Raw genomic sequence first — 56,304 nt, forward strand, 5'->3', positions numbered from 1 at the left:
GGGTGTAGTCGATGGAGGCGAAGACCCGGTCGATTTCGGTCAGTGAGGTGCCGGTCTCGACAACCACGTCACCGATGTTGTCGACGTAGTAGGTGTCGTTGCCGGCACCGCCGATCATGGTATCGGCACCGGCCATACCGTTGAGGGTATTATTCAGATCGTTGCCGGTCAGCTTGTCGTTGAAGGCCGAGCCAATTGCGTTCTCGATCTTGGCGCCAATCGCGATCCCGAGTCCGTCATTGATCAAGGTGTTGTTGGTGAGGTCGGTGAAGGCTTTGCCGATCTGGCTGTAGGCGCCCTCATTCAAATTGATGTTGACGGCTGCGAGCTGATTGCTGCCATCAATGGTGTCATTGCCACCTGCGTCCCAGATCGTCTCGAAGACTGACTGGTTGGCATCCCATTTGTAAACATTGTCGCCGGTTTGCCACAGCATGTTGGCGCCATACAGGCTTTGCATCGCAATGATGTCTAGCACCATAGGCGTCGTTGGCTGATAGGAGTAGTTGCTGTTGTAACTCATCACGGTGAAGTGAACGTCATCAAACGACGGATCGAGCAATTGTTTGTTGGCTGCACTGGTATCGAACGGATGCTTGAGGCCTAGGGCATGTCCGATTTCATGCACAAACGTCAGGTAGTCGTAGGTGCCTTTGACCGGATTCGGATCATCGGTAGCCATCCCGACCCATACATCGCCCGCAGCGGGCAGGTTGTCAGGAAAGTAAGCCCACGCCGCCGTTTTGTTGTCCATCAACCGATAGCCACCGAAGCGCAGATCACCCACAGTGCCCAGGTTATCGCTGGTCAGGGTGAAATTGATGTTGGCAACGGCGCTCCACGCCCCCAGGGCCCCGATAATCGAAGTCTTCTGTGCGGTCGTCAGTTCATACAGTGCGTTGTATTCATTCTTGGGGCTGTAATTGGTGGCGAAGTACGAAGTCCCCGGAGCCATGAAGCTATAGCTGAGGTTGGTCGCCCCGAAAGGATTCCAGTCGGATCCGAGCCAGAATTTACCGGCAATAAGGCTGTCGACGAGCGCGTTGCCAGTCAGTGAAGCGGGAAACGTGAAGGAGTACGTCAAGGGCGTAGGCATGCGGGGATTTCCTGAGTACGCTGCGGCCCTTCCTGAATGCGACCGCTACAAAAAATGCGATTTTGCACCAGAAACAATACATTTGACATCATTGAGCCATCATTTTTCGGATTAGTGGCGTCAAATAACTGACCGGGCGATCTGTATCGGCTTGTGAAGTAGAATTCTGAAATCAGTCTCACGACCGTTCGTCCAGGATTTTCCCATGTCTGTTCCCAACCCAATACTCATCCGCGAAACCTTCCCCGTCGGCCCGCTCCAGTGCAACTGCACGATCATCGGCGACCCGATCACCAAAAAGGCCATCGTCGTCGACCCAGGCGGCAATCCGGATCTGATCATGGCGCGTCTCGATGCCCACGGTCTGAAAGTCGTCAGCATCATCCACACCCACGCCCATCTCGATCACTTCCTCGCTTCCGGGCAGATGAAAGAGAAAACCGGCGCAACCCTGCACCTGCACAAGGAAGACCAGTTCCTGTGGGACAACCTGGAGATGCAATGCCAGATGTTCGGCGTGCCTTACACCCCGGTACCCTCACCGGATCGCTGGCTGAGTGACGATGAAGAACTCGCCTGCGGCTGCGGCGTGGCGTTGCACACGCCGGGTCATACACCCGGCTCCATGAGCTTTTGGTTTTCCGAGGCTAAGCTGTTAATTGCCGGTGACACGTTGTTTCGTCGCGGCGTAGGGCGCACGGATTTGTGGGGCGGCGATCAGGCGACCATCGTGCGATCGATCAAGCAGCGGCTTTACACACTGGATGAAGACGCGACGGTCGTTACCGGGCATGGTCCGGATACGCGTCTGGGTGATGAAATGCGTGAAAATCCTTTCGTGCGGGCGTAAATAATTTGTAATGGGTGTGCGGCGGAATTTTTACGCATAGTCATGATCAAACGCCCGCAGAGGTTTATTGCCAAACGGCCGCTGCACCATAGAATGCAGAAACGTAGGAGCTCTTCATGTTCACCAAGCGTCGTTTGATTATTGTCGCCACGGCCGTGGCCTTGCTGTCCGGCTGTGCTTCGCCTAACCCCTATGACAATCAGGGCCAGGCCGACGGTGGCTCCCAAGGCATGAGCAAAACCGCCAAGTATGGTGGTCTCGGGGCACTTGCCGGTGCATTGGCCGGTGCGGCCATCGACCACAACAACCGTGGCAAGGGCGCCTTGATCGGTGCAGCGGTAGTGGGGGCTTCGGCGGCCGGTTACGGTTACTACGCTGACAAGCAGGAAGCGAAACTACGCGCCAGCATGGCCAACACTGGCGTTGAGGTGCAGCGTCAGGGCGATCAGATCAAGCTGATCATGCCGGGCAACATCACGTTCGCCACCGATTCGGCGAACATCGCGTCCAGCTTCTACCAACCGCTGAACAATCTGGCCAACTCGCTGAAAGAGTTCAACCAGAACCAGATCGAAATCGTCGGCTACACCGACAGCACCGGCAGCCGCCAGCACAACATGGACCTGTCCCAGCGTCGTGCGCAGAGCGTGGCGACCTATCTGACCTCGCAAGGTGTCAGCGGTGCCAACCTGTCGGCCCGTGGCGCCGGTCCGGATAACCCGATTGCCAGCAACGGTGACGTCAATGGCCGGGCGCAGAACCGTCGGGTTGAAGTCAACCTGAAAGCGATTCCGGGGCAGCAGTATGGTGGTCAGCAGCAGGGCACGGTTCAGCAATATCCGTAACTGATCGCTTGAGTGAAAAAATGCCCGGTCCTGGTGATCGGGCATTTTTTGTGTGGTCTGTGCCGGCCTCTTCGCGGGCAAGCCCGCAAAGAGGCCGGTGTTGTCACCGCAAAATCAGCAGATACAAAAAAGCCCTCGGACAACAGCATTGTCCGGGGGCTTTTTGTTGGGCGCGAAACCCAATTACTTCTTCAGGCCATATTGCTCATCGAGCATGCCCGGCGAGTTCGGGGTCTTCGGTGCGTAGTCGCGTGGAGGCTCCTGATCGCGCGGTGGCGTCAGGCGTTCGCGCGGTGCCTGCGTCGCATCGGCGTGCAGGGCGGCGATCAGGCGTTGGCGGGTCTGTTCGTCCAGGGCCAGACGGTTGGCACCCTCGGCGAGATGATCCTGCACTTCCTGATAGCTCTGGGTCAGCTTCTTGACCAGCATCGCAGTGCTGTTGAAGTGGGTGACCACTTCGTTTTGATAACTGTCGAAACGCTCCTGGATATCATCCAGTTGACGCTGCGTACGGCTCGGCGCGGCGTTCGGCGCAACGCGCGCGATCAGGAATCCAATGGCGACACCCACAACCAGGGCAAGAGTCGGTAACAACCAAACTAAGAGCGAGTGTTCCACGAGTCCTTCCTCTATAAACGGCTTTGCTTTACGTTAACGGCTCGAACCTGCGCTGTATACCGCGATTCACTCGCAATAGATTGGCACAGACAATTTGCTAGACGAGTCGACCCGACTCGAGGTCACGGAGTTCCTTCCTTGCTGATGCGTGAAACCCCCGTAGTGATTGATGGCCCAATCGGCCAACTTGAGTCTCTGTATCTGGATAACGAGCAGCCGCGCGGTATCGCGCTGATCTGCCATCCTAACCCGGTGCAGGGCGGCACCATGCTCAACAAGGTCGTCTCGACCCTGCAGCGCACCGCGCGCGATGCGGGCCTGATCACCTTGCGTTTCAACTATCGCGGCGTCGGCGCCAGCGAAGGCGCGCACGACATGGGCACTGGCGAAGTCGATGATGCCCAGGCTGCGGCGGCATGGCTGAGGGAAAAACACCCGGATCTGCCGTTGACCCTGTTCGGTTTCTCCTTTGGTGGATTTGTTGCAGCAAGTCTCGGCGGGCGTCTTGAAGCGCAGGGCGTGCCGCTCAAGCACCTGTTCATGGTCGCGCCGGCGGTGATGCGTCTGGGTGATCAGGATCAACTGCCACAGCACGGCGAGCTGACGGTGATCCAGCCGGAAACCGACGAAGTGATCGATCCGCAACTGGTCTACGACTGGTCCGACAAACTCCAGCGCCCCCATGAGCTGCTGAAAGTGGCAGAATGCGGACACTTTTTTCATGGCAAGTTGACCGATCTCAAGGATCTGATCCTGCCGCGTCTCTCGAATTGATTGCAGTCTGACAAGCGATTACCCATGACGAACCGTACCCGTATCCTCACCGGCATCACCACTACCGGCACGCCGCACCTGGGCAACTACGCCGGCGCCATCCGCCCGGCGATCCTTGCCAGTCGCGACAGCAATGCCGATTCGTTCTACTTTCTGGCCGACTACCACGCCCTGATCAAATGCGATGACCCGCTGCGCATCCAGCGCTCGCGTCTGGAAATCGCCGCGACCTGGCTGGCCGGTGGCCTCGATGTCGACCGCGTGACCTTCTACCGCCAGTCCGACATCCCGGAAATCCCCGAACTGACCTGGCTGCTGACCTGCGTTGCCGCCAAGGGCCTGCTTAACCGCGCCCATGCCTACAAGGCTTCGGTGGACAAGAACGTTGAAACCGGTGAAGACCCGGATGCCGGTATCACCATGGGCCTCTACAGCTATCCGGTGCTGATGGCGGCGGACATCCTGATGTTCAACGCGCACAAGGTGCCGGTCGGTCGCGACCAGATCCAGCATGTGGAAATGGCGCGCGACATCGGCCAGCGCTTCAACCATTTGTTTGGTCAGGGCAAAGAGTTTTTCACCATGCCCGAAGCGCTGATCGAGGAAAGCGTGGCGACGTTGCCGGGCCTCGACGGGCGCAAGATGTCGAAGAGCTACGACAACACCATCCCGTTGTTCTCCAGCGCCAAAGAGATGAAGGACGCGATCTCGCGGATCGTCACCGACTCCCGCGCGCCGGGCGAAGCCAAAGATCCGGACAACTCGCACCTGTTCACCCTGTTCCAGGCCTTCGCCACGCCGGCGCAATCCGACGAATTCCGCAGCGAACTGTTGGGCGGCCTGGGTTGGGGCGAGGCGAAGAACCGTCTGTTCCAGTTGCTCGACAACGAACTGGGCGAGGCTCGCGACAAGTATCACCAGTTGATCGAGCGTCCAGCAGATCTGGAAGACATCCTGCAGATCGGCGCGAAAAAGGCCCGTGCCGTGGCCACGCCGTTCCTCAACGAACTGCGTGAGGCCGTCGGCCTGCGTTCTTTCGTCAATCAGGTTCAAGTCGCAGCGACCACCAAGAAGAAAGTGGCGAAAGCCGCACGATTCGTCAGCTTCCGTGAAGACGACGGTAGCTTCCGTTTCCGTCTGCTGGCCGCCGATGGTGAGCAACTGCTGCTGTCGCGCAACTTCGCCGACGGCAAAACCGCAGGCCAGGTGACCAAGCAACTGCAATCCGGCCAGCCTTTGGACGTGCGCAGCGAAGACCAGAGCTTCAGCGTGTGGCTGGAAGGCGAGTGCGTTGGCGACAGTCCGGCATTCGCTGACAGTGCAGCGCGGGATGCGGCCATCGAGGCCCTGCGCATCGCTCTGACACCGGTTCAGGAATAATCAGCGGCGCGGCCCGACCAAGGGCTGATTGCCATTCTCAAGGGCCGTCGCTACAGTGACGGCCCGTTTTTGTTGCCTTGCTAACGAATTATGACGCCCCTAGAACGATACCAAGCTGATCTGAAACGCCCGGACTTCTTCCATGACGCCGCGCAGGAAACTGCTGTGCGTCATTTGCAACGCCTGTACGAGGACCTGATCGCCGCCGATCAGAACAAACCGGGGCTGCTGAGCAAACTGTTTGGCAAAAAGGATCAGGCGCCGGTCAAGGGGCTGTACTTCTGGGGCGGCGTGGGCCGCGGCAAGACTTACCTGGTCGACACCTTCTTCGAAGCGCTGCCGTTCAAGGAAAAGACCCGCACTCACTTCCACCGTTTCATGAAGCGTGTGCATGAAGAGATGAAGACCCTCGGCGGTGAGAAAAACCCGCTGACCCTCATCGCCAAGCGTTTTTCGACTGAATCGCGGGTCATCTGCTTCGATGAGTTCTTTGTCTCCGATATCACTGACGCCATGATCCTCGGCACGCTGATGGAAGAGCTGTTCAAGAATGGTGTGACCCTGGTCGCGACTTCAAACATCGTCCCGGACGGTCTGTATAAAGACGGTCTGCAACGTGCGCGCTTCTTGCCAGCCATCGCGCTGATCAAGCAGAACACCGAGATCGTCAACGTCGACAGCGGCGTCGACTACCGTCTGCGTCACCTCGAACAAGCGGAGCTGTTCCACTATCCGCTCGACGAAGCCGCTCACGAAAGCCTGCGCAAAAGCTTCAAGGCACTGACGCCGGAATGCACCGCTGCGGTCGAGAACGATGTGTTGATCATCGAAAATCGTGAAATTCGCGCGTTGCGTACCTGTGACGACGTGGCCTGGTTCGACTTCCGTGAACTGTGCGACGGCCCGCGCAGCCAGAACGATTACATCGAACTGGGCAAGATCTTCCATGCCGTGCTGCTCAGCGGTGTCGAGCAGATGAGCGTCACCACCGATGACATCGCTCGACGTTTCATCAACATGGTCGACGAGTTCTACGACCGCAACGTGAAGCTGATCATTTCTGCCGAAGTCGAGTTGAAAGATCTGTACACCGGCGGACGTCTGAACTTCGAGTTCCAGCGCACGCTGAGCCGTTTGCTGGAGATGCAATCCCACGAATTCCTGGCTCGGGCGCACAAGCCTTGAACCGATTCGGCAAATAAAAAAGGGCCTGCGAATGCAGGCCCTTTTTTATGTCTTGAAGATTCCTCGGATTCACCGCAATCCCCCTGTGGGAGCGGGCTTGCTCGCGAAAGCGGTGTGTCATTCAACATCGATGTCGGCAGATGCGCCGCCTTCGCGAACAAGCCCGCTACCACAGGGGATCTCTGTATGCTTCGGGGGTTAGGCAGCCTGCTGAAATTGCTGCCGATACTGGTTTGGCGACAGTTCGGTGTGCTGGCGGAACAGTCGCGCAAAGAAGCTCGCATCGTCATAGCCGACTTCATAACTGATGGTCTTGATGCTCTTGCGGCTGCCCGACAGCAACCCCTTGGCCGTTTCGATGCGCAGCCGTTGCAGGTAATGCAGCGGTTTGTCACCGGTGGCGGTCTGGAAGCGGCGCATGAAGTTGCGGATGCTCATGCCGTGTTCGCGGGCCACGTCTTCGAAGCGGAATTTGTCGGCGAAGTGTTCTTCGAGCCAGTGTTGAATCTGCAGAATGATCACGTCCTGATGCAGCTTCTGCCCGCCGAAACCGATGCGCCCTGGCGAATAGTTACGCTGCACCTCGTAAAGAATATCGCGGGCCACAGCCTGCGCCACGTTGGCGCCGCAGAAGCGCTCGATCAGATAGATGTAGAGATCGCAGGCCGACGTGGTGCCGCCGGCGCAATAGAGATTGTCGGCATCAGTCAGGTGCTTGTCCTGATTGAGGTGAACCTGCGGGAAGCGCTCGGCGAAGGCGTTGAAGAAGCGCCAGTAAGTGGTTGCTTCCTTGCCATTGAGCAGCCCCGCCTCGGCCAGCCAGAACACGCCTGTGGCCTCGGCGCATAGCACGGCGCCGCGAGCGTGTTGTTCGCGCAACCAAGGCAGGATTTGCGGGTAACGGCTGCACAGCGTATCGAAATCGTCCCAGAACGCCGGGAGGATGATGATATCGGTGTTTTCGAGACCGCCATCCACCGGCATGACTACATTGCTAAAGCTTTTCACCGGTTGGCCATCAGGGCTGACCAGGCGTGTTTCAAACGCCGGTGTCAGGCCGTGGCCCAATTGTTTGCCGTAGCGCAGGCTGGCCACATGGAAAAAATCCTTGGCTTGCATGAGGGTGAAGGCGAAAACCTGGTCGATCGCCAGGATGCTGACGCGCCGTAAGGGCGTGGAGACTTGCTTAGACATAATTCAACTTTTGTTTTGTTTTTATAAGGGAAAGTGGTCACCAGACGGCTGGATCGTCTTATTTTTTGTCGGATGTGTCCAGTGTCCTGTGTCGGAGGGGAGGCTTAGTCTCTGAAGGGTGTATCCCTCCAATAACAAAGAAAGGTGCCGCATGATTCCCAGAACCTTGTTCAGTTCCGAGCACGAATTGTTCCGCGACAGCGTACGAACATTCCTCGAAAAAGAGGCGGTGCCGTTTCATGCGCAGTGGGAGAAACAGGGCTATATCGACCGCAAACTATGGAACAAGGCAGGGGAGGCGGGGATGCTCTGCTCGCACCTGCCGGAAGAATACGGCGGCCTGGGAGCGGACTTTCTTTACAGCACCGTGGTGATCGAAGAGGTCGGTAGGCTGGGCCTGACCGGGATCGGTTTCTCGCTGCATTCGGACATCGTCGCGCCGTACATCCTGCATTACGGCAGCGAAGCGCTGAAGCACAAGTACCTGCCGAAACTGGTGTCGGGTGAGATGGTTACGGCTATCGCCATGACCGAGCCTGGCGCCGGTTCCGACCTGCAAGGGGTCAAGACTACGGCCGTGCTCGACGGTGACGAGTATGTGATCAACGGCTCCAAGACCTTCATCACCAATGGTTTTCTCGCCGATCTGGTCATCGTCGTCGCCAAGACCGATCCGAAAGCCGGCGCCAAAGGCACCAGCCTGTTTCTGGTCGAGGCGAACACGCCAGGTTTCGATAAAGGCAAGCGCCTGGAGAAAGTCGGGATGAAGGCGCAGGACACGTCGGAATTGTTCTTCCAGGACGTACGCGTGCCCAGGGAAAACCTGCTGGGTCAGGCCGGGGCGGGATTTGCCTATCTGATGCAGGAGTTGCCTCAGGAACGTCTGACGGTAGCCATCGGTGGCTTGGCCTCGGCCGAAGCAGCGCTGCAATGGACGCTCGATTACACCCGTGATCGCAAGGCGTTCGGCAAGGCGATTGCCGACTTCCAGAACACTCGATTCAAACTGGCGGAAATGGCCACGCAGATTCAGATCGGACGGGTGTTCGTCGATAAGTGTCTGGAGCTGCATCTGCAAGGCAAACTCGACGTGCCGACGGCAGCGATGGCGAAATACTGGGGTACCGACCTTCAATGCAAGGTGCTCGACGAGTGCGTGCAACTGCATGGCGGCTACGGCTTCATGTGGGAATACCCGGTGGCCCGGGCCTGGGCGGATGCGCGGGTGCAGCGGATTTATGCCGGCACCAACGAAATCATGAAAGAGATCATTGCGCGGTCGCTTTGAGTCTTGCGTTGACTTGACTGGCGTCTTCGGCAAGCCCGCTCCCACAGGTTCGGTGATCGTGGGGGCGGGGTTGCTCGCTAAGACGGTTTATCTCGCGATCACGGCGCAGGGTTGGGGTGATCCTTATGAATCGCCTCAATCCCCTCCAGCACTTCATCTGAAAGCTTCAGATCAAAACTGGCGATGTTGCTGTCCAGTTGCTCAAGTGTCGTCGCACCAATGATGTTGCTGGTGACGAACGGCTGCTGGGTCACGAACGCCAAAGCCATTTGCGCCGGGTCCAGGCCGTGTTCGCGGGCCAGCGCCACGTAACGGGTGCACGCGGCCTCCGATTGCGCGTTGAAATAGCGGCTGAAGCGGCTGTAAAGGCTCAGACGGCCTTTCGGCGGACGTGCACCACCTTCGTACTTGCCCGACAAAAAGCCGAACGCCAGCGGCGAATAGGCGAGCAAGCCGCACTGTTCGCGGATGGCAATTTCCGCCAGGCCAACTTCAAAGCTGCGGTTGAGCAGGTTGTACGGATTCTGGATCGACACCGCGCGCGGCCAGCCACGGGCTTCGGCCAGCGCCAGAAAACGCATCGTGCCCCAAGGGGTTTCGTTGGACAGGCCGATGTGGCGGATTTTGCCAGCCTTTACCTGTTCGTCGAGTGCTTCGAGGGTGTCCTCCAGAGGTGTCAGGTTGGCTTCGATCTTGTGTTTGTAGCCCAGTTGTCCGAAAAAGTTGGTGCTGCGCTCTGGCCAGTGCAGTTGATACAAATCGATGTAATCGGTCTGCAGGCGCTTGAGGCTGGCGTCGACCGCTGCGGTGATGTGCTGACGGTTGTGGCGCAGGTTTTTGTCGCGGATGTAGTCGATGGTGTTGCCCGGGCCGGCGATTTTGCTGGCGAGGATCCAGTCGGCACGATCGCCGCGACTTTTGAAGTAATTGCCGATGTAACGCTCGGTGGTGGCGTAGGTGTCGGCTTTCGGCGGCACCGGATACATCTCGGCGGTGTCGATGAAGTTGATCCCGGCTTCCTTGGCCCGTTCGATCTGGGCGAAGGCTTCAGCTTCGGTGTTTTGCTCGCCCCAGGTCATGGTGCCGAGGCAAATTGCACTCACGTTCAGGTCGGTACGGCCTAGCTGGCGATAGTCCATCGGGTGCTCCTTGGGCAAAACAATCATAAAAGCAGGTTGAAATATTTTTCGCAATCTGCATAATTGCCGACCTCTTTCTGCAGTGGAAGTGATGCGCCGCCGCCGAAGAATCTTGCCGTTGAACGGACGCGCCGACCCGAGCCCCCGAAAGCGTCTGTATCCGGCTGCCTTTGACTTGTCAAAGTACGCACTATTCAGTAAGATCCGCCGTCTAATTTACAGGGCGGCCCCTGAGGCTATAAAGAATGAAAACTTTTACTGCTAAACCGGAAACAGTAAAGCGCGACTGGTTTGTCGTCGACGCTGCTGGTCAGACCCTGGGTCGTCTGGCCACCGAAATCGCGAGCCGTCTGCGTGGCAAGCACAAGCCTGAGTACACTCCTCACGTTGACACCGGCGACTACATCGTCGTAATCAACGCTGAGCAGATCCGTGTTACCGGTGCTAAAACCACTGACAAAATGTACTACTCCCACTCCGGTTTCCCGGGCGGCATCAAGTCGATCAACTTTGAAAAGCTGATCGCTAAAGCCCCTGAGCGCGTGATCGAGACCGCGGTTAAAGGCATGCTGCCTAAAAACCCACTGGGTCGCGACATGTACCGTAAGCTGAAAGTCTATGCGGGCGCTGCACACCCACATACTGCTCAGCAGCCCCAAGAACTGAAGTTTTAACGGAATAGTACATTATGTCGGCGACTCAAAATTACGGCACTGGCCGTCGCAAGACCGCAACCGCACGCGTTTTCCTGCGTCCGGGTACTGGTAAAATCTCCATCAACAACCGTTCGCTGGATAACTTCTTCGGCCGCGAAACTGCCCGCATGGTAGTTCGTCAGCCGCTGGAGCTGACCGAGACTGTCGAGAAGTTCGACATCTACGTCACCGTGATCGGTGGTGGTGTAAGTGGTCAGGCTGGTGCAATCCGCCACGGTATCACTCGCGCTCTGATGGACTACGACGAAACCCTGCGTGGCGCTCTGCGCAAAGCTGGCTTCGTTACTCGCGACGCCCGTGAAGTTGAACGTAAGAAAGTTGGTCTGCGTAAAGCGCGTAAGCGTCCGCAGTACTCGAAGCGTTAATTTCGCTTCCACGTTCAAAAAGAACGCCCGATTCCTCACGGAACCGGGCGTTTTTTTATGCCTGTGATTTATCAAAGAATTGCGCTGTGACAACTTGCCACATTCGTAGACCCCCTATACTACAAGGCTTGAGGGTGAGAGCTCCGGGTAATTCCCTTGTCAGAATTGGGGCTTTTCATTACCATCTCGGCAAAATTTTTATAAGTAACATTGATTTATTTAGTAGATGCCTGATTTAACAGGCCACAAAGCTGATGGGAGAGGACTGAATGAGCAATGACGGCGTGAATGCAGGCCGGCGTCGCTTCTTGGTAGCAGCCACATCCGTGGTGGGTGCTGCAGGAGCGGTGGGGGCTGCGGTCCCGTTCGTGGGGTCATGGTTTCCCAGTGCCAAGGCGAAAGCCGCTGGTGCACCGGTGAAAGTGAATGTCAGCAAAATCGAGCCAGGACAGCAGATGATTGCTGAATGGCGCGGTCAGCCGGTGTTCATTGTCCGCCGTACCGAGGAAATCCTGGGGAATCTTAAAAAGATCGAGGGGCAGCTCTCCGATCCGACCTCCAAAAACTCCACGCAACCCACCTATGTCGACCCGGAAGTACGTTCCATCAAGCCGCAAATCCTGCTGGTGATCGGGATCTGTACGCACCTGGGTTGCTCGCCGACCTTCCGTCCCGAAGTGGCGCCCGCGGATCTGGGCAAAGATTGGGTAGGCGGTTATTTCTGCCCTTGCCATGGTTCCCGTTACGATCTGGCTGGCCGCGTCTACAAGTCGCAACCTGCGCCTTTGAATCTGCCAGTTCCCCCGCATTCCTATGAGACTGATGACCTGATTGTCATTGGCATCGATACGGAGAAAGCGTGATGAGCAAGTTCATGGATTGGGTTGATGCGCGCTTCCCCGCCACCAAGATGTGGGAAGACCATCTCAGCAAGTATTACGCGCCAAAAAACTTCAACTTCTTCTATTTTTTCGGCTCCCTGGCGCTGCTGGTTCTGGTTAACCAGATCGTCACCGGTGTCTGGCTGACGATGAGCTACACCCCGTCGGCAGAAGAAGCGTTCGCTTCCGTCGAATACATCATGCGTGACGTCGAGTACGGCTCGATCCTGCGTTTGCTGCACTCCACAGGTGCTTCGGCGTTCTTCATCGTGGTCTATCTGCACATGTTCCGAGGCTTGCTCTACGGCTCGTATCAGAAACCGCGTGAGCTGGTCTGGGTGTTCGGCATGCTGATCTACCTGGCGCTGATGGCTGAAGCCTTCATGGGGTATCTGCTGCCATGGGGCCAGATGTCCTACTGGGGTGCCCAGGTGATCATTTCGTTGTTCGGCGCGATTCCAGTCATCGGTAACGACCTGACGCAATGGATTCGTGGTGACTACCTGATCTCCGGGATCACCCTGAACCGTTTCTTTGCCTTGCACGTTGTGGCCCTGCCGATCGTGATTCTCGGTCTGGTGGTGCTGCATATTCTGGCACTGCACGAAGTTGGTTCGAACAACCCTGACGGCGTTGATATCAAGAAGCATAAAGACGAAAACGGTATCCCGCTGGACGGCATTGCGTTCCATCCGTACTACACCGTGAAAGACATTGTCGGCGTGGTCGTGTTCCTGTTCATCTTCTGCACGATCGTGTTCTTTTTCCCGGAAATGGGTGGTTATTTCCTCGAGAAGCCGAACTTTGAAGTGGCTAACGCCTTCAAGACGCCTGAACACATTGCTCCGGTCTGGTACTTCACGCCGTTCTACGCAATTTTGCGGGCGATTCCGGACAAGCTTATGGGCGTGATCGCGATGGGGGCTTCGATTGCTTTGCTGTTTGTACTGCCTTGGCTTGACCGAAGTCCGGTCAAGTCGATGCGCTATAAGGGCTGGCTGAGCAAAATCTGGCTTGTGGTTTTCTGTGTGTGTTTTGTGCTGCTTGGCTGGACTGGCGTGAAAGCCCCGACACCGACTCTGACGTTGTTGTCGCAGGTCTGCACCTTCCTGTACTTCGCCTACTTCATTCTGATGCCGTTCTACACCCGGCTCGAGAAGACCAAACCGGTTCCGGAAAGGGTGACTGGCTGATGAAAAAATTATTCGCTGCACTGATTCTTGTTGCTTTGCCTGTGTTGTCGTTCGCCGCCGAGCACGGTCCTGAGCTGGAAAGCGTCGACATCGACGTTTCCGATAAAGCAGCCCTGCAAGATGGCGCGCGTACGTTCGCCAACTATTGCATGGGTTGCCACAGTGCCAAGTTCCAGCGCTACGAGCGGGTCGCCGATGATCTCGGCATCCCGCACGATGTGATGCTGGAGAAGCTGGTCTTCACCGGTGCCAAGATTGGCGATCACATGAGCATCGGCATGCAGCCCGCTGATGCCAAGACCTGGTTCGGCGCTGCGCCACCGGATCTGACGCTGGTCGCTCGCGTTCGGGGTACTGACTGGCTCTATGGTTATCTGAAGTCGTTCTATGAAGATCCTGCGCGTCCATGGGGTGTGAACAACAAGGTCTTCCCGAACGTCGGCATGCCTAACGTGCTGGTCGGCCTGCAAGGTCGTCAGGTCGTGGGCTGCAAACAGGTGCAGATCGTCGAAGACGGCAAGAAGCAATATGATCCGTTGACCGGTACGCCTTTGACTCATGAAGCGTGCGATCAACTGACCATCGTGCCGAAGTCGGGTGCTCTGAATGAAGAGCAGTTCGATGAGAAGGTCAAGAATCTGGTAACCTTCCTGGCTTACTCGGCTAACCCGGTTAAGCTGCAACATCAGCGCATCGGTACTTACGTTTTGCTCTACCTGGCGTTCTTCTTTGTGTTCGCCTACCTGCTCAAGCGTGAATACTGGAAAGACGTGCACTGATAACGCTTCAAGCATTGCTGTTAATCGCGCGCGCCCAAGGGTGTCTCCGATAGCGCAACGTCTGGCCAGCCAGGTGTTGCGGGAGGCGCCCTCTGGGCGCGCGCGTTTTTCCGGTTCCGACAAATTCAACAAGCGAGGAGGATCGCCATGGGCGTGACCAATCGGTTGGCCTGTTACTCCGACCCCGCCGACCACTATTCCCACCGAGTGCGTATCGTACTTGCAGAGAAGGGTGTCAGCGCCGAGATCATTTATGTGGAAGCTGGTCGCCAGCCGCCTAAACTGATTGAGGTAAACCCTTACGGCAGTCTGCCGACGCTGGTCGATCGTGACCTGGCGTTGTGGGAGTCGACCGTGGTGATGGAATATCTGGATGAGCGTTACCCGCACCCGCCGTTGATGCCGGTTTATCCGGTGGCGCGTGCCAACAGCCGTCTGCTGATTCATCGTATTCAGCGTGACTGGTGTGGTCTGGTGGATCTGATCCTGGATCCGAAAGCCAAGGAAGCCGCGCGAGTTGTGGCGCGTAAGGAATTGCGCGAAAGCCTGACAGGCGTGTCGCCGCTGTTTGCCGACAAACCGTTTTTCCTCAGTGAGGAACAAAGTCTGGTGGATTGCTGCCTATTGCCAATACTCTGGCGTTTGCCAATTCTGGGTATTGAACTGCCGCGGCCAGCCAAGCCGCTGCTTGATTATATGGAGCGCCAGTTTGCGCGTGAGGCTTTCCAGGCGAGTCTGTCTGGCGTCGAACGCGATATGCGCTAAGGCTTAAGGAGCCGCTATGAACTCCAGTCGACCTTATCTGGTCCGCGCGCTCTATGAGTGGATTGTTGATAACGATTGCACCCCGCACATGCTGGTCAATTCCGAATACCCAGCGGTGCAGGTACCGCAGGGTTTTGCCAGTGACGGGCAGATTGTCCTGAACATCTCGCCGAGTGCTGTGCGTCATCTGCACATGGATAACGACGTGGTGACCTTCGAGGGGCGCTTCGGTGGTGTCCCGCACAGTCTTTACGTGCCAATCAGTGCAATCCTGGGCATCTACGCCCGGGAGAACGGGCAGGGCATGGTGTTCGACCTCGAGTCGCCGATGGATGATGAAGGCGATATCGAGCCGGATGACGACCTGCCACCTCCTGACAGCGAGCCACCGCGCCCAAGCGGCCGACCAAGTCTGAAAGTGGTGAAATAAAAAAAGGCGATCCGCAAGGATCGCCTTTTTTGTTACTGCAAGGGCGGGTGTCAGTCGATGTACTCGAACAGTTTCACGATTTTCTGCACGCCGGAGACGCCTTGCACCAGGTTGGTGGCCTGAGTGGCTTCCTGTTTGGTCAGCAGGCCCAGCAGGTAGACGATGCCGTTCTCGGTCACGACTTTGATGCGCGAGCCAGGAATGCTGGCGTCGGTGAGCATCTGGGTCTTGATCTTGGTGGTTAGCCAGGCATCGTTCTGACGGGCCAGCAGGGAGGAGGGTTGCAGCACTTGCAGTTCGTTGTGCACCTTCTTCACGCGCTGCACGTTGGCGGCGGCCTGCTCGGCCTTGGCCTTGAGGTCTTCGCGTGGTGTCTGGCCGGCCAGCAACACGACGCCGTTGAAGCTGGTGACGACGATGTGCGAATCGTTATCCAGGGCCGGGTCGGCCTTGGCTACGTTCACGCCCACTTTGGTTTCGATCAGCGAGTCGTCGATCTTGCTGCCGAAGGTGCGGGTGCCGCGGTCGTCTTCAATCGGCGCTTCACGGCTGGCATTCACCACTGAGGTGCAGCCGCTGATGCCGAGGCATAGAGTCAAGGCCAGAAGGCCAAGGCGATTAGGGGTCATTCTTCACTCCCGAACAGTTGGCTGTCGATCAGATCGCAAAGGCAATGGATCGCCAGCAAGTGGACTTCTTGAATGCGTGCAGTGACATTGGCCGGTACGCGAATCTCTACGTCCTCGGGCAACAGCAGCGACGCCATGCCGCCGCCATCGCGTCCGGTCAAAGCTACGACAATCATTTCGCGATCATGTGCGGCCTGAATCGCTTGAATAATGTTCGCCGAGTTACCGCTCGTCGAAATCGCCAGCAATACATCGCCTGGTTGACCGAGCGCACGGATCTGCTTGGAGAACACTTCGTTGTAGCTGTAGTCGTTGGCAATCGAGGTGATCGTCGAGGTGTCGGTGGTCAGGGCTATGGCTGGCAAGCTCGGGCGCTCGCGCTCGAAGCGGTTAAGCAGCTCCGAGGAAAAGTGCTGGGCGTCGCCCGCAGAGCCGCCATTGCCGCACGAAAGCATTTTGCCTTCGTTGAGCAGGGCATTGACCATGATCTGGCTGGCTTGCTCGATGTGCGGTGCAAGTACGTCCATCGCCTGTTGCTTGGTGTCGATACTGGCCTGGAAAAGCTGGCGAATTCGGGATTGCATGTCCATCTGTGTGACCTTAAGTAGCGCGGCTGTTCGGCACATGAATGTGCAGCCCGCAAAGCAAAGAGCAAAATGTGTCGGGTGAAAAACGGGTCGGGTGCAGGTGATCAACTGTCGAAAGCATTCTGCAACCAGTTCAGCTGACTCGGATGGCTGTCGATGGCCACCACGTCGAAGCGGCAGGGGGAGTTGGCCCAACGCGACTCGCGCTGAAGAAAATACTGCGCAGCGAAAATCAGTTTCTGCTGCTTGCGCCCATCGATACTAGCGAGCGCTCCACCCCATTGAGTGTTTTTTCTGTAGCGAACTTCAACGAATACTACTGTATCGCCATCAAGCATGACCAGATCAAGCTCGCCGCGTTTACATAACCAGTTCTGCGCCAGCAGGCGCAGACCTTGGTTCTGTAGATGCTCGAGCGCTTGGCGCTCGGCATCTTTACCGCTTTGCGAGCGTGACCTGTCGGGCATCAGCGCGGGGTATCCGGCAGACGTTGGACCTGACCATTGACGAACTGCGCCCAAGGCAACTGACGCACAACGCGTTGAGTCTGGGTCATGCCGAGGCTGCCCGACTGGCCTTCGATGCGGCTGTCCGGCAGGGCTTTGAGCTGGCTCAGGCGCGGAGCCAGGCGATAAGCGTCAACGCCCATGGCGTACAGACGCCCCAGACTGCCGGCCGCTTGCGGCCACTGTGCGGTGACTTGTTGGCGCAGCGGATCGCTGGTTTCCAGCAGCCATGGGGTTTCGCAGAAGCGAATGCCGTTCATGTCGTTGTACTGGTTCACATCGCCGCTGGCGCTGTACACATGGGAGGTCGCATAGACCGGAACGTCACCGGCGTACTGGAAGTTCAGGGTCGGCTTGATCTGCTGTGCCTGTTGTGGTGTCGAGGCGAGGAAGATGAATTCGATGTCCTGACTGCGCGACGGTTGTGCGGCTACGTTGGTGCCGGCAGCATTTTGCAGGCTCTTGGCGCGGGCTTCGCTCTGGCGCAGCCGGAACATATCAGCGATCTGCTGAGCCAGTTGCACAGGTTGATCAATGTGCTCGATGGCGACAACGCTGCCGTCATTGGCTTGCCAGTCCTGGCTGAACGCGCGCATTACGCGGTCGCCCCATTCGCCTTTCGGCACCATGATCGCAGCGCGGTGCAGGCCGTCGGCGCGGGCGCGGCGGGACACTTCGCGGGCTTCGTCTTCAGCCGCCAGACCAAACTGAAACAGCTGTGCCGGACCTTGATCGCCTTCGCTGTAGTTCAGTGCCAGGGTGGTGATAGGCAGTTGTGGGCGAGTGCTCAGTTGTTTGACCAGTGGTTTTTCCAGCGGTCCGACCACCAGTTGCACGCCATCGGCTTGAGCCTTGCGATAGAACTCATCCATCGAGGTCAGCTTCGTGCTGTCGTAAAACTCGATGGCTGGCGGCTTCTGCCCGGCCTGTTGAGCCTGATAGTGCGCAGCCATGAAGCCTTCGCGTAGCGCTTTGCCGACAGCAGCCAGTTGACCATCTTGTGGCAGCAGCAGGGCAATCTTGCTCAGGGGCTGGCTGGTCAGCTCCTTGAGTTTGGCCAATGGCAATGGCAGCTTGATGGCGGCCGGATGCTTTGGATTTTGTGCACGCCAGGTGTCGATGGCGGCTTGCTGTTGTTCCAGGGTCCCGGCGGTTTTTACGGCCAGTACCAGGCCCATCCAGCCACCGAGATCGTCGGTGGTGTTGGGTTGCAGTTGATCGGTCGGCAGCGAGGCGATCAGGCTCCAGATGGCTTCGTGGTTCTTGCTGGCGGCTTCACCTTGCAGCATCGGGGCGATGAAGACGCGCTCACGGGCAGCGGCGAGCGTCTGGCCATCGGCTTCCAGGGCGCGGGCGTGCACGGTGCCGGTGCGTATCTGCTGATCTTCCGGCATTTCACCCAAGTGTTGCAGGCTCGGATGGCTCAGCGCGGTCAGCGCCGCTTTTGGCTGATTGCGCGTCATGGCCAGTTCCGCTGCCAAGGTACTGGCGAAAATCTGCTGGCCTGGCTTGAGTTGCTCCAGTGGCACTTGTTGCAGGATCTGTGCGGACTGTCCGGCATTGCCCTGGCGATAAGCCAGATCTGCGGCGCTCAGGCGCAACAGGGCAGCTTTTTCCGGGGTTTTAGCTTGGGTAGCCTGTTCGAGCATTTGCTCGATGCTGGCATCCGGAGTCCGTGGAAGTTCGCCAAGGCTGGAGGAAGGGGAGCTGGCGCAAGCCGCCAACAAGGCAGCGAGGCAAAGGGCAGTGAACAGCCGCAGGCAAGCGATCATGTAAGTGTTCCTGATACTCGATCAAATTAGCGTGGAATTGTACCCAAGCGCTGGCCGGGGCGCGATGTTACTGGCATGAATCAGTCAATTTAGCTGAAGGAAATGTTGCCGCGGCGCACAGTTACGCACAAAACCCAAGGATGCCTGAACGCATCGCGAGCCTCGTGACGCGTTACAATGCCGGCTTTTACCGATCATGAGGTGTGCGCTTTGACTGCTCCAGGTCCTTTGAATTCCGCTGCTGGCTCGCTTTATGTGGTGGCGACGCCCATCGGTAACCTGGACGACATCAGCGCCCGGGCACTGAAAATTCTCCGTGAAGTGGCACTGATCGCGGCGGAAGACACGCGTCACTCGCAACGATTGATGCAGCACTTTGGTATTTCCACACCGCTGGCCGCCTGCCACGAACATAACGAACGAGATGAAGGTAGCCGCTTTATTACCCGTTTGCTGGCGGGTGACAACGTGGCGTTGATCTCTGATGCAGGAACACCGCTGATTTCCGATCCGGGGTATCACTTGGTTCGTCAGGCACGGGCCGCCGGGATCAATGTGGTGCCGGTGCCAGGCGCCTGTGCGCTCATTGCTGCGCTATCGGCGGCGGGGCTGCCGTCTGACCGGTTCATCTTCGAAGGTTTTCTGCCGGCCAAGTCAGTCGGACGCAAGGCGCGCCTGGAAGCCGTCAAGGAAGAGCCGCGCACGTTGATTTTCTATGAGGCGCCGCACCGTATCCTTGAATGTTTGCAGGACATGGAGGCGGTTTTCGGTGGCGAGCGTCAGGCGTTGCTGGCCCGTGAAATCACCAAGACGTTCGAAACCCTTAAAGGTTTGCCGTTGGCTGAGCTGCGCGCATTTGTGGAGTCCGACAGCAATCAGCAGCGCGGCGAGTGTGTGGTGTTGGTGGCAGGCTGGACCGCGCCGGAGTCCGAAGACGCTGTCAGCAGCGAGGCGATGCGCATCCTTGATTTGTTGCTCGAAGAGATGCCGCTCAAGCGTGCGGCGGCGCTTGCAGCGCAAATCACTGGTGAGCGTAAAAACGTGTTGTATCAAGTCGCGCTGGATAAACAGAAGGGTGAGTAACCCATCGCACAGAGCGGGTTTGCGGCTATTAAGGCTTGTTCTTCGGTCGCTCTGCCGTTAACCTTCGCGGCGGAGAGTCGATCGGACAGTCGCTGCCCTCTATGAAAATTAGGGGGGGGAGGAAAGTCCGGGCTCCATAGGGCGAAGTGCCAGGTAATGCCTGGGAGGCGTGAGCCTACGGAAAGTGCCACAGAAAATAACCGCCTAAGTGCTTCGGCACCGGTAAGGGTGAAAAGGTGCGGTAAGAGCGCACCGCACGTCTGGCAACAGTTCGTGGCTAGGTAAACCCCACTTGGAGCAAGACCAAATAGGGTCCCAAGGCGTGGCCCGCGCTGGGACCGGGTAGGTTGCTAAAGATGTCCAGTGATGGCCATCGTAGACGAATGACTGTTCAAGACAGAACCCGGCTTACAGATCGACTCTCCACCTTTTTCTTTCCCTGCTTGAATCAATGGCATCAGGGCTGTGTATTATCAGCAGGCCCTGGCTGAACGTTCGGCAGCGGCAAATGCAGTAATAGCCATTTCCCACCTTGCTTCAATCAACAGCAGAAGCGCATTTGTAATACCGAAAAAATCTTACTCTTAACAAATTACTTTAACTTTCGATCGCAGCTTTCAGTGCGGCATCAAGTTATGGGTCAAAAGTAGTCGCCAGATTCTCGTTGCACCTCCTTTTATGCTCCTAAATCTCCGTTCTGTAAGGGTTTTCCTTTAATCCGCGCCTTGACGGTGTGGTGGGCGCATTCCTATAGTGTGCGCAAGTGGCGGAAAGTGGCATGAAGTGGGTTTTTTGAGCTCAAAACGATAAAAATTGGAGAAACGCAGACGTGTTTCGCGGAGCTAACGCTATCAGTCTCGACGCAAAGGGCCGTCTCGCTATGCCGAGCCGGTACCGTGACGAGCTCGAATCGCGTAGTTCCGGCCAGTTGATTGTCACGATCGATGCCGTTGATCCATGTCTGTGTGTTTACCCGCTCGATGAGTGGGAAATCATTGAAACCAAGTTGCGCGCGCTCCCTTCGCTTCGCGAAGAGAACCGTCGCCTGCAGCGTTTATTGATTGGTAATGCCGTCGACCTCGAGCTCGATGGCAGTGGTCGTTTTCTGGTTCCGCCGCGTCTGCGCGAATACGCCAAATTGGATAAGCGCGCAATGCTGGTAGGCCAACTGAACAAGTTCCAATTGTGGGACGAGGATGCATGGAACGCGGTATCTGCCGCCGACCTTGCTGCCATTCAACAACCGGGCGCGATGCCTGATGAACTGCGTGATTTGATCCTGTGACTATTGATAGCGGCTTTAACCACATCACCGTACTGCTTGACGAAGCCGTCGAGGCTCTCGCCGTACGTCCTGATGGCTGCTATCTGGACGGCACGTTCGGGCGCGGCGGGCACAGTCGGTTGGTCCTCAGTCAGCTCGGGCGGGACGGTCGACTCATCGGGTTCGACAAGGATCCCCAAGCGATTGCCACCGGGCAAGCGCTAGCGGCCGAAGACGGCCGCTTTGTCGTTGTGCAGCGCAGCTTTGCCGAGCTCGGTTCAGTCGTCGCCGAACGGGGGCTGGACGGCAAGGTCAGCGGTATTCTGCTCGATCTGGGCGTGTCGTCGCCGCAACTCGACGACGCAGAACGCGGCTTCAGCTTTCTCAATGACGGCCCGCTGGACATGCGCATGGATCCGTCCCGAGGCATCAGCGCCGCCGAGTTCGTCAATACCGCACCGGTTGAAGAAATCGCCCGAGTGTTCAAGGAGTACGGCGAAGAGCGTTTCTCCGGGCGCATGGCCCGTGCCGTCGCCGAGCGTCGCGATATCAAACCGTTCGAGCGCACCGCTGATCTGGCCGAAGTGTTGAAAGTCGCCAACCCGGCATGGGAGAAGGGCAAGAACCCGGCTACCCGTGCATTCCAGGGTTTGCGCATTCACGTCAACAACGAATTGGGTGACCTGGAAGCTGGCCTCGAAGCGGCACTGCAAGCTCTGGAAGTGGGCGGCCGTCTGGTCGTGATCAGTTTTCATTCGCTCGAAGACCGTATCGTCAAGCTGTTCATGCGCAAACTGGTGAAAGGCGAAGCCGACAACCTGCCGCGCAACCTGCCGGTTCGCCACGTTGCGTTCGAACCGAAAATCAAAATCCATGGCAAAGCGCAGACGGCCTCCGACGCCGAACTCAAAGCCAACCCTCGTTCCCGTAGCGCCGTCATGCGTGTCGCGGAGAAGTTGCGGTGAGCAAGCTTTTCGCCAAGCCACTGCCTGGCGGCAGCTTTTTCATGCTGCTGCTGTTTGTCGGCGTGCTCGTGTCGGCCATCGGCGTGTCTTACAGCGCGCACTGGAACCGTCAGTTGCTCAACAACCTTTATAGCGAGCTGAGCGTGCGCGACAAGGCGCAAGCCGAATGGGGTCGTCTGATTCTCGAGCAAAGCACCTGGACCGCACACAGCCGGATCGAAGTGCTGGCCACTGAACAACTGAAAATGCACATCCCGGGCGCGGCTGACGTGCAGATGGTGGCGCCATGATGAAGCTTGAAGGCGCACTCTTTCCGTGGCGCTTCCGCCTGATGCTGGCGCTCCTCGGCGTGATGGTCGCAGCGATCTGCTGGCGCATTATCGACCTGCAAGTAGTTGACCGTGACTTCCTCAAAGGTCAGGGCGATGCCCGCAGTCTTCGTCACATTCCGATTCCTGCACACCGTGGTTTGATCACCGACCGCAACGGCGAACCTTTGGCGGTCAGTACCCCGGTGACCACCCTGTGGGCCAACCCCAAGGAAATGCAATCGGCCAAAGAGAAGTGGCCTGCATTGGCGACAGCGCTGGGGCAGGATCCGAAAGCACTGACCGAGCGCCTGGAAGCCCAGGCCAACAAAGAATTCATTTATCTGGTGCGCGGGCTGACTCCCGAGCAGGGTCAGGCTGTGCTCGACCTTAAAGTGCCGGGCGTCTATGGCATCGAAGAATTCCGGCGTTTCTATCCGGCCGGTGAAGTGACGGCGCACATGGTCGGATTCACCGACATCGATGACCACGGTCGTGAGGGTATCGAACTGGCTTATGACGAATGGCTGGCCGGGGTGCCGGGCAAACGACAGGTCATCAAGGATCGGCGCGGGCGGCTGATCAAGGATGTCCAGGTCACCAAAAACGCCAAGGCCGGTAAGCCCTTGGCGTTGTCCATTGACCTGCGTCTGCAATATCTGGCTAACCGCGAACTGCGTAACGCGATCATCGAGAACGGCGCCAAGGCCGGCAGCCTGGTGATCATGGATGTGAAGACCGGCGAGATCCTTGCCATGGTCAACCAGCCGACCTACAACCCGAACAACCGCCGCAACCTGCAGCCGGCGATGATGCGTAACCGCGCGATGATTGACGTGTTCGAGCCCGGTTCGACCATGAAAGCGATCTCGATGAGTGCTGCGATCGAGTCCGGCCGGTGGAAACCGACCGACACCGTCGAGGTGTATCCGGGAACCTTGCAGATTGGTAAATACACCATCAAGGACGTCTCCCGAAGCGAAGGCCCGGTGCTGGACATGACCGGCATTCTGATCAATTCCAGTAACGTCGGCATGAGTAAGGTCGCCTTCGATATTGGTGGTGAAACCATTTACCGTCTCGCGCAGAAAGTCGGCCTGGGCCAGGACACCGGCCTCGGTTTCCCGGGGGAGCGCGTTGGCAACCTGCCTAACTACCGTGAATGGCGCAAGGCCGAAACTGCGACACTGTCCTACGGCTACGGTATTTCCGTGACCGCGATCCAGTTGGTCCACGCCTTTTCGGCGCTGGGCAACAACGGTCGTCTGGCGCCGCTGACGCTGATCAAAACCGACAAGCCGCCGCAAACCACGCAAGTGCTGCCTGAAGCCGTCGCGAAAACCATGCAAGGCATGCTGCAGCAAGTGATCGAGGCGCCTCGTGGCGTGTTCCGTGCGAAGGTGCCGGCGTATCACGTGGCTGGCAAGTCGGGGACGGCGCGCAAGACATCGACGGGCACCAAGGGCTACGCCGAAAATTCCTACCGCTCGCTGTTCGCCGGTTTCGGCCCGATGAGCGACCCGCGTTACGCAATCGTTGTGGTGATCGATGAGCCGTCCAAGGCCGGTTACTTCGGTGGCCTGGTATCGGCGCCGGTGTTCAGCCGTGTGATGTCCGGCACCCTGCGTCTGATGAACGTAACCCCGGACAACCTGCCGACGACACAACAGGCCAACGCCACCCCGGTTATTCCGCTGAAAGCCAATGGAGGGCGCGGCTGATGTCTCTGAGTCTGAACAAGATATTCCCTCACGCCGGCCACGATCTGTTGATCCGTGAACTGGCGCTGGATAGCCGCAACGTGCGCGCGGGTGATCTGTTCCTCGCGGTGCCTGGCGGCAAGTTCGATGGCCGTGCGCACATTGCCGATGCGCTCGCACGCGGCGCTGCAGCGGTGGCTTATGAGGTGGAAGGCGCCACGGTGCTGCCGATCACTGATGTTCCGCTGATCCCGGTCAAGGGTCTGGCCGCACAGTTGTCGGACATCGCCGGGCGCTTTTACGGTGAGCCAAGCCACCATCTGAAGCTGATCGGTGTGACCGGCACTAACGGCAAAACCAGCGTGACCCAATTGGTGGCGCAAGCGCTGGATCTGCTCGGACAGCATTGCGGCATCGTCGGCACGCTGGGTTCCGGCTTCTATGGCGCACTGCAAAGCGGCCTGCACACCACGCCCAATCCAATTGCCGTGCAAGCGACTTTGGGCGACCTGAAAAAGGCCGGCGCCAAAGCTGTCGCCATGGAGGTGTCGTCCCACGGTCTGGATCAGGGGCGGGTGACCGCATTGGCATTTGACGTGGCGGTGATGACCAATTTGTCCCGCGACCATCTGGACTACCACGGCACGATGCAGGCTTACGCCGAGGCCAAGGCCAAGCTGTTCGCCTGGAGCGATCTGAAGTGCCGTGTGGTCAATCTCGACGATGATTTCGGCCGGCAACTGGCGGCCGAAAAACGCGATTCGCGTCTGATTACCTACAGCCTGCTCGACAGCAGTGCCTATCTGTATTGCCGCGAAGCCCAGTTCGATGACCACGGCGTGCTCGCCACCCTGGTGACGCCGCAAGGTGAACATCATTTGCGCAGCACGTTGTTGGGGCGTTTCAACCTGAGCAATATACTGGCCGCGGTCGGTGCCTTGCTGGGGCTGGATTACGCACTGGACGAAATTCTTAAAGTACTGCCAAAACTCGAAGGCCCGGCCGGTCGCATGCAGCGTCTGGGCGGTGGCACGCAACCGTTGGTGGTGGTCGATTACGCCCATACGCCGGATGCCCTGGAAAAAGTGCTGACGGCATTGCGCCCCCACGTCAAAGGTCGGTTGCTGTGCCTGTTCGGCTGCGGCGGTGATCGCGATCGCGGCAAGCGTCCGCTGATGGCCGAAGTGGTCGAGCGTCTGGCCGATCAAGTGCTGGTCACTGACGACAACCCGCGCACCGAAGACCCGGCAGTGATTTTCGATGACATCCGCGCCGGTTTCACCGCTGTGGATAAAGTCACGTTCGTTGCCGGCCGTGGTCAGGCAATTGCCCAACTGATCGCCGGCGCTTCGGCGGATGACGTGATCGTGCTGGCGGGTAAAGGTCACGAGGACTATCAGGAAATCAACGGCGAGCGCCATGCCTTCTCTGATCTGGTCGAGGCCGATCACGCCCTGACCGCGTGGGAGGTGGCCCATGCTTAAGGCCCTTACGCTCAGCGAATTGACCAACGCGCTCGACGCACGCCTGATCAGCGCCGATGCCAGCTTCGACGGCGTCAGCATCGACAGCCGCGCGATCCAGCCCGGCCAACTGTTTATTGCCCTGACCGGCCCGCGTTTCGATGGTCATGACTATTTGAACGACGTCGCCGCCAAAGGCGCCGTTGCCGCGCTGGTCGAGCGTGAAGTCGCCGACAGCACGCTGGCGCAACTGCTGGTCAAAGACACCCGCCAGGCCTTGGGCCAGTTGGGTGCCTTGAACCGTGCCGCCTTCACTCAGCCAGTCGCTGCCATCACTGGCTCCAGCGGCAAAACCACCGTCAAGGAAATGCTCGCGAGCATCCTGCGTACTCGCGGTCCGGTATTGGCCACCCGTGGCAACCTGAACAACGACCTCGGCGCGCCACTGACCCTGCTCGAACTGGCACCGGAACACACGTCGGCCGTGATCGAACTGGGCGCTTCGCGTCTGGGTGAAATTGCTTACACCGTTGGGCTGACCAAGCCCCATGTGGCGATCTTGAACAATGCGGGCACCGCTCACGTCGGCGAATTCGGCGGGCCGGAAAAAATCGTCGAAGCCAAAGGCGAGATCATCGACGGTCTGGCAGCGGATGGCGTTGCCGTGCTCAATCTCGACGACAAGGCCTTCGGTATCTGGAAGACCCGCGCTGCCGGGCGCAAAGTGCTGACCTTCGCCCTCAGCAATTCGCAGGCTGACTTCTATGCCAGCGACTTGAGCACCGATGCGCGTGGCTGCCCGGCCTTCAATCTGCACACGCCTGAAGGTGTCGAGTACGTTCAACTGAACCTGCTCGGCACGCATAACGTCGCCAATGCCATGGCCGCCGCCGCCGCCGCACACGCCTTGGGTGTGTCGCTCTTCGGCATCGCCACCGGGCTTGGCGCGGTGCAACCGGTCAAGGGTCGCACCGTTGCGCAACTGGCGAAGAACGGCATGCGCGTGATCGATGACACTTACAACGCAAACCCCACCTCAATGTGCGCGGCCGTTGATATACTCGCCGGCTTTTCCGGCCGCACCGTCCTGGTGCTCGGAGACATCGGCGAGTTGGGCGATTGGGCGGAGCAGGGGCACCGCGACGTGGGCGAGTACGCCCGGGGCAAGGTTTGCGCGCTTTATGCCGTTGGGCCGAACATGGTCCACGCCGTAACCGCTTTCGGTGAACAGGCGCATCACTTCGGCACGCAAGCCGAACTGATCCAGGCCCTCGACGCCGAGCAGGACACAAACACCACCATTTTGATCAAGGGTTCGCGCAGTGCAGCGATGGAAAACATCGTGGCGGCTCTGTGCGGGTCCAGTCTGGAGAAACATTAATGCTGCTGCTGCTAGCGGAGTATCTGCAACAGTTCTACAAAGGCTTCGCGGTCTTCCAGTACCTGACCCTGCGCGGGATTCTCGGTGTGCTGACCGCGCTGGTTTTGTCGCTGTGCTATGGCCCGTGGATGATCCGCACTTTGCAGAACCGTCAGATCGGTCAATCCGTTCGTAACGACGGCCCGCAATCGCACCTGTCCAAGTCGGGCACACCGACCATGGGCGGCGCCTTGATTCTGTCCTCGATTGGCGTCAGCACCCTGCTGTGGGCTGACCTGAGCAACCGTTATGTCTGGACCGTGCTGCTGGTGACCCTGTTGTTCGGCGCCATCGGCTGGGTCGACGACTACCGCAAAGTCATCGAGAAAAACTCCCGTGGCCTGCCGAGCCGCTGGAAGTATTTCTGGCAGTCGGTGTTCGGCCTGGGCGCAGCGATCTTCCTTTATATGACCGCTTCCACGCCGGTGGAAACTACGCTGATCCTGCCGATGCTCAAGGATTACAGCATCCCGCTGGGCGCCGGTTTCATCGTGCTGACCTACTTTGTGATCGTCGGTTCGAGCAACGCGGTCAACCTGACTGACGGCCTCGACGGTCTGGCGATCATGCCAACCGTGATGGTCGGCGGCGGCCTCGGTATTTTCTGCTACCTGTCGGGTAACGTGAAATTCGCCGAATACCTGCTGATCCCTTATGTGCCCGGCGCCGGGGAACTGATCGTGTTCTGCGGTGCGCTGATCGGTGCCGGTCTGGGCTTCCTCTGGTTCAACACCTATCCGGCGCAAGTGTTCATGGGTGACGTCGGCGCACTGGCGCTGGGCGCAGCCCTGGGCACCATCGCGGTGATCGTCCGTCAGGAAATCGTCCTGTTCATCATGGGCGGCGTGTTCGTGATGGAAACCCTGTCAGTCGTCATTCAGGTGGCGTCCTTCAAGCTGACCGGTCGCCGTGTATTCCGCATGGCACCGATACACCACCACTTTGAACTCAAAGGCTGGCCCGAGCCACGCGTGATCGTCCGTTTCTGGATCATCACCGTGATTCTCGTGCTGATCGGCCTTGCCACCCTGAAGCTGAGGTAGAACGAGTGTCTCTGATCGCTTCTGACCACTTCCGCATCGTTGTCGGCCTCGGCAAGAGCGGCATGTCCCTGGTTCGCTTCCTGGCGAGCCGGGGCACGTCGTTTGCCGTCGCCGATACGCGGGACAATCCACCGGAACTGGCCACGCTCAAGCGTGACTATCCGCACGTGGAAGTGCGTTGTGGCGAGCTGGACGTCGAATTCCTGTGCCGTGCCGACGAGCTCTACGTGAGCCCCGGCCTGGCGCTGGCGACCCCGGCCCTGCAAGCCGCTGCCGCCCGTGGCGTGAAACTGTCCGGCGACATCGAGTTGTTCGCGCGTAACGCACAGGCGCCAATCGTGGCCATCAGCGGTTCCAACGCGAAAAGCACGGTCACCACCCTGGTTGGCGAGATGGCGATGGCGGCCGGCAAACGTGTCGCAGTAGGCGGCAACCTCGGCACCCCCGCGCTGGACCTGCTCAGCGACGACATCGAGCTGTACGTGATGGAACTGTCGAGTTTCCAGCTGGAAACCACCGACCAGCTCAACGCCGAAGTGGCGACCGTACTCAACATCAGCGAAGACCACATGGACCGCTACAGCGGTCTGCCGGCCTATCACCTGGCCAAGCACCGGATCTTCCGTGGTGCCAGGCAATTTGTGGTCAACCGTCAGGATGCACTGACGCGGCCATTGATCGGCGAGGGCCAGCCGTGCTGGACCTTCGGTCTGAGCAAACCGGATTTCAAGGCGTTCGGTATCCGGGAAGAAGACGGCGAGAAATACCTGGCCTTTGAATTCCAGAACCTGATGCCGGTGCGCGAGCTGAAAGTTCGCGGCGCACACAACCAGTCCAACGCTCTGGCGGCCCTGGCGCTCGGGCATGCGGTCGGTCTGCCGTTCGACGCGATGCTCGCAGCGCTGCGCAACTTCGCCGGCCTCGAACACCGCTGCCAGTGGGTGCGCGATCTGGACGGCGTTGCTTATTACAACGACTCCAAAGCCACCAACGTTGGCGCCGCGCTGGCGGCCATTGAGGGCTTGGGTGCGGACATCGACGGCAAGATCGTGCTGATCGCCGGTGGCGATGGCAAGGGGGCCGAATTCAACGATCTGCGTGATCCGGTCGCCGCCCACTGCCGTGCCGTGATTCTGATGGGCCGCGACAGCGACAGGATCGGCGCCGCCCTCGGCGACGCCGTTCCACTGATCCGCGTAACGTCATTGGTTGAGGCCGTCGAGCAATGCCGCGCCGCTGCCCAACCGGGCGATGTCGTGCTGCTGTCGCCAGCCTGCGCCAGTTTCGACATGTTCAAGCATTACGAAGACCGTGGTCACCAGTTCGTCCGCGCCGTGGAGGAACTGACATGAGCCTGAGAAACATCATCAAACCGTATCCGTCGCCGATCATCACCGGGCGCGGGATCGACCTCGATTTCCCGATGCTCGCCGGGTGCCTGGCGCTGCTCGGTCTCGGCCTGGTCATGATCGCGTCGGCGTCCACCGAAGTGGCCGCCGCGCAGTCGGGCAGTGCGCTGTACTACATGATTCGCCACCTGATCTATGTGGCGCTGGGCCTTGGCGCCTGCATCATCACCATGATGATTCCAATTGCCACCTGGCAACGGTTGGGCTGGCTGATGCTGCTCGGTGCGTTCGGTCTACTGGTGATGGTGATCATTCCGGGCATCGGCCGGGAAGTGAACGGTTCGATGCGCTGGATCGGTTTCAGCTTCTTCAACGTTCAGCCATCCGAAATCGCCAAAGTGTTCGTGGTGATCTACCTCGCGGGTTACCTGGTGCGGCGCCAGAAAGAAGTGCGCGAGAGCTGGATGGGCTTTTTCAAGCCGTTCATCGTGCTGCTGCCGATGGCGGGGCTGTTGCTGATGGAGCCGGACTTCGGCGCCACCGTCGTGATGATGGGCGCGGCCGCGGCCATGCTGTTCCTTGGCGGAGTCGGCTTGTTCCGCTTTTCGCTGATGGTGGTGCTGGCGGTCGGGGCCGTGGTTTTGCTGATTCAGATGCAGCCGTACCGGATGGCACGTCTGACCAACTTCGCCGACCCGTGGGCCGACCAGTTCGGCGCCGGTTATCAATTGTCGCAAGCCTTGATCGCGTTCGGTCGTGGCGAATGGCTGGGCGTTGGCCTGGGCAACAGCGTGCAGAAGCAGTTCTACCTGCCGGAAGCGCACACCGACTTCGTGTTCTCCGTACTGGCTGAGGAGCTGGGCGCGGTGGGTTCGCTGTGCACCGTGGCGCTGTTCGTATTCGTGTGTATCCGTGGCATGTACATCGGTCTGTGGGCCGAGAAGGCCAAACAGTACTTCGCCGCTTACGTGGCTTACGGTCTGTCGTTCCTGTGGATTGGTCAGTTCCTGATCAACATCGGTGTGAACGTCGGCCTGCTGCCAACCAAGGGCCTGACCTTGCCGTTCCTCAGTTATGGCGGCAGTTCGTTGGTGATCTGCTGTGCCTGCCTGGGTTTGTTGTTGAGGATCGAGTGGGAGAGTCGAACCCACCTGGGCAGCGAAGAGATGGAATTCCATGAGAGCGACTTCGCCGAGGAGCCGAATCATGGGCGCTAACGTATTGATCATGGCCGGCGGAACCGGCGGCCACGTGTTCCCGGCGCTGGCCTGTGCCCGCGAGTTTCAGGCGCGCGGCTACACCGTGCACTGGCTCGGCACGCCACGCGGGATCGAGAACGAACTGGTCCCGGCGGCCGGGCTGGAACTGTATCGGATCAACGCCACTGGCCTGCGCGGCAAGGGCAAGCTGTCGCTGCTCAAGGCGCCGTTCATGCTGCTCAAGTCGGTCTGGCAGGCGCGGGCGATCATTCGCAAGCTGCGTCCGGTGTGCGTGGTCGGCTTCGGTGGTTATGTGACTGGCCCCGGTGGTCTTGCCGCGAAGCTGGCCGGCGTGCCGGTGATCGTTCACGAACAAAACGCCGTGGCCGGCACCGCCAATCGGTTGCTGGTGCCGTTCGCCGCCCGGGTGTGTGAAGCCTTCCCCGACACCTTTACTCTGTCGGACACCCGCCGTACCACCGGAAACCCGGTGCGCAGCGAGCTGTTCCTCGAAACACCGCGACCTGCTCTGGCGGGTCGCAAAGCGCGTTTGCTGATCCTGGGCGGAAGCCTTGGTGCAGAGCCGTTGAATAAATTGCTGCCTGAAGCCCTGGCCCAAGTTGCTGCCGATTTGCGCCCGGAAGTGTTTCATCAGGCCGGCAAAAACCACGATGAAGTGACTGCAGAGCGCTACCGCGCTGCCGGCGTGGATGCGCAGGTGCAGCCGTTCATCAAAGACATGGCCCAAGCCTATGGCTGGGCCGACCTGGTGGTGTGCCGCGCAGGCGCGTTGACCATCAGTGAGCTGGCTGCCGCCGGTCTGCCCTCGATGCTGGTGCCTTTGCCCCACGCGATCGACGATCACCAGACCCGCAACGCCGAATATTTGGCCCGTGAAGGCGCAGCCTTCCTGATGCCGCAAAGAACGACTGGTGCCGCGGACCTTGCCGCGCGCCTGACAGAGGTCTTGATGCAACCGCAACGACTTGAAGAAATGGCCCAAGCGGCCCGCCGTCTGGCGAAACCCGATGCCACCCGTAGTGTGGTCGATTCCTGTCTGGAGGTGTCCCATGGTTGAGAATCAGAAAGCCATGCCACAACCGGAAATGCGCCGCATCCGTCGCATCCACTTCGTCGGTATCGGCGGCGTGGGCATGTGCGGCATTGCCGAAGTGTTGTTGAACCTGGGTTATGAAGTGTCCGGTTCCGACCTGAAAGCTTCGCCGGTCACCGAGCGTCTGGAATCGTTCGGCGCCCACATTTTTATCGGCCACCGTGCCGAGAATGCCGCTGCCGCCGACGTGCTGGTGGTGTCGAGCGCCGTCAACACCTCCAACCCGGAAGTGGCGACCGCGCTGGAACGCCGCATCCCGGTGGTGCCGCGTGCCGAAATGCTCGCCGAGCTGATGCGCTACCGCCACGGCATCGCCGTGGCCGGCACCCATGGCAAAACCACCACCACCAGCCTGATCGCTTCGGTGTTCGCCGCCGGTGGCCTGGACCCGACGTTCGTCATCGGTGGTCGTCTGAATGCCGCGGGCACCAATGCCCAGCTCGGCACCAGCCGTTACCTGATCGCCGAAGCGGATGAAAGCGATGCCAGCTTCCTGCACCTGCAACCGCTGGTGGCTGTGGTCACCAACATCGACGCCGACCACATGGCGACCTACGACGGTGACTTCAACAAACTGAAGAAAACCTTCGTTGAGTTCCTGCACAACCTGCCGTTCTACGGTTTGGCAGTGATGTGCCTGGACGATCCGGTGGTGCGCGAAATTCTGCCGCAGGTCAAACGTCCGACCGTGACCTACGGCTTCAGCGAAGACGCCGACGTGCGCGCGATCAATGTGCGCCAGCAAGGCATGCAAACCTTCTTCACCGTGCTGCGTCCAGACCGTGAGCCGCTGGAAGTGTCGGTCAACATGCCGGGCAATCACAACGTGCTGAACTCGCTGGCGACCATCTGCATCGCCACCGACGAAGGCGTCAGCGATGAAGCCATCGTCCAGGGCCTGTCGGGCTTCCAGGGTGTCGGTCGACGCTTCCAGGTCTACGGCGAACTGCCCGTGGACGGCGGCAATGTGATGCTGGTCGACGACTACGGTCACCACCCGACCGAAGTCGCCGCGGTTATTAAAGCCGTACGCGGTGGCTGGCCGGAGCGCCGCCTGGTGATGGTCTATCAGCCGCACCGCTACAGCCGCACCCGTGACCTGTACGACGATTTCGTCAATGTACTGGCCGACGCCAACGTGCTGCTGCTGATGGAAGTCTATCCGGCCGGTGAAGAGCCGATCCCGGGCGCTGACAGCCGCAAGCTGTGCAACAGCATCCGCCAGCGCGGTCAGCTCGACCCGATCTACATCGAACGCGGTGTTGACCTCGCACCGCTGGTCAAGCCGTTGCTGCGTGCCGGCGACATTCTGCTGTGCCAGGGCGCCGGCGATATCGGCGGTCTTGCACCCAAACTGTTGAAAAGTGAGTTGTTCGCTGGCGCCGTGGCGGCGTCGGTCGAGGGGAAGTTGAAATGACTGCTGCCTACGCCAAGCTGTTCTCTACTATTGCGCCGAAAGACTTCGGCCGCGTCGCCGTGCTCTTCGGTGGCTTGAGTGCCGAGCGTGAGGTTTCGCTGAAATCGGGTAATGCCGTGCTTGAGGCGCTGCAAAGCGCGGGTGTGGACGCGTTCGGGATCGACGTCGGCGAAGACTTTCTGCAGCGTCTGCTGAGCGAAAAAATCGACCGTGCCTTCATCATTCTTCACGGCCGTGGCGGTGAAGACGGCAGCATGCAGGGCTTGCTCGAATGCGCCGGCATTCCGTACACCGGCAGCGGCATTCTGGCCTCGGCACTGGCAATGGACAAACTGCGCACCAAGCAGGTCTGGCACAGCCTCGGGATTCCGACGCCGCGTCACGCCGTGCTGTGCAGCGAAGCCGATTGTATTTCTGCTGCGACGGAACTGGGCTTGCCTTTGATCGTCAAACCGGCCCATGAAGGTTCAAGTATCGGGATGGCCAAAGTGAGTTCTGCGTCCGAGTTGATCGACGCATGGAAAGCGGCCAGTACCTACGATTCGCAAGTGTTGGTTGAGCAATGGATTCAAGGTCCGGAGTTCACCATCGCCACCCTGCGTGACCAGGTGTTGCCTCCTATCGCCCTGGGTACACCGCACACGTTCTACGACTACGACGCCAAGTACATCGCCAACGATACCCAGTACCGCATTCCGTGCGGGCTGGATGCCGCCAAGGAACAGGAACTCATGGAACTCACGGCCAAGGCCTGTGAGGCGCTGGGTATTGCCGGTTGGGGCAGGGCGGACGTGATGCAGGACGCCGACGGGCAATTCTGGTTTCTGGAAGTGAACACCGCACCGGGCATGACCGATCACAGTCTGGTGCCGATGGCAGCCCGTGCTGCCGGTCTGGATTTCCAGCAACTGGTTCTGGCCATTCTGGCCGCCAGTGTTGAAGACGCTCGAGGTTAAGACGATGCAAGGCGCTCAGCTCAGACATCAGCCACCCGCACCCGGTCGCAAGCCGGTGCCGCGGGGTGCCAGCCGAATGGTGGCCAAAGAGCCGATGTCCGCGCGCCTGCCAAAAGCCAATTTCGGCTTTCTGAGAAGTCTGTTCTGGCCGGTGCTGCTGTTAGTGCTCGGTTTCGGTACTTACGAAGGCGCCCAGCGTCTGCTGCCTTACGCCGACCGGCCGATCAGCAAGATCGCTGTCCAGGGCGACCTGAGTTACATCAGTCAGCAAGCGGTGCAGCAGCGAATCGCTCCGTATGTGGCGGCGAGCTTCTTCACCATCGACCTGGAGGGCATGCGCAAAGAACTGGAGCAAATGCCCTGGATCGCCCACGCCGAAGTGCGCCGCGTGTGGCCGGATCAAGTGGTGATCCGCCTCGAAGAGCAACTGCCGGTGGCCCGTTGGGGCGACGAGTCGTTGCTCAACAACCAGGGCCAGGCGTTTACGCCCAGAGAGCTGGCGAACTACGAACACTTGCCACAGCTGTTCGGTCCTCAACGGGCCCAACAGCAAGTGATGCAGCAATACCAGGTGCTGAGCCAGATGCTGCGACCGATGGGCTTCTCGATTGCCCGCCTGGAATTGCGTGAGCGCGGTAGCTGGTTCCTGACCACCGGCGCCGGCAGTTCAGGCCCCGGCATCGAGTTGCTGCTGGGACGCGGCAACCTGGTGGAAAAGATGCGCCGCTTCATCGCCATCTATGACAAGACGCTTAAAGACCAGATTACGAACATTGCGCGCATCGATCTGCGCTACGCCAACGGCCTTGCTGTTGGCTGGCGGGAACCTGTAGCGCCGACGACAGCCCAACCGGCTGTCGCGAAGAATTAAGAAGAGGCAGGACCCATGGCAAACGTGCAAAGCGGCAAAATGATCGTCGGTCTGGATATCGGCACCTCCAAGGTGGTGGCGCTGGTAGGCGAGGTCTCGGACGACGGCACGCTGGAAATCGTCGGTATCGGTACGCACCCGTCCCGCGGCCTGAAAAAAGGCGTGGTGGTGAACATCGAGTCCACCGTGCAATCGATCCAGCGTGCGATCGAAGAAGCCCAATTGATGGCGGGCTGCCGCATTCACTCGGCGTTCGTAGGCGTGGCCGGCAATCACATCCGCAGCCTGAACTCCCACGGCATCGTCGCGATTCGTGACCGTGAGGTGAGCTCTGCTGACCTTGAGCGTGTCCTGGACGCTGCGCAGGCCGTGGCGATCCCGGCTGACCAGCGCGTGCTGCACACCCTGCCGCAAGATTACGTGATCGATAACCAGGAAGGTGTCCGCGAGCCTTTGGGCATGTCCGGCGTGCGTCTGGAAGCCAAGGTTCACGTCGTCACCTGCGCCGTCAACGCCGCACAGAACATTGAAAAATGCGTGCGCCGTTGTGGCCTGGAAATCGACGACATCATTCTCGAACAACTGGCTTCGGCCTATTCGGTCCTGACCGACGACGAAAAAGAGCTGGGCGTGTGCCTGGTCGACATCGGCGGCGGTACCACCGACATCGCGATCTTTACCGAAGGTGCGATTCGCCACACGGCGGTGATCCCGATTGCCGGTGACCAGGTGACCAACGACATCGCCATGGCGTTGCGCACCCCGACCCAGTACGCCGAAGAAATCAAGATCCGTTACGCCTGCGCCCTGGCCAAACTGGCCGGTGCCGGCGAAACCATCAAAGTGCCGAGCGTCGGCGACCGTCCACCACGCGAGCTGTCGCGTCAGGCCCTGGCCGAAGTGGTCGAGCCGCGTTACGACGAACTGTTCACCCTGATCCAGGCCGAGCTGCGTCGCAGCGGCTATGAGGACCTGATCCCGGCCGGCATCGTCCTGACCGGCGGTACTTCGAAGATGGAAGGCGCCACCGAACTGGCCGAAGAAATCTTCCACATGCCGGTTCGTCTGGGCGTGCCGCATGGCGTCAAAGGTCTGGATGACGTGGTGCGCAATCCGATTTATTCCACGGGCGTTGGCTTGTTGATGTACGGCCTGCAAAAGCAGTCCGACGGGGTTTCGTTCTCCGGCATCGGCAGCCGCGACAGCTACAGCAGCGAGGAGCCACAGGCGCCGTTGCTCGATCGATTGAAGAAGTGGGTTCAAGGCAACTTCTAAAGCTTTACCGCAACACCGCAACAAAATGCAGTAGGCGAAAAAACTAGAGAACGTAAGGAGAGGGAAAATGTTCGAACTCGTAGACAACATCCCCGCAAGCCCGGTAATTAAAGTTATCGGTGTTGGCGGTGGCGGCGGCAACGCTGTCAATCACATGGTCAAGAGCAACATCGAAGGCGTCGAATTCATCTGCGCCAACACTGATGCTCAAGCGCTGAAAAACATCGGCGCGCGTACCATCCTGCAACTGGGCACAGGTGTCACCAAAGGCCTGGGCGCCGGCGCGAATCCGGAAGTCGGCCGTCAGGCTGCTCTGGAAGACCGCGAGCGCATTGCTGAAGTGCTGGCCGGCACCAACATGGTGTTCATCACCACGGGCATGGGCGGTGGTACTGGTACCGGTGCTGCGCCGATCATTGCCGAAGTGGCCAAGGAAATGGGCATCCTGACCGTTGCTGTCGTAACGCGTCCGTTCCCGTTCGAAGGCCGCAAGCGTATGCAGATCGCCGACGAAGGCATCCGCATGCTGTCCGAAAGCGTCGACTCGTTGATCACCATTCCTAACGAGAAGCTGCTGACCATCCTCGGTAAAGACGCAAGCCTCCTGTCGGCTTTTGCCAAGGCTGACGATGTACTGGCCGGTGCCGTTCGCGGTATTTCCGACATCATCAAGCGTCCGGGCATGATCAACGTCGACTTTGCCGACGTGCGTACCGTGATGAGCGAAATGGGCATGGCGATGATGGGCACTGGCTGCGCCAGCGGTCCGAACCGTGCACGTGAAGCCACTGAAGCGGCCATTCGCAACCCGCTGCTGGAAGACGTGAACCTGCAAGGCGCACGCGGCATTCTGGTGAACATCACCGCCGGTCCTGACCTGTCTCTGGGTGAGTACTCCGACGTGGGTAGCATCATCGAAGCCTTCGCTTCCGAGCACGCCATGGTCAAGGTCGGTACCGTTATCGATCCGGACATGCGCGACGAACTGCACGTCACCGTGGTTGCCACCGGTCTGGGCGCGAAGATCGAGAAGCCTGTGAAGGTTATCGACAATACCGTTCACACCTCGATGGCGGCTTCTCAGGTGCAGCAACCGGCTCCGGCCCGTCAGGAAGCGCCAGCGGTGAACTACCGTGATCTGGACCGTCCGACCGTCATGCGCAACCAGGCTCAGGCCGGTGCTGCGGCTGCCGCGAAGATGAATCCGCAAGATGACCTGGACTACCTGGATATCCCGGCATTCCTGCGTCGTCAGGCCGATTGATGGAATGTATCAGGCCTATGAAGGTGATTGGTGTTCAGCAAAGGTTCGGTCTGCTATCATCGCCAGCCTTTGTTGATACCAGTTCGCAATTTGCGCTGAAGCGGCCCAAGCCATGATTAAACAACGCACACTGAAAAATATTATCCGTGCCACAGGTGTAGGCCTGCATTCCGGGGAGAAGGTCTACCTGACCCTCAAGCCTGCGCCTGTCGACACTGGCATTGTGTTTTGTCGCGCTGACCTCGACCCTGTGGTGCAGATTCCTGCCCGCGCGGAAAACGTCGGTGAAACCACTATGTCGACGACGCTGATAAACGGCGACGTCAAAGTGGACACGGTAGAGCACTTGCTCTCGGCCATGGCTGGCCTGGGCATCGATAACGCCTACGTCGAGCTCTCCGCGTCCGAAGTCCCGATCATGGATGGCAGCGCTGGACCCTTCGTATTCCTGATTCAATCGGCTGGCCTGGAAGAACAGGACGCCGCCAAGAAATTCATCCGCATCCTGCGTGAAGTGACAGTGGAAGACGGCGACAAGCGCGCCACTTTCGTTCCTTTCGAAGGGTTCAAGGTGAGCTTCGAGATCGATTTCGATCACCCGGTTTTCCGGGACCGCACCCAAAGTGCAAGCGTGGATTTTTCCAGCACTTCGTTCGTAAAAGAAGTCAGCCGCGCCCGTACCTTTGGTTTCATGAGTGACATCGAGTACCTGCGCAAGCACAACCTCGCACTCGGCGGCAGCGTTGAAAACGCAATCGTGGTCGATGCCGATGGCGTACTGAACGAAGACGGCCTTCGCTATGAAGACGAATTCGTGAAGCACAAGATCCTCGATGCCATTGGCGATCTGTACCTGCTGGGCAATAGCCTGATTGGTGAGTTCAAAGGCTTCAAGTCCGGTCATGCACTGAACAACCAGTTGCTGCGCAAGTTGATTGAGCAGACAGATGCTTGGGAAGTGGTGACGTTCGAAGACGCCAGCACCGCACCCATCTCTTACATGCGCCCTGTTGCGGCGGTGTAAGTAAAAAACCTCTCTAGTTTTTTGAAGGCCACCTTTGGGTGGCCTTTTTTTATTGTTTGAAACAGAACTCAGCCCGCCAGCACTCGGTTGCGTCCACCTTCCTTGGCCTGATACAACGCCTTGTCCGCCGCAAACAGCAACTGCTCCAGCGTCATCTCGCTCGCTGCCGTCCAGGTGCTGATACCGATACTCACCGTCATCGGCACCTGCGCCCCGTCGACCAGCGGCAATTGTTCCACCGCCTCACGAATATGTTCGGCAATCTGCTGCGCGCCATGACTGTCGGTCTCGGCAAGAATCACCGAAAACTCCTCGCCGCCATAACGCGCCACCAAGTCTGCCGGCCGCCGCACGTTCGCCGTGATGACTTTGGCTAGCTCGCGTAATGCCTGGTCACCCGCCTGGTGCCCATGCCGGTCGTTAAAGGCCTTGAAGTGATCGGCATCGATCATCATTACCGACAATGGTTTGCCCGCACGCTGGGCGCGGAACCACTCGTGGCGCAGCGATTGATCGAGCATCCGCCGATTGGCCAGACCGGTCAGTGCGTCCGTGGCAGCCAGTTGCGCCAGATCCCGTTCGGCCCGTTGGCGCAGGCGCAGTTCGCGGGCGAGCAGCCAGGTCAGCCACAACAACCCCAGACACAACACCCCCGTGGCGCCGCTGATCAGCATCGCCGTACGCCGCCAAGTGGCGAAGACTTCATCGCCGGACAGCGCAACGATGACCACCAGGGGCAAATTGCCGACCCGCGAATAGGTGTAGAGCCGCTGCTGTTGATCCATGCTCGATGTGCTGCTGAAACTCCCACTGCCGTCCCTGTCGCGCAGTATGCGCAGCACGTTGGGCCGGTTGCCGAAGCTTTTGCCGATAGAGTCGCTTTGCAGGTAAGGTTTCTGCGCCAGCAACACGCCATCGTTATTGATGATGTTGAGTGTGCTGTCGTTGCCGATATTCAGGCTGTTGAACAACTGCTCGAAGTAATCGAGTTTCATCGACGCCACAGCCACGCCGATGAACTCACCAGTGTCCGAGGACACCCGCCGACTGAAGCTGATCCGCCATTGGTTGGCCTCATCGCAATCACAACGGGTCTTGAACGGACGGCTGATAAACATGCCGACGTCGCGGTTGAACGCATGGGCCAGGAAGTAATCACGGTCGGCGAAATTGCCGGGTTTAGGTTCGACTCTTGAAGAGTCGGCGATCACATCGCCGTGTTTGTCGAGCAACAGAATGTCGCCCTTGAAGCGTGCAGTGGTCGAGCGGTCGAACAGCGCCAGATGGCGGATTTGCGGCGAGACCGCTTGCAAGTCGTCGCGCTGTGCAGCGGCAATCAGACCTTGCAGCGTCAGGTCGTACAGCTCGACGGTACGCAGCACGTCGGCGTCGATCAACTGGGCTATGGTCGTGGCACTGCGGGTGGCCGTTTCCTGAGCGTTGGCGTGCTCACGGATCAGTAGAAAAGTGACGATGCACAAAATCGCGAACACGGTCAGCGAACTGCCGCAGATCAGCAGCAGCTCGGGGCGTCCGGTCTTGCCCGCAACAGGTGGGGTAAGGCTCGCGATCATGATGCGCTTTCGGTTGAGAGGTCCTTTGAGCGTAGCGCCGATCCTAGAAGACGTTGATCGGGTAGTCGAAGATTACGCGGTATTCATCAGTGTCTGTATCAATCGCGCCGTAACCGTTGCTGCCACGGTGGGTTGCCCATTGCAGACGCACGGCCAGATCTTTGGCCTGACCGCTTTGCACCACGTACTTCAGATCGATGTCACGTTCCCAGTGCTTGGCGTTTCGCCCTTCGGCGCTGTACCAGTTGGAGTAACCCTGACTGTCCGGGTCCACTTTGCTCAGATCAAGCGTTCCGCGCGAGTAGGACACCGCCCAATTCAGGCCCGGCACACCGACACCCGCGAAGTCATAGGCGTATTTGAGCTTCCACGAGCGTTCGTTCGGGCCGTTGAAGTCCGAGTATTGCTGCGAGTTGTCCAGGTAAACGCTGTCGCCCTGACTGATGTAATCGAACGGCGTGTTGCCGTTGACCCGCTGATACGCGGCGGTGACGCTGTGGCCGCCGACACCGACCGTGACGTGCAAGCTGTAGGTGTTGTTGTCGATGTTGCCCAGCAGCGCATCGCCCGTGTCTTGGGTGTGATAGACGTGCAGGCCCGGATTGAGGCTGATCACATCGTTCAATTGCCAGGTGTAGTCGAGGTCGTAGTAGTACTGGTTCCAGATGTCTTTGAGTTCGGAGGCGTAAAGGCTGCTGGTCAGGCCCTCGACACCGCTCCAGGCCACGCCCGCCCAGTTCAGGTGACGGCTGTCATCGCCATCGGCCAGGGCGCCATAGGAGGTGCCGATGCGTGTGTGGCCGCTCTGGTTGTAAGGCTTGGTGAAACTGGCCTGACCGCCTTCGATCAACCAGCCGTCGAAGCTGTGGTTGGTCAGGCTGACGCCTCGGAACGTCTGCGGCAGCATACGGCTGTCACCACCAGCAATCACCGGGTTGGTGAGAAACAGATCGCCGGCCTTCAGCTCGGTATCGAACGCGCGCATTTTCAAGGTGCCGCCGGCCGTCGAGAATGCGCCCGGCGCTTTGCCGTGGCCATCACTGATCGGCAGGATGCTGGAGCCATCCGTACCGCCACCGCCGTCGAGTTTCAGCCCGAGCATGGCGTGTGCATCAACGCCAAAGCCGACCGTGCCTTCGGTATAGCCGGACTGAAAGATGCCGAGAAAGCCCTGGCCCCACTCGATGTTGTCGTCTGTGCGCTGGAGACGATTGCGATTGATGTAGTAATTGCGGGCGTTGAGGTTGAGGTTCGAGCCCTCGACGAAACCTTCTTTGGCCGGCTCATCGGCGTGGGCGGAGGATGCCATCGTTGCGGCAACTGCAATGAACAACGGAGTAAAACGGACTGGGTAACGCACGTACAGGGGAGCTCCTTGGGGTCGATTGGCACTTCAATGTATCGAGGTGCTCAACGTTTCTTATTGGGGAAGACGCACCAAACGGCTTTCAGCCCACAACGAAAAAAGGCCGCTGAAAGGCAGCGGCCTGCAATGACGACGGTTGAACGGGAAGAGCCAAACAACCGCGTCGAGGGAAGCGGAACAGGGCGCTAATCAGCTGTCTTTCTCTGGCGATTGAGCCGCGCCGGCAGCGGCCTGTGGGGCTTGCGTGGCGTCTTTGGCCTTGGCCACCATTTCAGCCTGGTGCTGATCGTACGCTTGGGCTCGTGCAATTTTTTGCGCCACGAACGCTTGGGATTCTTCAGCCATCGCCATCGGCGACAGGATCAATGAGGACAAAACGAAAGCGCTGGCAATACCCATACTGTTGGACATTCTGAAAACCTTCTTGCTTGGCAAGTGCTGTTTGGTGCGGGCAAAGATAAGGTCGCTTTGCGCCTGGAAACAGCGTGATTTTCATAAATGACTGTTACAGCAACAGCAAATATCGGCGGGCCCTGGTGTATTGATCTTCCGGTCTATTGAAGACAGCGCTGAGAGCCGACCCGCCGCTGCGCGCTTAAAGATCCGCTCTCGCCAGCGGATACACGTTATATAGCCCAAGCATTAACGGCGTGGGTCTCTACGGGAGTGTCCTGTCATGAAACCCAGAACCGCCATTTCGAGTGTGTTGGTTTTGCTTGCGCTCACGGTCTCTGCTGCCCCTCAAGGCACTGCCGGGGAGATCCGTTTCACCGGTCAAATCGTCGATTCCGGCTGTGAAGTCGGGCGAGCGGGAACATTGGCTTTCAGTGAATCGCGCCAGGTCGAGCTCAAGCCCGGCATGCGCTTCGATGTCGATACCTACCGCAACGCGTGCAGCCATGAGACGTTGCCGTTTGCCATGACCTATGAGTCGCTGAAGACCTCGGCCGACAAAGGCATTGTGACCATCACTTACCTGTAAACCGTTCGGCGTGCGCCGCAAATCTTCAGGTGCTGACCCACGGCGCACAGGTATACTGCGCGCCTTTGTGGCTCACTGATCGGGCCCGATTTTTTGCTTTGCGGAGCTTTTATGACTTCCCCGACCCTACCGCCGGTTGGCGACGCCGTGAGCGATGTCCCGGCTGACCTGGCCGACGCCAACGAAACCAAAACCGAGATCCCGGCTTTCAAATTCCCGTTCAAACCGGGCGAGTTGGCGGGCGCCAAAGGTTCGAACCAGCCGTGGTACAAGAACGGCGCCAAGAATGGCCACACCAAGACCCCGGGCATGGCGCCGCCGGGCACCCGTCGTTCGATGGGCAAGCGCTGAGTTTCATTCCCCTCTCAGGCCTGGCTGTGATGTTCGATCACGGTCAGGTCATCAGCCTCAGCGAAAATGCTGGATCATGCCGCCCGTAGCGAGATGAACGCATACGTCTGCGCCGGCTCAGTCACCACCTGCCCTCCGGCCGCCAGCACTTGCCCGGCAATGTCATCCCCGGACACATGAAACAGCCATTCACTCAGGGCTTCGTTCGGCGGTTGCGCGCTCACTTGGTCTATCACGGTGGCAAACGCCGCCATATTCGGCAAATACGCGGTAAAGCCATCGCCCTTGAGCGCCGTGGTGCGAATGCCGAGCCTGGCGCAAATCGCCTCTTTGATCTGGATGTCATCGCGATCCGCCTGACGTGAACGCTGTATCAGCTCCACCAATTGCTGATCAACCAGTTCACCGCCGACGATCAGCGCCGGGCCCTGTTCCCAAGACTCCGGCGGGCAATCCTTGGCGGCAGGATTGAGCGGAATATGCGGGTTGATTTCCGCTGGATAAATCCGGCACACCAGGGGGCGACGTTCATAAATCCGACAGCGCTTGTCTTCGTCAAGATTCCGGCAGGGGCCGACGTTGTATGCGGCAAAGGTGATGGCTACGTGGGCATCGGCCATACCGCTGCGCACCACCACCGACCGCCGTTCGGCGTGCTCGCGCTGCTGCGCCGGTAAGCCCAGGCCGTTGCCGAGGAATGCTTCGACCAGCACGATCACCTGGCCGCCATCCGCTGCCCACATGCGGGCCTCGGAGAGGGTCAGGGGGACATGGTGGTCAGTGCAGCATTTGCCGCAACCTACGCAGGAAAACGTCGTATTCATTGAACGATCAATCTTCAATCAGGGTGTGAAACGGCGACGTAAAGTCGCCGTGCAGGCTCCTGTCGAAGCAAGTTGTGCGCCATTTACTGCGCTTTGGCGGTGGGGCGGATCGAGTCCCATTCGGTGACGAAGGCGCTTTTTGACTTTTTGTTGAACAGGCACAGCTCTGTACCTTGCTGGCCCTTCATGTGTTTTTGCGGGTATTGACCTTGCAGCAGAACGGCGGTGTAACCGACTCGGCGATCGAATTGCGCGGGGTTGCCAACCGGTTTGACGTTTTTCAGGCCACTGGCCTTGGTGCAACTGGCGAGTACGCTTTTGTCGTAGGCCGCCCAGGCTTCGGGGCTGGAGGCGTGGGCCAGGGAGGTGAGCGCGGTGAGGCAGAGCAGGCTTAAGGTGAGGGTCTTCATGGTGGGCATCCTTGTTATGGCCAAGGTTGGAGTATGCCTGAGTGTGAGACGTTGTCTGTGCCGACGTCGTCGCGGGGAAGCAGTGGATCAGTGCGGGACGATTTCCCGGCGAACCACATACATCCCGGCACTCTCATACAACCGCTGCGCCCGAACGTTATCTTCCAGCACCTTCAAATCGACGAACCCCTCGCGTCGTTGCTGAAACACCTTGAATGCATTGAGCAGCAACGCCCGACCGAGACCTCGGCCTCGAGCACGCGGATGTACCACCAGATTCTTGATGTAGGCACTGGTCCAGCATTGCGCTACACCGACGACGCCCTCGGTATCGTGGGCAATAAAACACAGGGTCGGATCGTATTCGGGATCGGTTTCAAACCGTTGCTGCCATTGCTCCAGCGCTGGCACCCGGCCGCCACCGTCGCGATAGCCCAGTTGCATCAGGTGGTGCACGGTCGGGGCCAGTTCGGCGTTATAAAGGCTGACCTCGATACCCTGCGGCCAGACAATTGGTGGCGCCTCCGCGCGCAGATCGCGGCGCATCAGCAAGCAGTGCGTCTGGCCCAAGGCTCAGTGTCCGCTGGCGGCAACGTGTTTGGCCGCTTCGATCAGGCGTTGGGTCAACTCCGGCGAGGAGAACTTGGTCAGCACCGCGTTGGCCCCGGCCAGACGGGCTTTTTCGCTGTTCATCGCGCTGTCGAGCGAGGTGTGCAGCAGCACGTAGAGGTGAGCGAAGTCCGGGGTCTCGCGCAGGGTCCGGGTGAAGGCGTAGCCGTCCATCTCGGACATTTCGATGTCCGAGACGATCAGGTTGATCTGCCGCGCCGTGCCCTGCAGGTCGAGCAGGCAGTCGATGGCTTCCTTGGCGCTGCGGGCGGTGTGGCATTGCAGGCCGAGGTTACGCAGGGTATGCACCGATTGCTGCAGCGCTACCTGGCTGTCGTCGACCACCAGAATCCTTGCGTTGCCGAGGACTTCGGCGTCTTCCATGGTCAGGTCGGTGGGGGCCATTTCAATCTGCGCCGGGGCGATGCTGTGGATAACTTTTTCGATGTCCAGCACTTGCACCAGCGTGCCTTCGACCGAGGTCACGCCGGTAATGTAGGCGCGCACACCGCCGGAGCCGAACGGCGGCGGTTTGATGTCGGTGGTCAGGCAATGGATGATTTTGCTCACGGCCTGTACATGCAGGCCTTGTTTCGAGCGGCTGACGTCAGTGACGATCAGGCAGCCGCCGTTCGGGTCTTCCAGCGGTCGCTCGCCGATGGCGCGGCTCAGGTCGATCACCGACAGCGAGGCGCCGCGCAGGGTGGCGATGCCTTTGACGTGCGGGTGCGACTCCGGCAGCTTGGTCAGCGGCGGGCAGGGGATGATTTCACTGACTTTCAGCAGGTTGATCGCCATCAGCTTGCCGCTGCGCAAGGTAAACAGCAGAAGCGAAAGTGAATCTGCGCGGGCTTTGTTGGAGGACATAAAAACCTTCTGTGGAAAAAGGTGATGGGCGAAGGTGGAATCGCCAAAAACGATCGATGCCGGGTTATCGGCGTTTAAAGGATGGGCTTTAGGTCAGTTGTCAGGTGAGGGGGCTTCTCAGCTTTTCAGTTTTTCATGCCGAGGCGCTTGGCCATCCGCCCCAGATTTGCCCGATCCAACCCTAACTCGCGCGCCGCACTTGCCCAGTTATCCTGATTGCGCGCCAGCGCCGCACTGATCAACTGGCGCTGATACGCCTCGGTCGCCGCGCGCAAGTCCCCGCTGATGAGCGAAACAGGCGTCACAACAGCGGCCGCAGGCAAAGGTGAGTTATCCACAACCTCATGCGGTAAATCCAGGTCCGCGGCACTCAGGCTGAGTATTTTCGGCCTTACTTTGCTGTTGCCCAGCGCTTTGAGGGCACTGCGACCGATCAGGTGTTCAAGCTCTCGCACGTTACCCGGCCAAGTGTAGGCGAGCAGGGCCTCTTGGGCGTCGCTGTTGAGCCGCAGGCTGTTGAGGCCCATGCGCGAACGGTTCTGTTCGAGGAAGAATCCGCTGAGCAGCAGCACGTCACGCCCGCGATCACGCAACGCCGGCACCCGCAGCGGGTACACGCTCAGGCGGTGGTAGAAGTCGGCGCGATAACGGCCGCTGCGCACTTCTTCGGCCAGGTCGCGGTTGGTCGCGGCGATCAAGCGCACATCGACCTGATGCTCCTTGTCCGAGCCCAGGCGCTGCAATTGGCCGCTCTGCAGAACCCGTAGCAACTTGGCCTGCACCGTTAGCGACAACTCGCCGACCTCGTCGAGAAACAGCGTGCCGTCATTGGCCAGCTCGAATTTGCCGCGCCGGTCACTGGTGGCGCCGGTAAACGCGCCGCGTACATGGCCGAACAACTCGCTTTCCACCAGCGTGTCGGGCAGGGCGGCGCAGTTGAGGCTGATGATCGGTTTATCAGCGCGAGGGGAGGCGGCGTGAATGGCTTGGGCGACCAGTTCTTTGCCGACCCCGGTTTCGCCGGTGATCAACACGGTCAGATCACTGCCACCCACCAGATTGATTTCTTCTACCAGCCGTTTAAGGGCTTTGCTCTGGCCGATCATTTCGCGGTGCTGCTGGCCGCTGGCCTGGCGGTAGACCTCCGCGCGCTGGTGTTCGTCTTCGGCGCGAGTCGCCAGACGTTCGATGCGCTCGGCGGCGTTGACCGTGGCCGAGGCGAGGCTGGCGAAGGCTTGCAGCGCATCCAGTTCGATCGGTTCGAAACGCTCGGGATCCAGGGCGTCGAGGGTGATCAGGCCCCAAAGCTTTTCATCGACGAACAACGGGCAACCGAGGCAGTCGTGGACTTGGAGATGATCGTCCAGGCCCTCGACCAAGCCGTCGTAAGGATCGGGCAAGTCACTGTCAGCAGCGAATCGGGTCGGCCCTTTGCCTGCCAGCAACACTCCGAAGCGCGGATGCTCGCTGACTTTGAAACGTCGGCCGAGGGTGTCGGTGCTCAAGCCGTCCACCGCCAGCGGCACCAGCGCTTCGCCGTCCAGGCGCAGTAGTGCGGCAGCGTCACAGGGCAGCAGGGCGCGCATGGCTTCGAGCAGGCGTCGGTAACGCTCGCCCTCGGGCAGTTCACGGGAGAGGTCGGAGACCAGAGGCAGCAGGGCGGTGAGCAGGGATTTGGCGGACATGGTTTTGTAGTCAAAGAGACAAGATGTAGTCGTGTTGACTATAAATAGCTTGGTGTCGATATGACTACTTAAATTTTAAGTGATTGTTTTTTATAGGAAATAAAGTTGGCACGGAAGCTGATAAGCCTAAGGTAACTTTCAAGAAAACGCAGGAGTCACCCTTATGCTTAGCGTCCAGGATCGTGCCATCGTCAAATCCACCGTGCCTCTGCTGGAAAGCGGCGGTGAAGCGCTGATCACCCACTTCTATCGCATGATGCTCTCTGAATACCCGCAAGTGCGTCCGTTGTTCAACCAGGCCCACCAGGCCAGCGGCGATCAACCGCGGGCCCTGGCCAACGGCGTGCTGATGTATGCGCGGCACATCGATCAACTCGACCAGTTGGGCGACCTGGTGGCGAAGATCATCAACAAACACGTCGCCCTGCAGATTCTGCCGGAACATTACCCGATCGTCGGTACATGCCTGCTGCGCGCCATCTCTGAAGTGCTCGGCGAAGAGATCGCTACGCCTGAGGTGATGAGTGCCTGGGGCGCGGCCTATGGGCAACTGGCCGACATTCTGATCGGCGCCGAAACCGCCATCTATGATCAGAAAGAACACGCCGTCGGCGGCTGGCGCGGCGCGCGCGAGTTCATTGTGGCGGCCAAGGTCGAGGAGAGCGCGGAAATCATTTCGTTCTACTTTGAACCTGCGGACAAAGGCCCGATTCTCGCGGCCGAACCGGGTCAGTACATCGGCATGAAGCTGATCCTCGATGGCGAAGAAATCCGTCGCAACTACTCGCTGTCGGCGTTGGCGAACAAAGGCCAGTACCGCATCAGCGTCAAGCGCGAGCCGGGTGGCCGTGCGTCCAATCATTTGCACGATCAATTACAGGTGGGGGCGAGCATTCTGCTGTTTCCGCCATCGGGTGAGTTCACCCTGACGGCCAGCGACAAACCGCTGGTACTGATCAGCGGTGGCGTCGGGATCACGCCGACCCTGGCGATGCTTGAAGCGGCGCTGCAGACCAAGCGCCCGGTGCACTTTATCCACTGCGCACGCAACGGCGGCGTCCATGCGTTCCGCGACTGGATCGATGGTTTGGCTGAGCGTCATCCGCAACTCAAGCGTTTCTATTGCTACGCCGAAGATGACGGTGTGAGCCCGGCGGCGGACAACGTCGGGATGTTGAACCAGCAATTGCTCGGCGAATGGCTGCCGGCGCAGCGTGATGTCGATGCTTATTTCTTGGGGCCGAAAGGTTTCATGGCGGCGATCAAGCGCCATCTCAAAGCGCTGGGCGTGCCGGAGAAGCAGAGCCGGTATGAGTTCTTTGGCCCGGCGTCCGCTTTGGAATAATCCTTCGGACCGAGTCGTTTGCATCGCGGGCTTGCCCGCGATGGCATCACTACGGTCTCGATTCTTAAAAAGTGTTTAAAGGTTAATCGTTTCTTAACCGGTTTATCGTTTATTCCCCGATGCTGATGATAGGCGCTCGTTCGTTTACCTGATCAGGATCGCTCCCATGTCGCACATCATCTTCTCCCCTCGTTTCAGCCTCGCTGCGCTGAGCCTGTTGGCCAGCCCATTTGCTTGTGCCGAATCGGCCTTGATCACACCGCAGACCCTGATCGTCGATCAGAGCCTGCCCAAGGCACAGGTTGAGGCCATGGAACTGGCAGCGCGGCGTTATGGCAGTTTCTGGAATTCGGGTGAGGAGGCATTGGCCATCGCCGCCTTGTCGCCGCAGTTTGTCGACAAGACTCCGCCTGAAGGTCGGGTGCAAGGGCCGACCGGGCCATTGCTGGCGTCGAAGTTCTTTCGCACAGCGGTGCCGGACCTGCGTTGCGACATTGAGCAAATGATCGTCGCCGGTGATCGCGTGGTGGTGCATCTGCACTTTCGCGGGCACTTCAGCGGCACGTTCAAGGCTCTCAAAGGGCAGGGCCAGCGTGTAGACTTCCGGGCAACCGATATCTATCAGATCGACAACGGTCGCATCGCGGCCAATTGGCATATCGAAGACAACATCAGCCTGATGGCGCAACTGCACGCGCAGCCGCCAGCCAGCTGAACCATGGACATACAAGGGAAACGCGATGAGCGAGGAAACGATTCGATTGGGACGTGAGCGGCGCTTTCTGGTGCTGCTGGGCATCATCTGCCTGGCGCTGATCGGTGGGGCGCTGTACATGCAGATCGTACTGGGCGAGGCGCCATGCCCGCTGTGCATCTTGCAGCGTTATGCGTTGTTGCTGATTGCGCTGTTCGCGTTCATTGGCGCAGGCATGCGCACCCGGCGCAGCATCACGGTGTTTGAAGTGCTGGTGGTGATTTGCGCGATTGCTGGCGCAGGTGTGGCCGGGCATCACGTTTACACGCAGTTCTATCCGGCGGTGAGCTGCGGCATCGATGTGCTGCAGCCGATTGTCGATGACCTGCCGCTGGCGAAGATCTTCCCGCTGGGCTTCCAGGTCGACGGTTTCTGCTCGACGCCGTACCCGCCGATCCTCGGTCTGTCGCTGGCGCAATGGGCGCTGGTGGCGTTCGTGCTGGTGGTGATTCTGGTGCCACTGCTGACCTCGCGTAACCGGAAAGCACTGCGCTGAGTCAACTTTTCAACGCTTTGGCCGATACAGAAAGCGCCCCGATTTGCGGATCAGCAAATCGGGGCGTTTTGCATTTCAGAGTGTTTGTCAGATCACCGTGACGAACGGCAATGGAGCGTGCGACAGGTGTGCGACAGGTGTGCGACATGTTGTCACACGAGCGGCGTCGCCAGCGGTTTCACAGACACGGATTGGTGTGCTGTTACAAAAAAGGATTGGTCTGTTTCGGCGTTTTTCGTGTTTTGAACGCGAGTGCCAGATCAGGCATTTTTAACAAGCGTCGGGATATGGCCAAAAGCCTTTGAATATCAGGCTTTGCGCAGTTCTGGTCTTCGGAAAAAGCCTTCAGAGCTGTCTGAGCTGACGCGGATACACCTACTATTTTTGGTGTTTTTGTTGAGAATCGATTTCGATAACATGCGGCACTTTTGCAAAAATGGCGATGGATTGTTGCTCGAACGGATAAAAATTATTTCGGGATAAGACATGGTGTATAGGGCGCTACCTATCTACAATCGCCCGCAATGAATTTCCGGCACTGTTCAGCCTTTATTAAGGAACTGAGCAGGAAGTCGGGTGTCGAGCAGGCCGGATGGCTGGCGAGACACCCAGGTGTCGGTGCCTTCCAACTTTCCGCACCAAATGGAATTGGTCTGTAACAAGGCCTTTGACCACGAATTCGAATAAGAACTTAACGCTGCTCCGGGATTTGTCGAGCGTCTGACGCGCGACGGGCGGCCCTTATTCAATCCAAAGAAAATGCCAACCCTTGGCAGGGTGAAGTGTTGGCGATCAAAACCCAACTGCATTGCGCAAGCTGCTTTAGAGGTCGTGAGATGAGTAAAAACAGGTACCCCAGATTACTAGGCCTAGTGCCGCTGCTCGGCACGTTGTTGCTGGGAGGCTGCAACATGACCTTGCTCAATCCAACGGGCCAGATCGGCCTGGAACAGCGCAACCTGATCATCACCGCGACCTTGCTGATGCTGTTGGTCGTGGTGCCGGTTATCGTCATGACCTTCCTGTTTGCCTGGAAGTACCGCGCGTCCAACAAGAACGCCGTCTACACCCCGAAGTGGTCGCACTCGACCAAAATCGAAGTGGCGGTCTGGACCATCCCGGTGCTGATCATTATTGCCCTGGGTTACATCACCTACATTTCGACCCACGAATTGGACCCGTATCGTCCGATTGAATCCGACGTCAAGCCTGTGACCATCGAAGTGGTCGCGCTGGACTGGAAGTGGCTGTTCATCTACCCGGAACAAGGCATTGCCACGGTCAACAAGATCGTGTTCCCGGCGCACACGCCCATCAACTTCAAGATCACCTCCGACGCTGTGATGAACTCGTTCTTCATCCCGGGTCTGGGCGGCCAGATCTACGCGATGGCGGGCATGCAGACCAAGCTGCACCTGATCGCTGACCGCAACGCTGAAATGGACGGTATCTCCGCCAACTACAGCGGCGCGGGTTTCACCGGCATGAAGTTCAAAGCCATCTCGACGACTCAGGAAGATTTCGACGCCTGGGTAAGCGAAGTCAAGAAGTCACCTAAACAGCTTGATCAAGCTGAATACGCAGCCCTTGCCAAACCGAGCCAGAACAACCCTGTCGAGCTCTACTCGTCGGTCACGCCTAACCAGTTCCAGATCATCGTCGACAAGTACGAAGGTATGAAGCCGGGCAAGCCGCTGAAGCACGAGAAGAAAGAGAAAGAAGTGGCGGCCACGGATATTGACTCGAGTTCGCATTCAGCTGCCGGGGCAGAGGAGTAAACGATGTTTGGTAAATTAAGTTGGGAAGCAGTCCCATTCCACGAGCCGATCGTGATGGTGACCATCGCCATGATCGCCCTCGGTGGTCTGGCGCTGTTCGCTGCAATCACCTACTTCAAGAAGTGGACGTACTTGTGGACCGAGTGGCTGACGTCGGTCGACCACAAAAAAATCGGCGTGATGTACATCGTCGTTGCCATGGTCATGCTGCTGCGCGGCTTTGCCGACGCGATCATGATGCGTACCCAGTTGGCCATGGCCACCGAGGGTTCGCCTGGCTACCTGCCGCCTGAACACTATGACCAGATCTTCACCGCTCACGGTGTGATCATGATCATCTTCATGGCGATGCCATTCTTCACCGGCCTGATGAACCTTGCAGTGCCGCTGCAGATCGGCGCGCGTGACGTTGCCTTCCCGTTCCTGAACTCCCTGAGCTTCTGGCTGCTGGTATCGGGCGTTGTGTTGATCAACCTGTCCCTGGGCGTCGGCGAATTCGCCAAGACCGGTTGGGTTGCCTATCCGCCGCTGTCGGGCTTGCAATACAGTCCTGGCGTGGGGATGGACTACTACATCTGGGCGCTACAGTTATCCGGGTTGGGTACGACGCTAACGGGGGTCAACTTCCTGGCCACCGTGCTGAAAATGCGTACCCCTGGCATGAAACTGATGGACATGCCGATCTTCACCTGGACCTGCACCTGGGCAAACGTTCTGATCGTGGCTTCGTTCCCGATCCTGACCGCTACCCTGGCACTGCTGACACTTGACCGTTACATGGATTTCCACATTTTCACCAATGAACTTGGTGGCAATCCAATGATGTACGTCAACCTGTTCTGGGCGTGGGGCCACCCTGAGGTATACATCCTGATCCTGCCGGCATTCGGCATCTTCTCGGAAGTGATCTCGGCGTTCACCGGCAAGAAACTGTTCGGCCACCACTCGATGATCTACGCCTCGGGCGCGATCTCGGTACTGGGCTTCATGGTTTGGCTGCACCACTTCTTCACCATGGGTTCGGGTGCGAGCGTCAACGCCTTCTTCGGTCTGGCGACGATGCTGATTTCCATCCCGACGGGTGTGAAGCTATTCAACTGGCTGTTTACCATCTACCAGGGCCGTCTGCGCTTCACCAGCCAGGTTCTGTGGACTCTGGGCTTCATGGTGACCTTCGCCATCGGCGGCATGACCGGCGTACTGCTGGCCATCCCGGGTGCTGACTTCGTTCTGCACAACAGCCTGTTCGTGATCGCGCACTTCCACAACGTGATCATCGGCGGTGCGGTATTCGGTTACATCGCCGGTTTCGGCTTCTACTTCCCGAAAGCGTTCGGCTTCAAGCTGCACGAAGGCTGGGGTAAAGCAGCGTTCTGGTTCTGGATCTCGGGCTTCTTCGTCGCGTTCATGCCGCTCTACGCACTGGGCTTCATGGGCATGACCCGTCGTCTGAACGCCACCACCAACCCTGAGTGGGTGCCGTACCTGTACGTTGCCATGTTCGGCGCGGTGATGATCGCTGTCGGTATCGCCTGTCAACTGATCCAGCTGTACGTCAGTGTGCGTGACCGTAACAAGCCAGAGAACGTGTGCGATCACGGTGACCCGTGGAATGGCCACACGCTGGAATGGTCGACCTCGTCGCCACCGCCGTTCTACAACTTCGCTGTGCTGCCTAAGGCTGACTGCATCGACCCGTTCACCGAAGCCAAGGAAAACGGTACCGCGTACCAGGCTCCGGCCAAGTACGAACCGATCCACATGCCGAACAACACCGCCACTGGCGTGGTGATGGGCGCACTGCTGACCGTGTTCGGTTTCGCGATGATCTGGCACATCTGGTGGCTGGCGATCGCAAGTCTGGTCGGCACTGTCGTGTACTTCGTGATCCACGCTGCGCGTGACGACCAGGGCTATATGGTTCCGGTTGAAACGATCGAGCGCATCGAAGCCGAGCAGCACAAGCGTCTGGTTGCGGCAGGGAAAATCCCGGCTTCCGCCACCCGTGTTGAAACCTCGTTGGAACAGGCTTAAACCATGTCGAATTTAGTGACCAATGCTGGACACGCCCATGGTGACCATGGGCACGATGACCATCACCACGATTCGGGCGAGATGACCGTATACGGTTTCTGGCTCTACCTGATGACCGACTGCATTCTGTTTGCGTCGATCTTCGCGGTGTACGCGGTACTGGTAAACAACGTTGCAGGTGGCCCAGCCGGCCACGACATCTTCGAGCTGCCCTACGTGCTGGGCGAAACCGCTCTGCTTTTGTTCAGTTCGATCACCTACGGCTTCGCCATGCTGGCGTTGTACAAAGGTAAAAAGCAGCAGGTTCTGGGTTGGCTGTTCATGACCTTCCTGCTCGGCGCTGGCTTTATCGCCATGGAGATCAACGAGTTCCACCTGCTGATCTCCGAGGGCTTCGGTCCTAGCCGTTCGGGCTTCCTGTCCGCGTTCTTCACCCTGGTCGGTACTCACGGTCTGCACGTTTCCGCGGGTCTGATCTGGATGGGCATCATGATGTACCAGGTCAACAAGCACGGCCTGACGGCGACCAACAAGACCCGTCTGAGCTGCCTGAGCCTGTTCTGGCACTTCCTGGACGTGGTGTGGATCTGCGTATTCACCGTTGTTTACCTGATGGGGACCCTGTAATGGCTAACGCACACTCCCATGACAGCCACGACGACAGCCACGGCAGCGTCAAGTCCTACGCAATCGGCTTTATCCTGTCGGTGATCCTGACGGCGATTCCGTTTGCGCTGGTGATGTACCCGTCGCTGCCGAAGTCGATCACGCTGATGATCGTTCTGGCTTTCGCCGTGATTCAAGTGGTTGTCCACCTCGTGTACTTCCTGCACCTGGATCGTTCGGCTGCGCAACGTAACAACGTGATTGCCTTCGTGTTCGCCGCGATCGTGATCGTGCTGCTGGTTGGCCTGTCGCTGTGGATCATGTTCAGCATCCACACCTACATGATGGCGAAGTGAGGTAAGACCCGATGTCGCTCAAGCACTTTATCCAAATCACCAAACCGGGGATCATTTTCGGTAACGTGCTTTCTGTGGCAGGCGGGTTCTTCCTGGCCTCGAAAGGGCATGTAGATCTGGCGGTGTTTCTGGCCGCCATGATCGGCACTTCCCTGGTTGTCGCCTCCGGTTGCGTGTTCAACAACTGCATCGACCGCGACATCGACCTGAAGATGGAACGCACCAAGAACCGGGTGCTGGTCCAGGGCTTGATCTCCCTGAAACTGGCCCTTGTCTACGCGACCATCCTGGGTGTTCTCGGCGTTGCATTGTTGTACAAGGTGGCCAACCCGTTGGCCGCTTTGTTCGCGGTCATCGGCTTCGTGATCTACGTCGGCTTCTACAGCCTGTACCTCAAGCGCAAGTCGGTTCACGGCACGCTGGTGGGCAGTCTGTCGGGCGCGATGCCGCCGGTGATTGGCTATGTTGCTGTGACCAACAGCTTCGACATGGCCGCACTGACGCTGCTGGTGATGTTCAGCCTGTGGCAGATGCCGCATTCCTACGCCATCGCGATCTTCCGCTTCAACGATTACCTGGCCGCATCGATTCCGGTGTTGCCGGTCAAACGCGGGATTCAAGTGGCCAAGAAGCACATCCTGCTCTACATCCTGGCGTTCCTCGTGGCGACCTTGATGCTGACCTTCAGCGGCTATGCCGGCATGAGCTACCTCGCCGTTGCCGCGGCCATGGGCATGTACTGGTTGTACATGGCCTGGACCGGCTACAAAGCGGTGGATGACACGGTCTGGGCACGCAAGCTGTTTGTGTTCTCGATCTTCACCATCACCGCGTTGAGCGTCATGATGTCCCTGGACTTCAAGGTGCCGAGCGAGCTGTTGCTGACGTACGCGCCGTAAGGTTTACAGGTTGTACAAGAAACCCCGCCATCGAGAGATGTGCGGGGTTTTTTGTTGCTCGTCGTAAGGTCCCCTCACCCAACCCATTACTTCCGGGAGAGAGTGAGGGTTGCGACTGGAGTCCAAAACCCCTAGATTTGGATCCAACCATGACAGTGATAGCGCCATGCCATGCGCAGGTCTCGACTGTTATTCACGCATCAATCAAAAGGCTGGGCGAAATGACCGAGAGGATGACCTGCGACGAACGCTTCATTGGCCTGGCACAAGCGCTCAACTACGACATCTACGGCGAGAACACTGCCGGCGGCAATTACGCGCCGCTGATCCGTCATCATGATGAGCTGTACATCAGCGGCATGGTGCCGCGCACTAACGGCAAGATTCAGTACCCCGGTCGGGTTGGCCTGGAGTTGACGCTCGAGGATGCGCAGGCCGCCGCGAGCATCAGTGCGATGCGTTGCCTGGCACTGATCGTCGATGCGGTAGGGTCGCTGGACAAGATCAAGGCGTTGTTGCGGGTCACGGTGTACGTGAAGTCAACGGCGGACTTTGTTGACCTGAGCGAAGTGGCCAACGGTGCATCCGATGTGTTCAGTCACGTGCTCGGTGATGCCGGCCGGCATACACGCACCACGGTCGGTGTCTATCAGTTGCCCAA

The 56,304-nt window shown here is 58.9% G+C and carries 57 protein-coding genes and 1 other RNA gene (1 of these 58 only partly in view); 42 read left to right on the plus strand and 16 right to left on the minus strand.

Features of this window, described 5'->3' with window-relative positions:
• A partial coding sequence (locus tag AACY11_RS20235; RefSeq protein WP_339495597.1) for a M10 family metallopeptidase occupies positions 1 to 1,096 on the minus strand: 1,096 nt, incomplete at its 3' end.
• Positions 1,097 to 1,301: 205 nt separating this feature from the next.
• Between AACY11_RS20235 and AACY11_RS20240 the strand changes: the two genes are divergently transcribed.
• Together AACY11_RS20240 and AACY11_RS20245 are read left to right on the plus strand one after the other, a co-directional pair.
• Positions 1,302 to 1,946 carry an MBL fold metallo-hydrolase gene (locus AACY11_RS20240; protein ID WP_339495598.1) on the plus strand — a complete coding sequence of 215 codons (645 nt, stop codon included), beginning with the start codon at positions 1,302 to 1,304 and terminating at the stop codon, positions 1,944 to 1,946.
• 116 nt (positions 1,947 to 2,062) lie between these two features.
• Positions 2,063 to 2,791: an OmpA family protein gene (locus AACY11_RS20245; RefSeq protein ID WP_339432168.1), complete on the plus strand. Its 729-nt coding sequence runs from the start codon at positions 2,063 to 2,065 to the stop codon at positions 2,789 to 2,791.
• A 183-nt stretch (positions 2,792 to 2,974) separates the two neighbouring features.
• Here the strand turns inward: AACY11_RS20245 and AACY11_RS20250 are convergent, their stop codons facing one another.
• Positions 2,975 to 3,409, minus strand: a complete 435-nt coding sequence (locus tag AACY11_RS20250) for a YhcB family protein (RefSeq protein WP_339432167.1) — start codon at positions 3,407 to 3,409, stop codon at positions 2,975 to 2,977.
• A gap of 144 nt (positions 3,410 to 3,553) precedes the next feature.
• Between AACY11_RS20250 and AACY11_RS20255 the strand changes: the two genes are divergently transcribed.
• From AACY11_RS20255 to zapE, 3 genes are all read left to right on the plus strand, one after another.
• Complete coding sequence (locus AACY11_RS20255; protein WP_339495611.1) at positions 3,554 to 4,183, plus strand: alpha/beta hydrolase; 630 nt, start codon at positions 3,554 to 3,556, stop codon at positions 4,181 to 4,183.
• A 24-nt stretch (positions 4,184 to 4,207) separates the two neighbouring features.
• Positions 4,208 to 5,563, plus strand: coding sequence for a tryptophan--tRNA ligase (locus AACY11_RS20260; RefSeq protein WP_339465307.1), 1,356 nt, complete (start codon positions 4,208 to 4,210; stop codon positions 5,561 to 5,563).
• Positions 5,564 to 5,653: 90 nt separating this feature from the next.
• Positions 5,654 to 6,748 carry a cell division protein ZapE gene (gene zapE, locus AACY11_RS20265; protein ID WP_339432165.1) on the plus strand — a complete coding sequence of 365 codons (1,095 nt, stop codon included), beginning with the start codon at positions 5,654 to 5,656 and terminating at the stop codon, positions 6,746 to 6,748.
• 198 nt (positions 6,749 to 6,946) lie between these two features.
• Here zapE and AACY11_RS20270 read toward each other — a convergent pair whose 3' ends face one another.
• Positions 6,947 to 7,843, minus strand: a complete 897-nt coding sequence (locus tag AACY11_RS20270) for a GlxA family transcriptional regulator (RefSeq protein WP_221731600.1) — start codon at positions 7,841 to 7,843, stop codon at positions 6,947 to 6,949.
• A gap of 250 nt (positions 7,844 to 8,093) precedes the next feature.
• Between AACY11_RS20270 and AACY11_RS20275 the strand changes: the two genes are divergently transcribed.
• Positions 8,094 to 9,230: an acyl-CoA dehydrogenase family protein gene (locus AACY11_RS20275; protein ID WP_339432164.1), complete on the plus strand. Its 1,137-nt coding sequence runs from the start codon at positions 8,094 to 8,096 to the stop codon at positions 9,228 to 9,230.
• A 98-nt stretch (positions 9,231 to 9,328) separates the two neighbouring features.
• Here the strand turns inward: AACY11_RS20275 and AACY11_RS20280 are convergent, their stop codons facing one another.
• Positions 9,329 to 10,369: an NADP(H)-dependent aldo-keto reductase gene (locus tag AACY11_RS20280; protein WP_339465306.1), complete on the minus strand. Its 1,041-nt coding sequence runs from the start codon at positions 10,367 to 10,369 to the stop codon at positions 9,329 to 9,331.
• A 245-nt stretch (positions 10,370 to 10,614) separates the two neighbouring features.
• Here AACY11_RS20280 and rplM point away from each other — a divergent pair, with 245 nt between their 5' ends.
• The 7 genes from rplM (at position 10,615) to AACY11_RS20315 (ending at position 15,498) form a co-directional block, all read left to right on the plus strand.
• The gene (gene rplM / locus AACY11_RS20285) at positions 10,615 to 11,043 is read left to right on the plus strand and encodes a 50S ribosomal protein L13 (protein ID WP_007917032.1); all 429 of its coding nucleotides are present in this window, start codon (positions 10,615 to 10,617) and stop codon (positions 11,041 to 11,043) included.
• A 14-nt stretch (positions 11,044 to 11,057) separates the two neighbouring features.
• Positions 11,058 to 11,450 carry a 30S ribosomal protein S9 gene (gene rpsI / locus AACY11_RS20290; RefSeq protein ID WP_100845125.1) on the plus strand — a complete coding sequence of 131 codons (393 nt, stop codon included), beginning with the start codon at positions 11,058 to 11,060 and terminating at the stop codon, positions 11,448 to 11,450.
• Positions 11,451 to 11,719: 269 nt separating this feature from the next.
• On the plus strand, positions 11,720 to 12,313 hold the full coding sequence (gene petA, locus AACY11_RS20295) for a ubiquinol-cytochrome c reductase iron-sulfur subunit (RefSeq protein ID WP_221731519.1): 594 nt from the start codon (positions 11,720 to 11,722) through the stop codon (positions 12,311 to 12,313).
• Positions 12,313 to 13,524 (plus strand): cytochrome b, encoded by a 1,212-nt coding sequence (locus AACY11_RS20300; RefSeq protein WP_339432162.1) that lies wholly within the window; start codon positions 12,313 to 12,315, stop codon positions 13,522 to 13,524. The genes petA and AACY11_RS20300 overlap by 1 nt, the downstream gene beginning before the upstream one ends.
• The gene (locus AACY11_RS20305) at positions 13,524 to 14,303 is read left to right on the plus strand and encodes a cytochrome c1 (RefSeq protein WP_339432161.1); all 780 of its coding nucleotides are present in this window, start codon (positions 13,524 to 13,526) and stop codon (positions 14,301 to 14,303) included. The genes AACY11_RS20300 and AACY11_RS20305 overlap by 1 nt, the downstream gene beginning before the upstream one ends.
• A 147-nt stretch (positions 14,304 to 14,450) precedes the next feature.
• A complete protein-coding gene (locus AACY11_RS20310) occupies positions 14,451 to 15,068 on the plus strand; it encodes a glutathione S-transferase N-terminal domain-containing protein (RefSeq protein ID WP_090286143.1) in 618 nt (205 codons plus the stop codon).
• Positions 15,069 to 15,084: 16 nt separating this feature from the next.
• Entirely contained in the window at positions 15,085 to 15,498 is a 414-nt protein-coding gene (locus AACY11_RS20315; protein WP_108590189.1) for a ClpXP protease specificity-enhancing factor, read from the plus strand.
• Between the two features lie 50 nt (positions 15,499 to 15,548).
• On the opposite strand, the gene AACY11_RS20320 is transcribed toward AACY11_RS20315, so the two are convergent.
• The 4 genes from AACY11_RS20320 to AACY11_RS20335 form a co-directional block, all read right to left on the minus strand.
• Entirely contained in the window at positions 15,549 to 16,127 is a 579-nt protein-coding gene (locus AACY11_RS20320) for a BON domain-containing protein (RefSeq protein WP_166221262.1), read from the minus strand.
• Entirely contained in the window at positions 16,124 to 16,717 is a 594-nt protein-coding gene (locus tag AACY11_RS20325; protein WP_008082788.1) for a phosphoheptose isomerase, read from the minus strand. Before AACY11_RS20325 ends, AACY11_RS20320 begins: the two co-directional genes overlap by 4 nt.
• A gap of 101 nt (positions 16,718 to 16,818) precedes the next feature.
• A complete protein-coding gene (locus AACY11_RS20330) occupies positions 16,819 to 17,181 on the minus strand; it encodes a YraN family protein (RefSeq protein WP_150592666.1) in 363 nt (120 codons plus the stop codon).
• Complete coding sequence (locus tag AACY11_RS20335) at positions 17,181 to 18,992, minus strand: penicillin-binding protein activator (RefSeq protein ID WP_339495599.1); 1,812 nt, start codon at positions 18,990 to 18,992, stop codon at positions 17,181 to 17,183. The genes AACY11_RS20330 and AACY11_RS20335 overlap by 1 nt, the downstream gene beginning before the upstream one ends.
• Before the next feature lie 177 nt (positions 18,993 to 19,169).
• Here AACY11_RS20335 and rsmI point away from each other — a divergent pair, with 177 nt between their 5' ends.
• From rsmI to lpxC, 18 genes are all read left to right on the plus strand, one after another.
• Positions 19,170 to 20,075, plus strand: a complete 906-nt coding sequence (rsmI, locus tag AACY11_RS20340) for a 16S rRNA (cytidine(1402)-2'-O)-methyltransferase (RefSeq protein WP_339465304.1) — start codon at positions 19,170 to 19,172, stop codon at positions 20,073 to 20,075.
• Positions 20,076 to 20,148: 73 nt separating this feature from the next.
• Positions 20,149 to 20,502: RNase P RNA component class A (rnpB, locus tag AACY11_RS20345), an RNA gene on the plus strand.
• A gap of 402 nt (positions 20,503 to 20,904) precedes the next feature.
• The gene (mraZ, locus tag AACY11_RS20350; RefSeq protein WP_221731512.1) at positions 20,905 to 21,360 is read left to right on the plus strand and encodes a division/cell wall cluster transcriptional repressor MraZ; all 456 of its coding nucleotides are present in this window, start codon (positions 20,905 to 20,907) and stop codon (positions 21,358 to 21,360) included.
• Entirely contained in the window at positions 21,357 to 22,304 is a 948-nt protein-coding gene (gene rsmH, locus AACY11_RS20355; RefSeq protein ID WP_445261981.1) for a 16S rRNA (cytosine(1402)-N(4))-methyltransferase RsmH, read from the plus strand. The genes mraZ and rsmH overlap by 4 nt, the downstream gene beginning before the upstream one ends.
• Entirely contained in the window at positions 22,301 to 22,594 is a 294-nt protein-coding gene (gene ftsL, locus AACY11_RS20360; protein WP_339432158.1) for a cell division protein FtsL, read from the plus strand. Before rsmH ends, ftsL begins: the two co-directional genes overlap by 4 nt.
• Positions 22,594 to 24,333, plus strand: coding sequence for a peptidoglycan D,D-transpeptidase FtsI family protein (locus tag AACY11_RS20365; RefSeq protein ID WP_339495613.1), 1,740 nt, complete (start codon positions 22,594 to 22,596; stop codon positions 24,331 to 24,333). Before ftsL ends, AACY11_RS20365 begins: the two co-directional genes overlap by 1 nt.
• Positions 24,333 to 25,796, plus strand: coding sequence for a UDP-N-acetylmuramoyl-L-alanyl-D-glutamate--2,6-diaminopimelate ligase (locus AACY11_RS20370; protein ID WP_339432157.1), 1,464 nt, complete (start codon positions 24,333 to 24,335; stop codon positions 25,794 to 25,796). The genes AACY11_RS20365 and AACY11_RS20370 overlap by 1 nt, the downstream gene beginning before the upstream one ends.
• The gene (locus tag AACY11_RS20375; protein ID WP_339432156.1) at positions 25,789 to 27,156 is read left to right on the plus strand and encodes a UDP-N-acetylmuramoyl-tripeptide--D-alanyl-D-alanine ligase; all 1,368 of its coding nucleotides are present in this window, start codon (positions 25,789 to 25,791) and stop codon (positions 27,154 to 27,156) included. Before AACY11_RS20370 ends, AACY11_RS20375 begins: the two co-directional genes overlap by 8 nt.
• Complete coding sequence (gene mraY, locus AACY11_RS20380) at positions 27,156 to 28,238, plus strand: phospho-N-acetylmuramoyl-pentapeptide-transferase (protein ID WP_103306215.1); 1,083 nt, start codon at positions 27,156 to 27,158, stop codon at positions 28,236 to 28,238. The genes AACY11_RS20375 and mraY overlap by 1 nt, the downstream gene beginning before the upstream one ends.
• A 5-nt stretch (positions 28,239 to 28,243) precedes the next feature.
• The gene (gene murD / locus AACY11_RS20385; protein ID WP_339495600.1) at positions 28,244 to 29,590 is read left to right on the plus strand and encodes a UDP-N-acetylmuramoyl-L-alanine--D-glutamate ligase; all 1,347 of its coding nucleotides are present in this window, start codon (positions 28,244 to 28,246) and stop codon (positions 29,588 to 29,590) included.
• On the plus strand, positions 29,587 to 30,804 hold the full coding sequence (ftsW, locus tag AACY11_RS20390; RefSeq protein ID WP_401162174.1) for a putative lipid II flippase FtsW: 1,218 nt from the start codon (positions 29,587 to 29,589) through the stop codon (positions 30,802 to 30,804). The genes murD and ftsW overlap by 4 nt, the downstream gene beginning before the upstream one ends.
• A complete protein-coding gene (gene murG, locus AACY11_RS20395; RefSeq protein ID WP_339465300.1) occupies positions 30,794 to 31,864 on the plus strand; it encodes an undecaprenyldiphospho-muramoylpentapeptide beta-N-acetylglucosaminyltransferase in 1,071 nt (356 codons plus the stop codon). The genes ftsW and murG overlap by 11 nt, the downstream gene beginning before the upstream one ends.
• Complete coding sequence (murC, locus tag AACY11_RS20400) at positions 31,857 to 33,317, plus strand: UDP-N-acetylmuramate--L-alanine ligase (RefSeq protein WP_339432153.1); 1,461 nt, start codon at positions 31,857 to 31,859, stop codon at positions 33,315 to 33,317. The genes murG and murC overlap by 8 nt, the downstream gene beginning before the upstream one ends.
• Positions 33,314 to 34,273 carry a D-alanine--D-alanine ligase gene (locus tag AACY11_RS20405; RefSeq protein ID WP_339432152.1) on the plus strand — a complete coding sequence of 320 codons (960 nt, stop codon included), beginning with the start codon at positions 33,314 to 33,316 and terminating at the stop codon, positions 34,271 to 34,273. The genes murC and AACY11_RS20405 overlap by 4 nt, the downstream gene beginning before the upstream one ends.
• 4 nt (positions 34,274 to 34,277) lie before the next feature.
• Entirely contained in the window at positions 34,278 to 35,144 is an 867-nt protein-coding gene (locus tag AACY11_RS20410) for a cell division protein FtsQ/DivIB (protein ID WP_339432151.1), read from the plus strand.
• A 15-nt stretch (positions 35,145 to 35,159) separates the two neighbouring features.
• Complete coding sequence (gene ftsA / locus AACY11_RS20415; RefSeq protein ID WP_047303071.1) at positions 35,160 to 36,419, plus strand: cell division protein FtsA; 1,260 nt, start codon at positions 35,160 to 35,162, stop codon at positions 36,417 to 36,419.
• 67 nt (positions 36,420 to 36,486) lie between these two features.
• The gene (gene ftsZ / locus AACY11_RS20420; protein WP_221731503.1) at positions 36,487 to 37,683 is read left to right on the plus strand and encodes a cell division protein FtsZ; all 1,197 of its coding nucleotides are present in this window, start codon (positions 36,487 to 36,489) and stop codon (positions 37,681 to 37,683) included.
• A gap of 112 nt (positions 37,684 to 37,795) precedes the next feature.
• Entirely contained in the window at positions 37,796 to 38,707 is a 912-nt protein-coding gene (gene lpxC / locus AACY11_RS20425; protein ID WP_007916984.1) for a UDP-3-O-acyl-N-acetylglucosamine deacetylase, read from the plus strand.
• Between the two features lie 68 nt (positions 38,708 to 38,775).
• On the opposite strand, the gene AACY11_RS20430 is transcribed toward lpxC, so the two are convergent.
• The 3 genes from AACY11_RS20430 to AACY11_RS20440 form a co-directional block, all read right to left on the minus strand.
• Positions 38,776 to 40,281 (minus strand): sensor domain-containing diguanylate cyclase, encoded by a 1,506-nt coding sequence (locus tag AACY11_RS20430; RefSeq protein WP_339432150.1) that lies wholly within the window; start codon positions 40,279 to 40,281, stop codon positions 38,776 to 38,778.
• Between the two features lie 43 nt (positions 40,282 to 40,324).
• Entirely contained in the window at positions 40,325 to 41,641 is a 1,317-nt protein-coding gene (locus AACY11_RS20435) for an OprD family porin (protein WP_339495601.1), read from the minus strand.
• Between the two features lie 195 nt (positions 41,642 to 41,836).
• On the minus strand, positions 41,837 to 42,058 hold the full coding sequence (locus AACY11_RS20440) for a hypothetical protein (RefSeq protein WP_339432148.1): 222 nt from the start codon (positions 42,056 to 42,058) through the stop codon (positions 41,837 to 41,839).
• A 265-nt stretch (positions 42,059 to 42,323) separates the two neighbouring features.
• On the opposite strand from AACY11_RS20440, the gene AACY11_RS20445 reads away from it, so the two are divergent.
• Entirely contained in the window at positions 42,324 to 42,629 is a 306-nt protein-coding gene (locus AACY11_RS20445) for a type 1 fimbrial protein (protein WP_339495602.1), read from the plus strand.
• Positions 42,630 to 42,740: 111 nt separating this feature from the next.
• Positions 42,741 to 42,980, plus strand: coding sequence for a hypothetical protein (locus AACY11_RS20450; protein ID WP_339495603.1), 240 nt, complete (start codon positions 42,741 to 42,743; stop codon positions 42,978 to 42,980).
• 74 nt (positions 42,981 to 43,054) lie between these two features.
• Here the strand turns inward: AACY11_RS20450 and AACY11_RS20455 are convergent, their stop codons facing one another.
• The 5 genes from AACY11_RS20455 to norR form a co-directional block, all read right to left on the minus strand.
• Positions 43,055 to 43,804 carry a YkgJ family cysteine cluster protein gene (locus AACY11_RS20455; RefSeq protein ID WP_339432145.1) on the minus strand — a complete coding sequence of 250 codons (750 nt, stop codon included), beginning with the start codon at positions 43,802 to 43,804 and terminating at the stop codon, positions 43,055 to 43,057.
• An 83-nt stretch (positions 43,805 to 43,887) separates the two neighbouring features.
• The gene (locus AACY11_RS20460; protein WP_339432144.1) at positions 43,888 to 44,214 is read right to left on the minus strand and encodes a hypothetical protein; all 327 of its coding nucleotides are present in this window, start codon (positions 44,212 to 44,214) and stop codon (positions 43,888 to 43,890) included.
• 87 nt (positions 44,215 to 44,301) lie between these two features.
• The gene (locus AACY11_RS20465) at positions 44,302 to 44,760 is read right to left on the minus strand and encodes a GNAT family N-acetyltransferase (protein ID WP_339465335.1); all 459 of its coding nucleotides are present in this window, start codon (positions 44,758 to 44,760) and stop codon (positions 44,302 to 44,304) included.
• 27 nt (positions 44,761 to 44,787) lie between these two features.
• On the minus strand, positions 44,788 to 45,690 hold the full coding sequence (locus tag AACY11_RS20470; protein WP_221731499.1) for a chemotaxis protein CheV: 903 nt from the start codon (positions 45,688 to 45,690) through the stop codon (positions 44,788 to 44,790).
• A 125-nt stretch (positions 45,691 to 45,815) separates the two neighbouring features.
• Complete coding sequence (gene norR, locus AACY11_RS20475) at positions 45,816 to 47,375, minus strand: nitric oxide reductase transcriptional regulator NorR (protein WP_339495604.1); 1,560 nt, start codon at positions 47,373 to 47,375, stop codon at positions 45,816 to 45,818.
• Between the two features lie 163 nt (positions 47,376 to 47,538).
• Here norR and hmpA point away from each other — a divergent pair, with 163 nt between their 5' ends.
• From hmpA to AACY11_RS20520, 9 genes are all read left to right on the plus strand, one after another.
• The gene (gene hmpA / locus AACY11_RS20480; protein WP_339432142.1) at positions 47,539 to 48,720 is read left to right on the plus strand and encodes an NO-inducible flavohemoprotein; all 1,182 of its coding nucleotides are present in this window, start codon (positions 47,539 to 47,541) and stop codon (positions 48,718 to 48,720) included.
• Between the two features lie 166 nt (positions 48,721 to 48,886).
• Positions 48,887 to 49,435 (plus strand): ester cyclase, encoded by a 549-nt coding sequence (locus tag AACY11_RS20485; RefSeq protein WP_339495605.1) that lies wholly within the window; start codon positions 48,887 to 48,889, stop codon positions 49,433 to 49,435.
• A gap of 25 nt (positions 49,436 to 49,460) precedes the next feature.
• Entirely contained in the window at positions 49,461 to 49,970 is a 510-nt protein-coding gene (locus tag AACY11_RS20490) for a disulfide bond formation protein B (protein WP_277759198.1), read from the plus strand.
• A gap of 836 nt (positions 49,971 to 50,806) precedes the next feature.
• Positions 50,807 to 51,748, plus strand: a complete 942-nt coding sequence (cyoA, locus tag AACY11_RS20495; protein WP_339432141.1) for a ubiquinol oxidase subunit II — start codon at positions 50,807 to 50,809, stop codon at positions 51,746 to 51,748.
• Positions 51,749 to 51,751: 3 nt separating this feature from the next.
• Entirely contained in the window at positions 51,752 to 53,782 is a 2,031-nt protein-coding gene (gene cyoB, locus AACY11_RS20500) for a cytochrome o ubiquinol oxidase subunit I (RefSeq protein WP_339465291.1), read from the plus strand.
• Positions 53,783 to 53,785: 3 nt separating this feature from the next.
• Positions 53,786 to 54,409, plus strand: coding sequence for a cytochrome o ubiquinol oxidase subunit III (gene cyoC / locus AACY11_RS20505; RefSeq protein WP_221731492.1), 624 nt, complete (start codon positions 53,786 to 53,788; stop codon positions 54,407 to 54,409).
• Complete coding sequence (gene cyoD, locus AACY11_RS20510; RefSeq protein ID WP_221731491.1) at positions 54,409 to 54,744, plus strand: cytochrome o ubiquinol oxidase subunit IV; 336 nt, start codon at positions 54,409 to 54,411, stop codon at positions 54,742 to 54,744. The genes cyoC and cyoD overlap by 1 nt, the downstream gene beginning before the upstream one ends.
• 11 nt (positions 54,745 to 54,755) lie before the next feature.
• Positions 54,756 to 55,643, plus strand: coding sequence for a heme o synthase (cyoE, locus tag AACY11_RS20515; RefSeq protein WP_332766113.1), 888 nt, complete (start codon positions 54,756 to 54,758; stop codon positions 55,641 to 55,643).
• A 221-nt stretch (positions 55,644 to 55,864) separates the two neighbouring features.
• Positions 55,865 to 56,304 carry the 5' portion of a RidA family protein gene (locus AACY11_RS20520; RefSeq protein ID WP_339432139.1) on the plus strand. Its footprint extends 52 nt past the window's final position, so only the first 440 of its 492 coding nucleotides appear in the window; it begins with the start codon at positions 55,865 to 55,867; its stop codon lies off the right edge, out of view.

This window comes from Pseudomonas sp. RA_105y_Pfl2_P56 (assembly GCF_963970845.1).
GTDB classification, from domain to species: domain Bacteria; phylum Pseudomonadota; class Gammaproteobacteria; order Pseudomonadales; family Pseudomonadaceae; genus Aquipseudomonas; species Aquipseudomonas baetica_A.

Coding starts and splice junctions, on each gene's coding strand:
- AACY11_RS20255 (WP_339495611.1), top strand. CDS start 3,554: ATGCGTGAAACCCCCGTAGTGATTGATGGCCCAATCGGCCAACTTGAG.
- zapE (WP_339432165.1), top strand. CDS start 5,654: ATGACGCCCCTAGAACGATACCAAGCTGATCTGAAACGCCCGGACTTC.
- AACY11_RS20240 (WP_339495598.1), top strand. CDS start 1,302: ATGTCTGTTCCCAACCCAATACTCATCCGCGAAACCTTCCCCGTCGGC.
- AACY11_RS20440 (WP_339432148.1), bottom strand. CDS start 42,058: ATGTCCAACAGTATGGGTATTGCCAGCGCTTTCGTTTTGTCCTCATTG.
- AACY11_RS20275 (WP_339432164.1), top strand. CDS start 8,094: ATGATTCCCAGAACCTTGTTCAGTTCCGAGCACGAATTGTTCCGCGAC.
- mraY (WP_103306215.1), top strand. CDS start 27,156: ATGCTGCTGCTGCTAGCGGAGTATCTGCAACAGTTCTACAAAGGCTTC.
- murC (WP_339432153.1), top strand. CDS start 31,857: ATGGTTGAGAATCAGAAAGCCATGCCACAACCGGAAATGCGCCGCATC.
- AACY11_RS20410 (WP_339432151.1), top strand. CDS start 34,278: ATGCAAGGCGCTCAGCTCAGACATCAGCCACCCGCACCCGGTCGCAAG.
- ftsZ (WP_221731503.1), top strand. CDS start 36,487: ATGTTCGAACTCGTAGACAACATCCCCGCAAGCCCGGTAATTAAAGTT.
- AACY11_RS20330 (WP_150592666.1), bottom strand. CDS start 17,181: ATGCCCGACAGGTCACGCTCGCAAAGCGGTAAAGATGCCGAGCGCCAA.
- AACY11_RS20320 (WP_166221262.1), bottom strand. CDS start 16,127: ATGACCCCTAATCGCCTTGGCCTTCTGGCCTTGACTCTATGCCTCGGC.
- cyoC (WP_221731492.1), top strand. CDS start 53,786: ATGTCGAATTTAGTGACCAATGCTGGACACGCCCATGGTGACCATGGG.
- AACY11_RS20465 (WP_339465335.1), bottom strand. CDS start 44,760: ATGCGCCGCGATCTGCGCGCGGAGGCGCCACCAATTGTCTGGCCGCAG.
- AACY11_RS20460 (WP_339432144.1), bottom strand. CDS start 44,214: ATGAAGACCCTCACCTTAAGCCTGCTCTGCCTCACCGCGCTCACCTCC.
- AACY11_RS20245 (WP_339432168.1), top strand. CDS start 2,063: ATGTTCACCAAGCGTCGTTTGATTATTGTCGCCACGGCCGTGGCCTTG.
- cyoE (WP_332766113.1), top strand. CDS start 54,756: ATGTCGCTCAAGCACTTTATCCAAATCACCAAACCGGGGATCATTTTC.
- AACY11_RS20485 (WP_339495605.1), top strand. CDS start 48,887: ATGTCGCACATCATCTTCTCCCCTCGTTTCAGCCTCGCTGCGCTGAGC.
- AACY11_RS20310 (WP_090286143.1), top strand. CDS start 14,451: ATGGGCGTGACCAATCGGTTGGCCTGTTACTCCGACCCCGCCGACCAC.
- AACY11_RS20280 (WP_339465306.1), bottom strand. CDS start 10,369: ATGGACTATCGCCAGCTAGGCCGTACCGACCTGAACGTGAGTGCAATT.
- norR (WP_339495604.1), bottom strand. CDS start 47,375: ATGTCCGCCAAATCCCTGCTCACCGCCCTGCTGCCTCTGGTCTCCGAC.
- AACY11_RS20405 (WP_339432152.1), top strand. CDS start 33,314: ATGACTGCTGCCTACGCCAAGCTGTTCTCTACTATTGCGCCGAAAGAC.
- AACY11_RS20430 (WP_339432150.1), bottom strand. CDS start 40,281: ATGATCGCGAGCCTTACCCCACCTGTTGCGGGCAAGACCGGACGCCCC.
- AACY11_RS20370 (WP_339432157.1), top strand. CDS start 24,333: ATGTCTCTGAGTCTGAACAAGATATTCCCTCACGCCGGCCACGATCTG.
- rsmI (WP_339465304.1), top strand. CDS start 19,170: ATGCCGGCTTTTACCGATCATGAGGTGTGCGCTTTGACTGCTCCAGGT.
- AACY11_RS20260 (WP_339465307.1), top strand. CDS start 4,208: ATGACGAACCGTACCCGTATCCTCACCGGCATCACCACTACCGGCACG.
- rplM (WP_007917032.1), top strand. CDS start 10,615: ATGAAAACTTTTACTGCTAAACCGGAAACAGTAAAGCGCGACTGGTTT.
- ftsW (WP_401162174.1), top strand. CDS start 29,587: ATGAGCCTGAGAAACATCATCAAACCGTATCCGTCGCCGATCATCACC.
- cyoA (WP_339432141.1), top strand. CDS start 50,807: ATGAGTAAAAACAGGTACCCCAGATTACTAGGCCTAGTGCCGCTGCTC.
- AACY11_RS20335 (WP_339495599.1), bottom strand. CDS start 18,992: ATGATCGCTTGCCTGCGGCTGTTCACTGCCCTTTGCCTCGCTGCCTTG.
- AACY11_RS20470 (WP_221731499.1), bottom strand. CDS start 45,690: ATGTCCTCCAACAAAGCCCGCGCAGATTCACTTTCGCTTCTGCTGTTT.
- AACY11_RS20455 (WP_339432145.1), bottom strand. CDS start 43,804: ATGAATACGACGTTTTCCTGCGTAGGTTGCGGCAAATGCTGCACTGAC.
- rpsI (WP_100845125.1), top strand. CDS start 11,058: ATGTCGGCGACTCAAAATTACGGCACTGGCCGTCGCAAGACCGCAACC.
- petA (WP_221731519.1), top strand. CDS start 11,720: ATGAGCAATGACGGCGTGAATGCAGGCCGGCGTCGCTTCTTGGTAGCA.
- AACY11_RS20305 (WP_339432161.1), top strand. CDS start 13,524: ATGAAAAAATTATTCGCTGCACTGATTCTTGTTGCTTTGCCTGTGTTG.
- murG (WP_339465300.1), top strand. CDS start 30,794: ATGGGCGCTAACGTATTGATCATGGCCGGCGGAACCGGCGGCCACGTG.
- ftsA (WP_047303071.1), top strand. CDS start 35,160: ATGGCAAACGTGCAAAGCGGCAAAATGATCGTCGGTCTGGATATCGGC.
- cyoD (WP_221731491.1), top strand. CDS start 54,409: ATGGCTAACGCACACTCCCATGACAGCCACGACGACAGCCACGGCAGC.
- lpxC (WP_007916984.1), top strand. CDS start 37,796: ATGATTAAACAACGCACACTGAAAAATATTATCCGTGCCACAGGTGTA.
- AACY11_RS20365 (WP_339495613.1), top strand. CDS start 22,594: ATGAAGCTTGAAGGCGCACTCTTTCCGTGGCGCTTCCGCCTGATGCTG.
- AACY11_RS20490 (WP_277759198.1), top strand. CDS start 49,461: ATGAGCGAGGAAACGATTCGATTGGGACGTGAGCGGCGCTTTCTGGTG.
- AACY11_RS20300 (WP_339432162.1), top strand. CDS start 12,313: ATGAGCAAGTTCATGGATTGGGTTGATGCGCGCTTCCCCGCCACCAAG.
- AACY11_RS20375 (WP_339432156.1), top strand. CDS start 25,789: ATGCTTAAGGCCCTTACGCTCAGCGAATTGACCAACGCGCTCGACGCA.
- hmpA (WP_339432142.1), top strand. CDS start 47,539: ATGCTTAGCGTCCAGGATCGTGCCATCGTCAAATCCACCGTGCCTCTG.
- AACY11_RS20315 (WP_108590189.1), top strand. CDS start 15,085: ATGAACTCCAGTCGACCTTATCTGGTCCGCGCGCTCTATGAGTGGATT.
- cyoB (WP_339465291.1), top strand. CDS start 51,752: ATGTTTGGTAAATTAAGTTGGGAAGCAGTCCCATTCCACGAGCCGATC.
- AACY11_RS20325 (WP_008082788.1), bottom strand. CDS start 16,717: ATGGACATGCAATCCCGAATTCGCCAGCTTTTCCAGGCCAGTATCGAC.
- AACY11_RS20445 (WP_339495602.1), top strand. CDS start 42,324: ATGAAACCCAGAACCGCCATTTCGAGTGTGTTGGTTTTGCTTGCGCTC.
- AACY11_RS20450 (WP_339495603.1), top strand. CDS start 42,741: ATGACTTCCCCGACCCTACCGCCGGTTGGCGACGCCGTGAGCGATGTC.